This is a genomic window from Lentisphaera araneosa HTCC2155 (assembly GCF_000170755.1).
Classification (GTDB): Bacteria; Verrucomicrobiota; Lentisphaeria; order Lentisphaerales; family Lentisphaeraceae; genus Lentisphaera; species Lentisphaera araneosa.
In genome coordinates, this window is record NZ_ABCK01000006.1 from 1 (window position 1) to 57,671 (window position 57,671).

General features: G+C 39.9%; 38 protein-coding genes, 3 tRNA genes and 1 pseudogene (1 of these 42 running past the window's edge). 17 read left to right on the plus strand and 25 right to left on the minus strand.

What is annotated here, in order from left to right; all coding sequences use genetic code 11:
- Positions 1–696 (minus strand): arsenic resistance protein (locus LNTAR_RS07155; RefSeq protein WP_007277994.1); only part of this gene is annotated, 696 nt, incomplete at its 3' end.
- Between the two features lie 162 nt (positions 697–858).
- Entirely contained in the window at positions 859–1,467 is a 609-nt protein-coding gene (locus LNTAR_RS07160; RefSeq protein ID WP_007277995.1) for a BamJ family beta-barrel-assembly machinery protein, read from the minus strand.
- A gap of 227 nt (positions 1,468–1,694) precedes the next feature.
- On the opposite strand from LNTAR_RS07160, the gene sppA reads away from it, so the two are divergent.
- The 8 genes from sppA to LNTAR_RS07195 all read left to right on the plus strand — a co-directional run bounded on the left by sppA (position 1,695) and on the right by LNTAR_RS07195 (position 8,238).
- On the plus strand, positions 1,695–3,458 hold the full coding sequence (gene sppA / locus LNTAR_RS07165) for a signal peptide peptidase SppA (RefSeq protein ID WP_007277996.1): 1,764 nt from the start codon (positions 1,695–1,697) through the stop codon (positions 3,456–3,458).
- 99 nt (positions 3,459–3,557) lie between these two features.
- Positions 3,558–3,634 (plus strand) — tRNA-Asp (locus tag LNTAR_RS07170).
- A 35-nt stretch (positions 3,635–3,669) separates the two neighbouring features.
- Positions 3,670–3,746 (plus strand) — tRNA-Asp (locus tag LNTAR_RS07175).
- 14 nt (positions 3,747–3,760) lie between these two features.
- Positions 3,761–3,833: transfer RNA gene (locus LNTAR_RS07180), tRNA-Met, on the plus strand.
- A gap of 226 nt (positions 3,834–4,059) precedes the next feature.
- Entirely contained in the window at positions 4,060–4,518 is a 459-nt protein-coding gene (locus LNTAR_RS07185) for a crossover junction endodeoxyribonuclease RuvC (RefSeq protein ID WP_007277997.1), read from the plus strand.
- A gap of 489 nt (positions 4,519–5,007) precedes the next feature.
- Positions 5,008–5,667 carry an IS110 family transposase gene (locus LNTAR_RS27905; protein ID WP_007277998.1) on the plus strand — a complete coding sequence of 220 codons (660 nt, stop codon included), beginning with the start codon at positions 5,008–5,010 and terminating at the stop codon, positions 5,665–5,667.
- Positions 5,651–6,103, plus strand: coding sequence for a transposase (locus tag LNTAR_RS27910; protein ID WP_007277999.1), 453 nt, complete (start codon positions 5,651–5,653; stop codon positions 6,101–6,103). Before LNTAR_RS27905 ends, LNTAR_RS27910 begins: the two co-directional genes overlap by 17 nt.
- Positions 6,104–6,954: 851 nt before the next feature.
- Positions 6,955–8,238: an O-acetylhomoserine aminocarboxypropyltransferase/cysteine synthase family protein gene (locus tag LNTAR_RS07195; RefSeq protein ID WP_007278000.1), complete on the plus strand. Its 1,284-nt coding sequence runs from the start codon at positions 6,955–6,957 to the stop codon at positions 8,236–8,238.
- 40 nt (positions 8,239–8,278) lie between these two features.
- Here the strand turns inward: LNTAR_RS07195 and prfH are convergent, their stop codons facing one another.
- From prfH to LNTAR_RS07240, 10 genes are all read right to left on the minus strand, one after another.
- Complete coding sequence (gene prfH / locus LNTAR_RS07200; RefSeq protein ID WP_007278001.1) at positions 8,279–8,890, minus strand: peptide chain release factor H; 612 nt, start codon at positions 8,888–8,890, stop codon at positions 8,279–8,281.
- Positions 8,887–9,996 (minus strand): RNA ligase RtcB family protein, encoded by a 1,110-nt coding sequence (locus tag LNTAR_RS07205; protein WP_040914461.1) that lies wholly within the window; start codon positions 9,994–9,996, stop codon positions 8,887–8,889. Before LNTAR_RS07205 ends, prfH begins: the two co-directional genes overlap by 4 nt.
- A 308-nt stretch (positions 9,997–10,304) precedes the next feature.
- Entirely contained in the window at positions 10,305–10,862 is a 558-nt protein-coding gene (locus tag LNTAR_RS07210) for a HEAT repeat domain-containing protein (RefSeq protein WP_007278003.1), read from the minus strand.
- A gap of 2 nt (positions 10,863–10,864) precedes the next feature.
- The gene (locus LNTAR_RS25320) at positions 10,865–11,134 is read right to left on the minus strand and encodes a hypothetical protein (protein WP_007278004.1); all 270 of its coding nucleotides are present in this window, start codon (positions 11,132–11,134) and stop codon (positions 10,865–10,867) included.
- A gap of 140 nt (positions 11,135–11,274) precedes the next feature.
- A complete protein-coding gene (locus LNTAR_RS25325; protein WP_007278005.1) occupies positions 11,275–12,099 on the minus strand; it encodes a type II secretion system protein in 825 nt (274 codons plus the stop codon).
- Between the two features lie 199 nt (positions 12,100–12,298).
- Positions 12,299–14,008 (minus strand): sulfatase, encoded by a 1,710-nt coding sequence (locus LNTAR_RS07220; RefSeq protein WP_007278006.1) that lies wholly within the window; start codon positions 14,006–14,008, stop codon positions 12,299–12,301.
- Between the two features lie 518 nt (positions 14,009–14,526).
- Positions 14,527–15,114: an RNA polymerase sigma factor gene (locus LNTAR_RS07225; RefSeq protein ID WP_007278007.1), complete on the minus strand. Its 588-nt coding sequence runs from the start codon at positions 15,112–15,114 to the stop codon at positions 14,527–14,529.
- The gene (locus LNTAR_RS07230; protein ID WP_007278008.1) at positions 15,114–17,261 is read right to left on the minus strand and encodes a serine/threonine protein kinase; all 2,148 of its coding nucleotides are present in this window, start codon (positions 17,259–17,261) and stop codon (positions 15,114–15,116) included. The genes LNTAR_RS07225 and LNTAR_RS07230 overlap by 1 nt, the downstream gene beginning before the upstream one ends.
- A gap of 18 nt (positions 17,262–17,279) precedes the next feature.
- Complete coding sequence (locus LNTAR_RS07235; RefSeq protein WP_007278009.1) at positions 17,280–18,083, minus strand: DUF1559 family PulG-like putative transporter; 804 nt, start codon at positions 18,081–18,083, stop codon at positions 17,280–17,282.
- Positions 18,084–21,422: an outer membrane protein assembly factor BamB family protein gene (locus LNTAR_RS07240; RefSeq protein ID WP_007278010.1), complete on the minus strand. Its 3,339-nt coding sequence runs from the start codon at positions 21,420–21,422 to the stop codon at positions 18,084–18,086.
- Between the two features lie 618 nt (positions 21,423–22,040).
- On the opposite strand from LNTAR_RS07240, the gene LNTAR_RS07245 reads away from it, so the two are divergent.
- Positions 22,041–22,457: a transposase gene (locus LNTAR_RS07245; protein WP_007278011.1), complete on the plus strand. Its 417-nt coding sequence runs from the start codon at positions 22,041–22,043 to the stop codon at positions 22,455–22,457.
- 878 nt (positions 22,458–23,335) lie between these two features.
- Here LNTAR_RS07245 and LNTAR_RS25330 read toward each other — a convergent pair.
- Positions 23,336–24,100 (minus strand): carboxylesterase family protein, encoded by a 765-nt coding sequence (locus LNTAR_RS25330; RefSeq protein ID WP_007278012.1) that lies wholly within the window; start codon positions 24,098–24,100, stop codon positions 23,336–23,338.
- Between the two features lie 249 nt (positions 24,101–24,349).
- On the opposite strand from LNTAR_RS25330, the pseudogene LNTAR_RS26560 reads away from it, so the two are divergent.
- The 3 genes and pseudogenes from LNTAR_RS26560 (at position 24,350) to LNTAR_RS07265 (ending at position 29,165) form a co-directional block, all read left to right on the plus strand.
- A pseudogene (locus LNTAR_RS26560) lies at positions 24,350–25,429 on the plus strand (IS110 family RNA-guided transposase).
- 528 nt (positions 25,430–25,957) lie between these two features.
- On the plus strand, positions 25,958–27,430 hold the full coding sequence (locus LNTAR_RS07260) for a sulfatase (protein ID WP_007278016.1): 1,473 nt from the start codon (positions 25,958–25,960) through the stop codon (positions 27,428–27,430).
- 10 nt (positions 27,431–27,440) lie between these two features.
- Complete coding sequence (locus LNTAR_RS07265) at positions 27,441–29,165, plus strand: sulfatase (RefSeq protein ID WP_007278017.1); 1,725 nt, start codon at positions 27,441–27,443, stop codon at positions 29,163–29,165.
- An 829-nt stretch (positions 29,166–29,994) separates the two neighbouring features.
- On the opposite strand, the gene LNTAR_RS07270 is transcribed toward LNTAR_RS07265, so the two are convergent.
- From LNTAR_RS07270 to LNTAR_RS07290, 5 genes are all read right to left on the minus strand, one after another.
- Positions 29,995–33,486 (minus strand): hypothetical protein, encoded by a 3,492-nt coding sequence (locus LNTAR_RS07270; protein WP_007278020.1) that lies wholly within the window; start codon positions 33,484–33,486, stop codon positions 29,995–29,997.
- A gap of 236 nt (positions 33,487–33,722) precedes the next feature.
- Positions 33,723–37,193, minus strand: a complete 3,471-nt coding sequence (locus LNTAR_RS07275; RefSeq protein WP_007278021.1) for a hypothetical protein — start codon at positions 37,191–37,193, stop codon at positions 33,723–33,725.
- A gap of 154 nt (positions 37,194–37,347) precedes the next feature.
- On the minus strand, positions 37,348–39,015 hold the full coding sequence (locus LNTAR_RS07280) for a sulfatase (protein ID WP_007278022.1): 1,668 nt from the start codon (positions 39,013–39,015) through the stop codon (positions 37,348–37,350).
- 362 nt (positions 39,016–39,377) lie between these two features.
- Positions 39,378–40,037 (minus strand): sugar transferase, encoded by a 660-nt coding sequence (locus LNTAR_RS07285; protein ID WP_007278023.1) that lies wholly within the window; start codon positions 40,035–40,037, stop codon positions 39,378–39,380.
- A gap of 164 nt (positions 40,038–40,201) precedes the next feature.
- Positions 40,202–41,569, minus strand: coding sequence for a sigma-54-dependent transcriptional regulator (locus LNTAR_RS07290; protein ID WP_007278024.1), 1,368 nt, complete (start codon positions 41,567–41,569; stop codon positions 40,202–40,204).
- A gap of 225 nt (positions 41,570–41,794) precedes the next feature.
- Here LNTAR_RS07290 and LNTAR_RS25340 point away from each other — a divergent pair, with 225 nt between their 5' ends.
- Positions 41,795–43,690 (plus strand): sensor histidine kinase, encoded by a 1,896-nt coding sequence (locus LNTAR_RS25340; protein WP_052607308.1) that lies wholly within the window; start codon positions 41,795–41,797, stop codon positions 43,688–43,690.
- Here LNTAR_RS25340 and LNTAR_RS07300 read toward each other — a convergent pair.
- The 7 genes from LNTAR_RS07300 to LNTAR_RS07330 form a co-directional block, all read right to left on the minus strand.
- Positions 43,687–44,538, minus strand: a complete 852-nt coding sequence (locus tag LNTAR_RS07300) for an ExeA family protein (protein ID WP_007278026.1) — start codon at positions 44,536–44,538, stop codon at positions 43,687–43,689. The two genes, LNTAR_RS25340 and LNTAR_RS07300, sit on opposite strands and share 4 nt — an antisense overlap.
- Before the next feature lie 31 nt (positions 44,539–44,569).
- A complete protein-coding gene (locus LNTAR_RS07305; protein WP_007278027.1) occupies positions 44,570–45,982 on the minus strand; it encodes an O-antigen ligase family protein in 1,413 nt (470 codons plus the stop codon).
- Between the two features lie 8 nt (positions 45,983–45,990).
- Positions 45,991–47,211, minus strand: a complete 1,221-nt coding sequence (locus LNTAR_RS07310) for a glycosyltransferase family 4 protein (RefSeq protein ID WP_007278028.1) — start codon at positions 47,209–47,211, stop codon at positions 45,991–45,993.
- Complete coding sequence (locus tag LNTAR_RS07315) at positions 47,211–48,320, minus strand: glycosyltransferase family 2 protein (RefSeq protein ID WP_007278029.1); 1,110 nt, start codon at positions 48,318–48,320, stop codon at positions 47,211–47,213. The genes LNTAR_RS07310 and LNTAR_RS07315 overlap by 1 nt, the downstream gene beginning before the upstream one ends.
- A gap of 124 nt (positions 48,321–48,444) precedes the next feature.
- Positions 48,445–50,118 carry an exosortase/archaeosortase family protein gene (locus LNTAR_RS07320; RefSeq protein ID WP_007278030.1) on the minus strand — a complete coding sequence of 558 codons (1,674 nt, stop codon included), beginning with the start codon at positions 50,116–50,118 and terminating at the stop codon, positions 48,445–48,447.
- On the minus strand, positions 50,088–52,814 hold the full coding sequence (locus LNTAR_RS07325; protein ID WP_007278031.1) for a tetratricopeptide repeat protein: 2,727 nt from the start codon (positions 52,812–52,814) through the stop codon (positions 50,088–50,090). Before LNTAR_RS07325 ends, LNTAR_RS07320 begins: the two co-directional genes overlap by 31 nt.
- A gap of 3 nt (positions 52,815–52,817) precedes the next feature.
- Positions 52,818–53,696 (minus strand): choice-of-anchor L domain-containing protein, encoded by an 879-nt coding sequence (locus LNTAR_RS07330; RefSeq protein WP_007278032.1) that lies wholly within the window; start codon positions 53,694–53,696, stop codon positions 52,818–52,820.
- 328 nt (positions 53,697–54,024) lie between these two features.
- On the opposite strand from LNTAR_RS07330, the gene LNTAR_RS07335 reads away from it, so the two are divergent.
- The 4 genes in view from LNTAR_RS07335 to LNTAR_RS07350 are tightly spaced (at most 1 nt apart) and all read left to right on the plus strand, a layout consistent with a single transcriptional unit that may run on beyond the window.
- Positions 54,025–54,879 carry a glycosyltransferase family 2 protein gene (locus LNTAR_RS07335; protein WP_007278033.1) on the plus strand — a complete coding sequence of 285 codons (855 nt, stop codon included), beginning with the start codon at positions 54,025–54,027 and terminating at the stop codon, positions 54,877–54,879.
- Entirely contained in the window at positions 54,876–56,000 is a 1,125-nt protein-coding gene (locus LNTAR_RS07340; RefSeq protein ID WP_007278034.1) for a nucleotidyltransferase domain-containing protein, read from the plus strand. Before LNTAR_RS07335 ends, LNTAR_RS07340 begins: the two co-directional genes overlap by 4 nt.
- Positions 55,997–57,154, plus strand: a complete 1,158-nt coding sequence (locus LNTAR_RS07345) for an alkaline phosphatase family protein (RefSeq protein WP_007278035.1) — start codon at positions 55,997–55,999, stop codon at positions 57,152–57,154. The genes LNTAR_RS07340 and LNTAR_RS07345 overlap by 4 nt, the downstream gene beginning before the upstream one ends.
- A 1-nt stretch (position 57,155) precedes the next feature.
- A protein-coding gene (locus tag LNTAR_RS07350) for an LPS O-side chain biosynthesis protein (protein WP_007278036.1) crosses the window boundary here: on the plus strand, positions 57,156–57,671 show its 5' portion. It continues 981 nt past the right edge of the window; 516 of the gene's 1,497 nt are visible here — the first part of the coding sequence; it begins with the start codon at positions 57,156–57,158; its stop codon lies beyond the right edge, outside the window.

Below are 57,671 nucleotides of genomic sequence, written 5' to 3' on the forward strand. Positions count from 1 at the left end.
GAGAGCGATAATCGAGAAGGGTTTGAGCTTCTTTAAAAAGACGTCTTTAAACCATTTTTCGCCGTGTTTTTTTATCAAAATTCGGTTTGAAAGAAAACCCGCAATGAGTGGGACCAAAACAAAAATAATCACACTCATCGTTAAGGTATCCATAGGGATTTCTACTTGATTGACACCAAGTAAAAACTTAACTATGGGAATGAAGGCAATGAGCAAGATGAGGTCATTGACCGATACTTGTACCAAAGTATAAGAGGGGTCACCATCAGTTAAGTAGGACCACACAAAAACCATCGCCGTACAGGGGGCAGCGCCTAATAAAACGGCGCCTGCAAAATATTCTTGGGCTTGTTCAGGATTTAAAAACCCCTTGAAAATATTATCAAAAAAGAGCCAAGCAAAAAAGGCCATCGAAAAAGGTTTGAGTCCCCAGTTGATAAATAAAGTTAGAATCAGGCCTTTTGGTTTTCGACCGGCATTTTTGATCGAACTAAAATCAATTTGCACCATCATGGGGTAAATCATAAACCACACTAAAATGGCAATGGGAATATTGACGTTGGCATAGGTGAAGTCACCCAAATGTTTTATTTCATCACCCATAAAACGACCGAGTAAGATGCCGGCAACTATGCCGAGACCTACCCATATACTGAGGTACCTTTCAAAGATGCCTAAACTTTTTGTTTTATCCATAATGAGAATCCTGAGGTTGAGTCGGCTTAGTCAATTGATCCGTGAATACCTAGGAACTTAATGGATCATAAGGTAAAATCAAAAATAGTTCAAAGAGAAGCGTGGCACAAAAAAAGAGCGTCGTAAATGAAACGACGCTCTTTAGAATGTTTTTGAGGGAGATTATTTTACAGCAATAAGCTCGATGTCAAAAACTAAAGTTTCGCAAGGTCCGATTTTGGGAGGACTTCCAGCTGCACCGTAAGCGAGTTCGTAAGGGATGAAAAGTTCCCATTTGTCACCAGCTTTCATGAGCTGAAGAGCTTCCTGCCAGCCTTGGATAACGCCATTCACTGGGAATGAAACAGTTTCGCCACGCTGGTAAGAGCTATCGAAAACTTCGCCGTTGATTAAACGACCTTCGTAGTGAGTTTCTACTGTGCATGAAGCTGTAGGAGTTTGACCATCGCCACTATTGACAACGCGGTACTGAAGACCACTTGCCGTAGTTGTGATGCCATCTTTCTTGCCGTTTTCAGCGAGGAAGTCGATTCCAGCAGCTGCGAGCTCTTTAGATTGCTCAGCTTGTTTAGCTTGCATGCGCTCTTGGAGTGCACCGAAAACAGCTTGCTCATCAGCAGCAGTGAAAGGGTTTTCTTTACCTTCAGAAGCGTCGAGGAGGCTAGCTCCGAGTACTTTGAAATCGAGTTCATCTGCAAGGCCTTGGCCTTTGAGATTGTCAAAAATTTGACGACCAATCATAGTCGACAATTTTTCTTGGTCTGTGCTCATATGTATTCCTTTTGTTTTGAGATGGCTGAGTATAAGGGTCGAAGCGAAGCTTTCAAGCTATTGATGTCATGCTCATAAGGCCGATAAAACTGAGTCTTTGGTCGATGACTACTGGCCTCAGTTATATTGTTTTCGTTCAAAGTTTAATGCTTATGAAATTTCCCTTGTAATTCGTAGTAATCAGTATTAGCTTCATGTGAATTCAGACTATTTTATTGAGGTACTTTATGAGATTTTTATTATTGTTATTTTTCTTTTCTTTCCCAGTCTTTTCCAAAGACTTAATTGCAGTCTACCGCTTGGGCCATGTTATGGGCGAGACTTTGCCTGAGCCGGGGATTAATGAAATTCTCAATCCCGAGAAAATTCGTCCCTTAAATTTTATGCACTTACTCTCTTGCTTAAATTATTGTGTGAGTAAGGATGACGTCAAAGCCGTCGTCCTCTATGCCGAAGGCATGCGCTTGGGTTTGGCACAGAAGCAAGAGCTCTTACGCCGTATTCACGAGATCAAAAAAGCAGGCAAAAAAGTTTATCTCTATACGCATGGTTTGGATGAAGCATCGCTTCCTTTAGCGCAGAGCACCGAAATTAGCTTGTTCCCCGAAGGTGGTGTGAGCTTCCGTGGTTTGGCAATGCAACAACTCTACTTTAAAGGCATGCTCGATAAGTTGGGGCTCGAAGCCGACATCGTTCACATCGGTGATTACAAGAGTGCAGGCGAACCCTTCTATTTAACCGCTCCAAGTGAAGAAGCAGCGAAGCAGCAAAGAGAATTGGGTGAGGGCTTATTTGTCGAAGTGACGAAGTCCTGCGCCACGAGTGAGCGTAAAGACGCAGCAGCTTACCGCGCACTCATTGATGAAGGCCTATTTTCGAGTCAGCAGGCTCTTGATCACAAGTTGGTAGATACGCTCGAATATCATAATGAGTTCATAAAGCGCTTGAAAAAGACTTATGCCAAAGCTGATTTTAAATTGAATTATGGTATGCCAAAGAGTTTTGAGCCCCCCAAGATTAATAATATGATGGATGCGATCTCATTTTTTCAAAAATTGAGTGCCCCCAAAAAGAAATCGAATAATGATATCCTTGCACTGGTGAATCTCGATGGAACGATTGATACACGTATGGGTGAAGCCTTGCGTCGCTACATTATGCGAGCTTCGCAAAACGATAAAGTGAAAGCCATGGTCTTGCGTATTAATTCACCTGGTGGTTCGGCTCTAGCAAGTGAAATGATCTGTCAGGCAACGGAGGAATTTAAAAAGACAGGCAAAACTTTTGTTGTATCTATGAGTAACGTCGCGGCGAGTGGTGGCTACTACTCGGCGGTCTTTGGTGAGCCCATTTATGCGGAGTCCGCAACGATTACGGGTTCCATTGGTGTTTTAGGAGGGAAACTGGTCATGTCGAAGATGTTTGATAAGATCGGCATTAGTACTCACGAGTTCAAAATTGGTAAATATAGCGACATTAATAGTTCAACGAGTTTCTTTAATGAAGATCAGCGTGCGAAGATAACTGAATCAATGAATCGCGTCTACGATGTCTTTAAGGGACGTATCATTCAAGGGCGCGAAGGTAAACTTAAGGGCGACCTCGAAGCCATGGCCGGCGGGCGTGTTTACACAGGTCTGCAGGCAAAGGAATTGGGACTCGTCGATAAAATCGGTGGTTTACGTGAAGCGATTAATGATGCCAAAGAGCAAGCTGGACTCAAACGCTATAGTCTCGAAACTTTTCCCAAACAATTAAGCTTTGAAGAAATGCTCATGGAGAGCTTTCGCCCGCAAGAAAAAGAAGATGAATTCGTCAGTTACGATCCAATCACAGTAAAATCAATGAATTCTGCTTGGCTAACAGAATTGATGTTAAACTTAAAAATTCATCAGCCGCAACTCACCCAAGAAATTCATAAGTTCTTCCAATATCTGACTTTGCTTCAAGGGGAAAATACCCTCGTTTTAGACCCACGATGGGCGCAATAATAGCGTCTAAAAAAAATCTTTTGATTTTTTCGAGGAAGACGTTTGCATAAGAAAAAAGTTTGTGTATTCTCTAAGCACGCTAAACGAAATGTTTGAAGCGGGGTTGTAGCTCAATTGGTTAGAGCGCTGGCCTGTCACGCCAGAGGTTGCGAGTTCAAGTCTCGTCAACCTCGCCACTTCAAGCACTTCTTATAGCAATATTTTTTCGAGTGGGGTTGTAGCTCAATTGGTTAGAGCGCTGGCCTGTCACGCCAGAGGTTGCGAGTTCAAGTCTCGTCAACCTCGCCACTCTTAAAACTCATGGTGGAATAGCTCAGTTGGTAGAGCAACGGAATCATAATCCGTCTGTCGTGGGTTCAAGTCCCTCTTCCACTACTAAGGTCGTAACGCAAGTTACGACCTTTTTTAGTGCCTCAGAACGAGGCAAGCTTCATCAATTCATCGCTGGGCTAAAAGAGCATGTCCAATAAGTCCTCTTTAACAATCATTCTATTAATGGGCGTTCGACTTTGTTATTTATCATGTCTTTTGTATACTGGAGGGGAATTAATAAAATTTCTATTTCTATCAATAATAACTTTACCTAAAAGGGTTTATAAAAATGACAATACTATCACTTCGCCCTGCGGGTAAAGAAATCACTTATGTACTGATCAAAAACGATGATGCTGAGAAACTCACTCTCCTTGATCAAGGGGCTTTGAAGCTCAGTAAAAGTACTTCTAGAACGGCTGATATCGGCGAGCTCTTTAAACAATTGAAAAAGCTTATTGCCCTACATCAGGTTAATTTTATTTTGATCAAAGCGAGTGTCTCGACACAAGACATGAATCTCGCGCACTTACATACGGCTGAAATCAGAGGTATTTGTGTGGCCGCTGCGATGAGTACCAAAACTCAAGTCAAACTCATTAGCCCAGCAGCAACTTTTGCACAATCGGGCAAAGTTAAAGAAACGCTCAAAAATGATGATTTATTTGCTCGAAATATTGAGGGTGATTTACCCAAAACGAAACGCGATTTAGCTTTATTAACGCTCAATCATTTAGAGAAGAAATAGTTCGACTCAACACCTTCGTCAATAGGGTCGTAAAGAGACCTCGTATGGCGATCTCGTAAATCGAGTGAATTGGCTCTTTAATCTCAAGAAGGGCAGTACTCATATAGCTTTAATTTATACGATTATCCACTTAACGATGAGAACTTACATCGCAGAGCGATGTCACTTTAAATAGCCCCACATGTAATGTGGGGTTTAGTACAAAGGTAAAAAATTGTGTGCCTTTAGGTACACTACTTAAGCAGCCTTCTCAGTTTCATACCTAGAGGCATGATATGTTCCTCCCTTCGTTTGTCTTAGGGCTTTTTCCTAAGCTAATTAAAGTTTAATGGTTTCACCATAATTTATATATGCTGTAGATGTATATACATCGTTAGCTGATAGTACGCTTAGCCAATAGTACTCACGGTCAAACGTGATCTACAAAATTTGGCAAAGAAATGGCAATAACCTAAATTGTAATTCCACAAAACAAAAAAGGATATTGCCATGAAAATGTATACTACAAAAACAAAATTTCACTGCGGAATTGATCTTCACAAATCGATGTCTTATATCTGCGTGATGGACAAAGAAGGAAAAATATACGTGCACACAGAGATCAAAAATAATGACTTTCAGTACATGAAGAAAATCCTCTCTCCTTATTGGGATGACCTTACTATTGCCTGCGAAACTACTTACAACTGGTACAAATTATCTGATTTTTGTGAAACAGAGCCCGTTCAATTTGCCCTAGGCCATGCCCTTTATATGGGAGCAATTCATGGAGGTAAAGCAAAGAACGATAAAATAGACAGTAAAAAAATAACAGATTTGTTACGAACTAATCTCCTGCCCAAAGCGTATGCTTGTCCACGTCGGTTTCGTTCTCACCGAGATCTACTACGCCGTCGAATCAAGCTCGTGAGTATTCGCTCAGGTATATCAATTTATCTTAATCTCTTCGAAGACCAAAATAATTTAAAACATAGTTCTGCTGAGCTTCGACGAAATGCAAAGTCATCACTTCAGTTCATGGATCTTCAGACATTCCTACCAGAAGATCATGCTATGGCTCGAAACTATCAACTCAACGCCGATTTACTAAAGATGTTTACTGATCAGTTAAAACAAATAGATAAAGGACCTTGTGAAATTCACCCTTGACTCTCAGTTCAAAGAAGATTTTGAAATAGTGAAATCAATGAAAGGTATCGGAGATATTTTAGGTATGACTCTGGTTTATGAAACTCATGATATTCAAAGATTTAAAACTCCAGGTGATTATGCAAGTTACTGTCGCGTTGTTAAATGCAAAAAAGAAAGTGCGGGAAAAAGTTATGGTTATAGTGGGACAAAAATGGGCAACCCTAACTTAAAGTGGGCCTTTGGTGAAATCGCAATGTTAGCAAAATCAGATCCAGTAATGAAATTCTTTGCCGATGAACTCGATCAACGTCACGGTAAACGCAAAGGACGATCCATCTTTATACATAAAATATGCCGAGCTATTTATTTTATGCTTTTACGAAAGAAACCTTTTGATCCTATCGATTTTTTCGGCAGAGAAAAATATGAGCGACTCACAAAAAAAGTTCATTAAATAAATTTAGTACCTCAGTCATGAACCTATTGATTACCCTTGTTCCGTCGAAACAACTTAACTGATTAGGATATGGCTGAGTGTACACTTTACACTCACAGCAATTTACTGATGATGACCCACTCCTCCCCGAGCCCCTAAAACCCTGGACAGTCCAATAGAGAAGGACTGAGCCCTAACACCCAACTGAATGGGACGGCGAGGATATGACCGTTAGGAGTTTCTAAGGCGTTGAGCGCAGCTAAAAGAAAAAGTTGGACTGATCAACACGGTTCCTTTAAAACCGTTGACCTTATATGGATGGCTGGAGGGCTTCACTTTTGTGAAGACTCGTACCCACAAAGTTGAAATCAAGATGGGCACAAAGTAAAGAGCTAATTCTAAGCTTCGTTTTAAGCAAAAATAACAAAAAACGGATACAATAGATTATTGTCTACTTGACAAATATGGCTAAATGGATGGGTAATCATGTTAATTTAAGACACCGCCACAGAACGGTTTGAGGATGAGAACTAAGACTCTATGATCTTAGAGTCTATGTGAAAGATCTCTCTTTAATGTACAAATTACCGGTATGAAGTAGCGTGTGGTGTGAGCCACACCAAAAATAGATTTGATAAAATGAGGGCTCGCGGATGTGAGCCCGACATATATCGGACCTAAATGTGGGCACTCACAATCATGATTCTCTTAGTCATCCTCCTCATGGTGCATCCTACAGTCTACCGAACTCACAAATGAACCTAAATTCTGATTTTTATTATTTCTAAGGCATTTATCTACTCTAAAATTAGGAAAGTTTTTTCTTTGGAAGTAGTGTTTGGAGTTTAAAAAAAATGAGGATGCATAAGATGCAAGACCAAAGTAAAGCTCTCCATAGTTCGTTTAAATTTGATCCTAGTACAAATGCGGTAGCAGTGCCGATTTACCAAACTTCGAGTTACGCCTTCAATTCAAGTGAACATGCGGCTAATCTCTTTTCTCTGAGTGAATTTGGCAATATTTATACTCGACTGATGAATCCAACGACTGATGTCCTCGAAAAAAGGATGGCGGATATTGAAGGGGGAACAGGAGCCTTGGCTTGCGCGAGTGGCATGTCGGCCATTTTCTTAGCGGTCACAACGGTGGCTTCGTCTGGAGATCATATTATTTCATCAGCATCACTTTATGGTGGGACTGAAACACTTTTCCGTTATACGCTTAAGAAATTTGGCATAGAAGTAACTTTCTTGGAAGATTTTAGCTCTGCAAATATTCAGTCTGCAGTGAAAGAGAATACCAAGCTCGTGTATGCGGAGTCCATAGGCAATCCTCAGGGTGACGTGATTGATTTTGAGGAAATTGCGGAGTCCGCACATCAAAATGGCATCGCTTTTATGGTCGATAATACTTTTGCACCCGTATTTTTTAAGCCCTTTCAACACGGCGTGGATATCGTCGTTTACTCTTGTACAAAATGGATTGGAGGTCATGGGACGAGTATTGGCGGTTTGATCATCGATAGTGGCAATTTCAACTGGGGACAAGGACGTTATGATGACTTTACGACTCCAGATGAAAGTTATCATGGTCTTGTTTACTGGGAGGCACTTGGTGATGTGCCCGGTATGGGCAATGTCGCTTACATCATAAAGGCGCGTGTGGAAGGAATGCGCAATATAGGTATGTGCCCGAGTCCCTTTAATTCATTTCAAGTGATTCAGGGTTTGGAGACTCTGCCACTGCGTTTAGAGAAGCATGCTGAAAATGCCCTAGCGCTCGCCCATTATCTCGAATCTCATGAGAAAGTCAGTTGGGTGAATTTTACAGGTTTAGAAAATCACCCATCTCATGAAAGAGCCAAGAAGTATTTTGCATCGGGCCAATTTGGTTCCGTCTTTGGTTTTGGCATCAAAGGTGGGGTTGAGCAAGCCAAAAAGTTTATTGACTCAGTGGAAATGGCTTATCACTTAGCCAATGTCGGTGACTCGCGTACACTAGTGATTCACCCAGCTTCGACAACGCATCAACAATTGAGTGAAGAGAACTTATTGAAAATTGGTATTAAGCCCGACTTTGTTCGCGTTTCTGTGGGTATTGAAAGTATAGAGGATATTATTGCCGACTTTGATCAGGCCTTAGCCAAGATCTGATCAGTAAAAACCCTGGTGATTAATTCCACCAGGGTTTCCTTTAGAGTTTAGCTTTGAAAGTACGGCAGGGATTGCCGCGTTCGAGTTGATAATGCTTTTGCCTTTGAGCTTTGCTCTCTTCGCCTTCTTTTTGCGAATGATGCAAATTTAAGGCTTCGAGAACGCGGGCCATCGCGAGCATTTTATTGCGATACTGAGAGCGCTCTTCATTACAAAGAATCGAGAGCTGAAGTGGTGCATAATAAGCTCGAATGGCCGTAGCACATTTGTTGACATGCTGGCCGCCGGGACCCGATCCTCGTTGGGCTTCAAACTTGATTTGCGACAAATCAAGTTCAGCTTTTGCGGGGATCGCAAAAAAACTCGCCTGCACAAACCAATTGCGTCGTTTGTGGTGGGGACGAAAGGGACTGGGAGCTCGCCAAAGTAGGCTTCCTTCCCAGTTTTTTCGCAGCGTTTCGAGCTGATTTCCTTCCAAGCTTATGAGCAAGGAGCGAAAAGAGTTTTTCTCACTACCCTTTTCCGCTTTAATTAGCTCGCATTGGATATTTTCGTCTTCAGCCTCACGGCAGAAGATTTTGAAAATATGCCAGAGTACCCGTTCACATTCACGCGGCCCTTGACCAGAAGAAAATTGAATCCAAGCATTCATTTTGACCTCCGAGTCTTGTAGCTAATGACGGGACGCAGGCTAGCAATCACTTCGATCAGGCCGAAGTCTACTAAGTCCTGAATGACCACATCAATATTTTTATAGGCCTCGGGGAGTTCTTCGTAAAGTAATTCTTTGTCTTCGCAGATAACGCGACTTCCCAAAGAAGTTTGCTGAAGATCCTTGACCCTAAAACGCGGGCTAAAGCGCGCTTTACATTGCGAGCGGTTCCACTTTCTACCTGCACCATGAGCAAGTGAGCAAGCACTGAAATCGAGGTCGCCAATGGGACGAACGATATAACTCAGGCTACCGCGAGAACCGGGGATGAGGACAATGCCTTTATCTCCAGGGGCAGCTCCTTTGCGATGCAACCAGCCCTGTTTCCAAGGAGTAAGCGTATTGTGATTAATATCGGCAATACGCTGGCCTTGACTGCCAAGTGCGTCTAAGAAACGCTTGGCGATGAGCTGACGATTCGCCTCGGCCCACTGCAGTGCATAATTGTGCTTTTGCAGATAGCTTTCGGCTTCTTCGCTGCCGCAAATGAGACCTGCGGCTCCAAAGCGCGAGGTGTGACGCCGTAGAATCGCTTGCCCTAAGCCACGAGATCCACTGTGTACCATGAGCTGCAAGTAATCTTTACTAAGCCCCGCTTTTTCGAAGAGCTCTTGGTCAAAGACCACTTCAATTTTTTGTAGCTCAGCAAAGTGGTTGCCACCGCCAATGGTGCCGAGTGCATCGTCCCATTGTGGTAGTTTTTGCTCCTGAACAAAAGCCTCGCGATCTCCCTGCCAAGGGGAACCGAGATTGCCAAGTTTTTGAACCCAGCGATCACGTTTGGTCTTGCGAACTTTGAGCTGGCTCTGCCAAAGACCCATGCCGCAGCCAATATCGCCTCCTACGAGGTAGGGATAAAATATCCCCTCCGAATAGAAAGTGGCTCCAATCGGATTGCCACGTCCGGGATGAAGATCGGGAAGCCCCACGGCCAGTTTCATGCCTGGCAAGCTCGCCGTTTGTTTGAGTTGCTCGAGTGCGGATCCTTCGATCCAATTTTTATTCGAAGCCACGAGCCGGACTTCTGTAGGTGATGAAGTATTAATAACTTTCCCTCATAATCTGCTCCCAAAGCCTTAGCTTTAGGAAAAATTATTCCAATTTTGGAATCATAAATAAATGAAAAGACGAGGTCATTGACCCGTCTCAAAAAGGTATGTGGAGGAAGTTACTGGGCACCCGCCCAGCTAAAGGAGCGGGAGACTAGAAAGATCCTCTTGTGAGTTTTCTATTTTGCATGATGCGTCTCCGTAAATTTTTTAAGTACTTAGATTATAGTAAGATTTTTTTATGACACAAGTGTGTATTTTAAAAAAGTTCGCCATTAAATGTAAGAAAGGACCTTAAGAAGCAATTATCCATAAAAGTTATTACAGGATTTAATCGCTCGGTTTAATTGATTTTGATAAGTTTTATCATCATCTAAATCCATGGTTTCTGCAAATGATTCAAGTCGACCTAAGAGTCGTGGGTCGGCTATTTTTTCTGCGGCTTCAATACTCAGACGCCCAATGAATTCTCGATCCCACTCCTTTAAAAGTGCTTCTACTACTCTTCGATCGCCTCGTTCTGCTAAACCAATTAAAGCTTCTCCCCTAGCTTCATCATTTGAATCATGGAGTGAGTCAAAGAGTGCATCTCGAATTTCTAATGTATCCGTTTCAATTTGAGTTCCCAAGCCAAAGATTGCCCAGTTGCGGACGTCTTCGTCAGAATCTTTACTTAAGTCAATTAAGCAAGAAATCGCTATTGGATCTTCGTAAGTTAATAGACCATGAACGACCCCATAACGGACATCTTCACAGGGGTGTTTGGCGAGTTTTATTAAATGAGGAATGGCACGTGGATCTCGGCGATGACCTAAGGCAACTGCGGTGCAGTAAAGAACTTCAGTATCAGGATCCGAAAGCATAGCTAAAAGGATGTCAACAGATTCTTGTAGGAATTTTTTTTGTTACCCCAGCCCAATTGTGCAAGAATATCAGCCCCAGTAGCTCGATCCCAAGGGTCTGAACTCTGAGCATATTCTTTGCCTAGGTTAAATTCTTCTTTACCACCACGATAGTGAACCGTGGCTAGACTAACGGCCTCACTTTCATCTTCGATAACAGCTCTGTAGGCAACAACAATTTCTCGACTTGAACGAGCATCATTTTTATATTGCTCATGATTTGGTCTGGCCATTACACAAGACTCCTTTTACGTGTATAAGGATATCAATTTAAAATGGTAGATAGGAAAAGCAATTAATGAATTTATTTAAAAAATAAAAAAGCCTCAGAATAAACGGAGGCTTTAAATGTAAAGGGTGTAGTGGACGAGTTCTAATCAAGAGCGTTCCATTGGGTATCGTCACTATCTTGCATTTCCCACCATCCCGTCCATGTGCCTGAATAAAAATTATCGCGCCATGTGCCTACAGTTGCTGCGGGTGATTTGAATTCTACGTGACCATCTCCGTAGAGGAAGTTCATTTTCAATTGAGTGGGTGAATGTACATAAAAACCACTTATACCACCTTTGACGTTTCCGTCTCCGGGAAGATTAACAGGTGAGTAACTTGAAGTGACATGCCCCATAGAGTGGCGACCTACACCTGTAGCTCTAGAGAAGCCCATAATATTTTGAGTGTTATGAACTTCCATCATTACAGTAAAGTCATTGGCATCGACAATTTGAGAAGCATTAAGCGACCAAGGATCTGTCCCATTCCAACCTGCAGTACCACGAACGGCAGGACTACCGCCTATGTCACCATAGTCTTGACCAATTGAATAAGATTTAAGTGGAAGTCCATTTCGTTGTTGAATACTACCAGGACATGAATATAAAGAATTATTTATATTTTGGTTATCGTTAATTTCTTGAAGTTCTTTTTGCACTTGAGTAAGTTTTCTACCGTCATAATCACCTAATTGATCATCCCAAGAAATATTGTCAGTGGGGCTACCATAGACAGGGTAGTAGCCGTCGTTATCACCATGGTACATGGCAAAAGCGATACCAATTTGTTTTTCTTGGCTCATACAGGAAGCGCGGCGGGCAGAGTCACGTGCTTTTTTGAGTGTAGGAAGGAGAAAGCTGGCAAGAATGCCAATGATAGCCACTACGACGAGTAGTTCTATGAGTGAGAATTTTTTATCTTTCATTCTTGATCCATTAATTATTGATTATCTAATAATTAAACTACGTAAGCAGATAAAAATCAAGTGGCTATATTTGTCAAATCACGACATTTAATTGTCTCATCATGACTGTGAAACAAGTGCTTTATGAACGATTTGAGCCCTGTTTTGAGCTCAAATCTATGGAATCTCGAGCCTTGTTTTTACAAGGCGCGATTTTTCTTTAGATAGAAAAGGTCTTTTGTTTTTTTGTCTTCACCGGTTTTTCAACTTTTTTAGTTGTTGAAGATTTTTCGTAATTGCCACCAATGAAGTTTCTGTTGCGCATTTGCATTTTGCAGTGCTCAGTGGATTTACTAAAGCGAGCCATATCGGCATCATATTTTTTCTGGAGTAGGGCTTTGATCTGGGTAATTTCGGAAGCCGACTTATTTCTGGAGCGAATTTCAAGATTATTTTTATAGTTGTGTTTGGCTTCCTTCATCCAATTTGCGAGCTCCGTTAAACGAGCCTCATAGACGTCTTCGATTTTAGGAGCATTAACTTCTGAGAGGTAAGAATCCATTTCTTGAGCTAAGCGAGCCGCGATTTCTGGTTTTTCTTGAGCCAAGTTATTTTTCTCTGCCAAGTCTTCATCAATATTAAAGAGTTTGATTTCACCTGTGTTGAGTTGGCGCATGAGTTTGTATTTACCCATGATGATCGCATTGATTGGAGCGGCTGCGTAATAGGGGTAGTTAAAGACAATGCCTTCATTCGGACGTTTAACTTTCCCTGCATTACCTTTGGCAAAAACATTGCGTAGGCTACCACCATCGACATCGCTTGGGAGGGGAGCTGAAGAGTCGGAAAGATCGTGGAAAGTTGTGAGTAAATCCCACTGGATTACAGGTACATCGCAGTATTGATTTTTAAGAACTTTTGGACCCGCAATAATTGTTGGGACACGAAGGCCACCCTCAAAGAGGTTGGCTTTACCGCCGGTGAGAACTCCGTTAGGCGTGAGTCCGCCGCCATTATCAGAAGTGAATACGATGTAGGTGTTATCAGCTTGACCATTGGCTTCAAGTGCATCCATAATGGCGCCCAAGTTCATGTCGGCTTCTTCGAGCATCGCTGCGTATTGTAAACGCCAAGTACAAGTGCGTTGACCAACAGTCATTTCTGAGGGGTCTAAATAGTCTTCGTCGCGTAGGTGTTTACCACGTTTTTTCTTGCGATACTTTTCAATCACTTCAGGACTGGCTGCGTGGGGAACGTGAACGGCGTAATGCGAAACCATCATGAAGAAAGGTTTCTCAGTTTTTGATTGTTTGTTGACAAAATCGACAGTGGATTTTGTGAGGGAATAAATTCTTTTGGGGTTATCGACGGGAAGTTTTTCGCGTTCTTTTTCAGGAGCGATTTTAACGTAATCTCCGTGGTAGTTGCCATTATCGCCAACATCATAGGCATCGTGAACTTGGTAGCCAATTTCTTGTGGTTTAGCAATGGCAATGCCTTTGCCGAAGTGAGCTGTTGTATAACCCGCTTCATTCATCACTTGAGCAATGGATTTATTGTCTTTGGGAATGCTTTCTTTGAGACCGCGATTATTGGCTAATACATCGTGGACAGTCGTGTAACCGAGGCGCGCGTTTGTTTTGCCGTAGTGGATACTGATGCGTGAAGGAGTACAAGTGGGAGCTGGGGAGTAACCTTGAGTAAAAGTCATGCCTTGTTTTGCGAGTCTTTCCACATTGGGAGTTTCGTGGAAATCGCTTTTTGATTCCTCAATGCCTTTTTTCATTTCGTGAGAAGTATCGGCCCAGCCGAGGTCATCCATGTAAAAAACGATGAAGTTAGGTTTTTCGGCCGCGTTGAGTCCGAGTCCCATGAATAATAAGAAGGCCGTCGTAAAGCCTTTCTTGAAGTTTGAAACATATTTGAGCATATCAGAATCCTTATAAATTGTCTTTAATAAAATATCTCTCTATGGATGAATCGAGCTTATTTTGAGGATCTAACGGCAAAATAAGAAAAAAATCATTTTTTATGAAGTATTTGCTTCCGTAGTGGAGAAGTCATGGGGGGGGGATAGAGCTCTATGCCGTTCTTTCAGAACTCTCTTTATCGTTTGTTTTGTTCACCTAGCTCTGGCGAGCCAGGCTAAGTTATGTCGTGCCTTCAGCACTCAAAAGCAATTTGATTGATTTCCTGATTGTTTTAAATGACTCACTTTATTGTTTGTTTTGTTCACCTAGCTCTGGCGAGCCAGGCTAAGTTATGTCGTGCTTTCAGCACTCAAAAGCAATCTGATTGATTTCCTGCTGGTTTCTAAATAACTCCCTTTATTGTTTGTTTTGTTCACCTAGCTCTGGCGAGCCAGGCTAAGTTATGTCGTGCCTTCAGCACTCAAAAATGATTTACTTTATTGAGGGCTATTCTATCAAACTGATTTAATACTGATTTTCAGGACCACTTGTCGTTGAGGATGCGGATTTCGTGACAGAGGGCATCCTTGACGCGTTGTTTATAAACGTAGATGGTGGCTTCGGCAATGCCGGTGATTTCTGCGATTTCCGCAGTGGATTTTCCCTTGAGAGTTAAGTCAAAGCACTGCATGACTTTCTCGGAAAAGTTCCCTTGAATATTGCTGTAGGCTCGATCGGAGATATGCGCCCGCCATTCTTTTTCGGCAATATCATAGATCTCTGGATCTGAATGAGTCTCGGCGTCGGGGATATCGACTTTTTTATTTTTCTTGGTGTTAGCCTTACGTATGTGGTCAATAACTTTATTGCGAACAATGCGGTACAGCCAGGTCCTAAATTTACAGTCTTCGGGGGAATAGTTGAAGCCGCCAATTTTTTCCCAAATCGCCAGCAGAGATGTTTGAGTTAAATCTTCGGCATCGTGGTGGTCAATTTTCATACCTCGAATCAGCAGATAGATATAACGCTTGTAGGCGTCGGTAAATTCACCCCAAGAGAGTTCGTCTTTTTCATCACTACAGAGCCTATGCAGGAGAGTCACACGTGTGTTTTTATAATCGGCCATCAGGGGATATCCTTATAATTGAGTATTTGAACATCGATACTTTCGAAAGTTTGTGGGTCAGTTTGTGGACTAATATAAATCGTTTTTATATTGGGGCAAAGGCTTAAATTTTCTAAAACAAGTTTGGGTGAAATCATTTCCGGCATGATCACACTTTGAGTATTTTCTCCCACAATCATCTTTGTCTTTATTTTTTTAAATTTGCGGAGGTTAAATGAAGTGACTCCTGTTTTATAGAGAACTTGGGGCATTTTCTTTTCGATGATGGGTTTGAACTTTTCAAAGGGCATTTCTTTTTGTGCATGGAATAGAATACCAAGTTCAAGCGCTAATTGACGTCGCTGCTCTTGAGTCAAAAAATGAAGTGCAGGACTATAGATTAATTCATCGACATGGAGCATGGCCATGTTTTGTTTTTTATAGAGGTGAAACATTTTGACAATCTTTTCGTAAGTCGCTTCAGAAGGGGACGAGATCTCTTTTTTCATTTCTTTTACGATCTTAAGAAAATCATTGCGCTTCGTTTCTGCTCTTAAAAAATATTGCTCAGCTTCCTCAAAACGAAGCAGTGCAGTTAAAATTTTTGCTTTAGTAAATTTACCTAGGGAGATATCGCTCTGCAGGGCAAGAGCTTGGTTGAGTTCTTCAAGGCTTTGAGAAAATTTAAATTCAGTGAGACTCATGCGGCCTAAGCGTAAGAAGCGGGGTGCGGCTTTATGAGAAACTTGATTTTTTTCCGCCGTCATTCTTTGCAGGTTTTCTAGAGTTTCGCGGGCCTGCTTTTCACTGGCGGCAAGCATGGCCATGGCTTCGAGAGTTTCTTGCTCGGAAAGGCGAGCTTGCTCGGCTGCCTGAGTCGCAGAAACTTCGGACTTGAGGGCTTGCTCGGCGGCTTGATTCGCAATGGTTTCGGCTTCACGTGCTTGCTTTTCTTTGGCGCTAAGATTGATCAAAAATAAGAAAAGAGAGCTATTGAAGACAACAAAGAATATGGCGATTAAAATAGAAATTCGTTGATTGCGCTTGATGAAGAGTTTGAGGGAAGACCAGGGGCCCGCTTCTTCTGCTGCGGTGGGAAAACCGTGTTGGTATTTGAGGATATCATTCTTGAGTTCTTCCACACTTTGATAACGATCTGCGGTCTCTACGGCCATGGCCTTGCGACATATGGCATTTAGCGAGTGGGAAACGTTGGGATTAAAAACCTTTATGGGGGTGATTTCTCCGGCAATTGTCTTGCGAATGGATTGCAGTGTATCGCATTCTTCTAGGGGTGCTTTACCACTAAGGATAAAATAGAGTATGGCGCCAAGGGAGTAAATATCGGCGGTGGCGGTGAGTTCCTGCTTAGTGGGTTGGGCTTGTTCGGGTGCCAGGTAGCCCGGTGTTCCTTTAATCATGCCATCTAGGGTAACGGGAAGGAAGAATTCTTTGGTTTCTTCTTTGTCTTTCTCGCTGCTATGTTTATAGCCATGTTCACAGGCAAGCCCCCAGTCACAGACTTGAACTTCACCAAAATCGCCGATTTGGATATTATCAGGTTTGAGGTCGCGGTGTAAAATCCCCTGGGAATGCGCATAGGAAACGGCATCACAGATTTTGACATAGACATCAATGAGGTCAGCTACAGAGCTCTCGGTCTTGGTGACTTTTTTTTGCAGTGTTTGTCCACCGAGTAAACGCATGGTGAAAAAAGGCAGGCCATTTTTATCGAAGCCAGTATCGTAAACGGGGACAATATTGGGGTGCTCGAGTGAGGCACAGATGCGAGCTTCGTGAAAGAAACGCTCGGTTTTTTCGGGATCGTCTTTGGCAATGAGCAAGGCCTTTGCGACTTCGCGACCAGTCAAGATATCTACCGTACTCTCGATGGACTTCATGCCCCCACGGGCAATTTCTTTACCGGGCAGGTAGCGATCGTTTTGGGAGAGTTTGATATCCTCCGCGAGGCCAAGACCTAAGGCTTCATCAAAAAAGTCACTGACATTGCGGTTTAAGCTGTATTCATCATCATTCATGTCCTCCAAGTTAAACTTTTTGGAAGCAGAGTGCAAGACTTGGGGCGTGGATTCACTCGCCCAAGAGCTACTTTTCAATTGATTTAAAGATGAGAAGATGTTTTTTTGTGTCTTTTGAAAAATTTGCAAGATTTTAAGCTCTACGCATTAATCACTTAAAGAATTCCAAGGCGTATCAACAAAGTAGCTCCAGTTGCGACCACTGCCATCATAAAATGCACTGGCACCATCTCCCATTGTGCTAGGTACAGTACGGTACTTCACATGACCATCACTAAAGAGGAAATTCATTTTATAGCTTTTTGAGTCGTGAATATAAAAGCCTTTGATTCCGCCTTTATCTTCGGCTTTCTGCTTACTTTCAACTTTAGCAACTGAAAGGCCATCGGCAAAATCTCTAGGACCACCTTCCCCCCAAGCGCCAGTGGAACCCATTTTGTTTGACCAAAATTGGACCTCGTTTAAAATGATAAAATTGCTGGTATTGACTACATCATTAATGGCTGTCGACCACCCCGCATCATCTTTCCACCCAGCAATGCCTCTCACACTATCACCACTGTATGAATCATTGATGGCGTAAGATTTTATGAGGATCGGGTCGCGATTTTGTATATTGGAACCACAGAGGTAGCTGCCGACACTATATTCATCTATACGTAGTTCTTCTGTAAGTTTATCGGCGTCGCTAATTTCTCTGCCATCATAATCGCTGAGCATATCGTCCCAGGAAATATCGTCTTCAAAAGTGGTACCATAAATTGGATAGTATCCTTCGTTATCATCCTGATAGAGGGCAAATGAGATGCCAATTTGTTTTTCATTATTTATACAGGTGGCTCGACGTGCAGATTCTCTTGCTTTTTTGAGTGAGGGCAGCAACAGGCTGGCGAGAATGCCGATGATGGCGACGACGACCAAAATTTCAATGAGGGTGAATTTCTTTTTCATTTACTTCTCCACTTGTGCGTTTAACTCCTTAGCATCATCTGCGGAGTTTAAGCAAACCATCGAGCCATCTTGCAGGACGATGAAGAGTTTACCATTGGCAGCTGACATGCCGTCGAAAACTGGAGGTGCACTGATCTTATATTCAGCCACAGTTTTGCCATCTGCGGTTGAAACCGAACGCAAGATAGCGCCCATGGATCCATCGATGGCATCTTGTTGAGCTTTTATTTTAGCCACTGAATCAGGCTGACTGAAGCGACCATAGAGTTTGGTCTCATCGAGAATATCCGGCGGGCCCGCAATGAAGAGGCTCTCGCCTGCGCCCGCCATGGCACGACCAAGTAAGCCGGGCTCCGTATTGCGCCAGTTGAACTTGAGTGAAGAAAGTTTCTCTATGGGAAGTTTACTATTCTTTTCCCAGTTGGTGATCGACGCTTCTTTATTGCGGATGGGAGTAAATGTTTTTTCCCAATCGCCCGCTTTGTAGGCATTGCCTTGCGACGAAGAAATCATGTATTCCATGATATGGGCTTGAGCAAAAAATTCTGGTTTGCGACCAAAGCTATAAACCGTATGGTCGGGTTTCACTACCATGAGGCGTCCGGTAGGAACGTATTTACCTGGCTTTTGCCAGCCACCCCAACCTGAACCGGCGCCTTTGCCGTAAATCCAGAAACTGCGGTGATGCCAAGAGTCATCGAGAAAGCCAACGGGAGCAAAGAGGTGAGTGCCTTCGCCATCTTGATCACTGCGGCTGAAAGTCAGTGTCTTGTAGTGTTTGCCATGACCATCTTTGTAAATTCTATTGCCATCGAGCCCAATGCGTTGGGAATTCATGTAGATGTGTTTGCCATCAAAACTCAGTATATCGCTATTGCCAGGGACCATTTTTTGTCCTTGGTTCTTGACCTGAACCTGAATGCCATCGCGTTCGTCTTTGTCCCCGTGAATGACTTCTTTTTTCAGTTCACCAGTGGCGGCATCGATAAGACAAAGTCGAAGTCCACCATCGAGGAAGATGGTGCGTCCGGCGAGGCAGTAAATAGTGCCATCGACAATCGGGTTGCTTCCATGGATTGGCCAAACAGATTCCATACGACCGTCAATGGTCATTTGGCGATCGCCTTTGGCACCGCGGAAGCGCCAGACTAATTCGCCATCTTCAGCATTGAGGCAGTAGAGGTAGCCATCGGCACTACCAAAGATAACACGACCTTTCCATAGTGAAGGAGAAGAGTCGATTTGACCTGCCGTATTAAAAGTCCAGAGAGTTTTACCGGTATTTTGGTCCAAAGCATAAAGAGTGTTCTTACGGACGGCTGCAACGTAAACTCGGCCATTATTGGCCACGGGCTGTGTCAGCTTTTCTCCCGGGGCAATCTTGACTTCCCATTTCGGAGCTAATTTTGCGGAGACCGCATTTTCGTTGTAGCTTAAGCGTTTATTGCCGTAGCGGAAATGATTCCAGCCCTGAGCCTGTTCTTTAAGAGGCGTATTGAATGCGGGTCCTTTGACGAGGCGTGGACTTTCTTGGATGTCGATAACAGCTTTTTGCATGCCGGGAGTTACGAGGCCACTGAAACCACGTAGCATCGATTCGGTATTGCAGGCACAAGGGTGAGGGGTGATGTAAGTCATGCCATTGGCAGGAAGAATCCCATTGAGGCAGGCACCGCGCAACCAGTGGTGCACATCCCAAGTTTTGTTTTGCAGGTCCACATATTCAGTCCCAGTGGCGGCAGGGATGACGTATTTTGCCGTGGCTTTTGAACGGTAACAGCGTTGGTGAAACCAAAAGTTGGATTTTACATTGGGTGGAAAAGAAGTTGCCACTTCACCTGATTTGAGGTGGTGACCATCATAGTTACCACCCTGATGCTGAATGCGGGCAATAGCGCCTGACCAAGCGAGGCCATTAATCACAAAGAGGTCATCCTGCGAACTGTGGCCTGAAGAGTGATGTTTCGAGGTCCAGATGATTTTTCCCGTGTCGATGTGATGAGCGTAGATTTTGCCGTCTTTAAAATCAAAACCTAGTGTCGAGAGTACGACGTCATCTTGGCAAAGCAGAGTCGGAGTTACAGCAGTGCCCATTTTATAACCTTTGAGCTTAAATTCTTGCCCCTTCCAGTTTTCTGAGCCATCGGGTTTCAGGGCAATAACTTGTTTACCATTGTGAAAGAATACGCCTTTATGATTAACGGCCATGGTATTGGGGACAATGGCGGAACTATAGGACCAAGTGATTTTACCACTCTTTTGTTCGATCTGCATGATTTTGTTCTTTTGATTATCTGTAAAGCGGTATTTACCTGTGGCATCACCCGCGGCACCCCAAACTTCCACATTTGAGAGCTCATAGCCTTCTTGGGCTTTCGCACTTTCGCCAGTGACCGCATAGAGTGAGCCATTATCGAAGACGACTTCTTCCAAGCCTTCAGTTCCCGCAAAAGAACGTAGAACTTTACCTGTCTTTGCATCGACTTCAGAGAGCGGAGCACCAGCTGCAAGGGGGAGATAGAGTTTATCGCCAATAGCAATGAGGCGGCGTTGAAGTTGAGCAGGGCCAGACTTTACGGGCCATAAGTGATTGTGCCAAGTTTCTAGATCGAGCTTCCAAAGGACCTTGCCATTGAAGGCATCTTGGGCCACAAGACGCCATTTTTCGGGAAGAACTGCCGAGAGACGCGAACCTTCATCAATGATGTAATAGAGTACGCCATTATTAGAAACCATAGAGGTTAAACTAGAAATCAATTCGTGAGAACGTGTCCAAGAAGGACCACTTCGCCACTGAATATGCTTGGGAGGGCCCACCATTTCGTCAAAACTTACAGCATTATTATCGGCGCCATAAAAAGCCATGGGCCAGTCATCGATTGTAGAGGGTACGGGTTTGTCTTTAGCTTTCCATTCACCATGAGTAGCGAAGTAAGCTTTGCCGCGAGGGGCGACAATTCGAAAGATTTCTTCTTTGGGAGTTGTTGCGGAGTTCGCAATCATCACTCGGTTGATGAGGTTATTGACCACGGGCAGGTTAGTGCCATTATAGGCGCGGACTGAGAGCGAGCCATTGCCATTTTTCTCTAAAGCTTTGCGAAGTTCGCTAACTTTGGACGCGTCACTGATAAGGATTTGGCCATTCCATTGATCGCCATTAGTCAGCTCAATGAGCTCGCTAAGATTTTCTTTATCGGGGGCACCTAGATAGAGTAGCATGCCACCTGGAGTATCGGAAAAGTCGGGAAGATTTCCAGCAAATAAAATCTGCGGGATTAAAAAGAGTGTTAGTAATGTCTGCCATTTTGTCATTTGAGTCAAGCCTAAATTTGAGTTCATTTGCTAGATGAATCGCAAATGAGTCTTTACTCTAACACGACCTTTGTAAAAAAGTTATAGATTTTTTTTGGTGCCATGTACTTGAGGAATAAATGTATTTGAGAACTTTAGCCCGACATAAAATATCGTATGTCGGACCCAAGTTTGGGCCCTTCGTTAATTTAAATTTTATTATCATCCACCTCACGGTGGATGCTATTATCTGCCGGTACTCCGTACCTAAAGAGGGCTTCAGCCCGACATAAAATAGCGTGTGGCGTGAGCCACATGTCGAATGGGAAAAATAGTAGAGGGCTTTAGCCCGACATAAAATAGCGTGTGGCGTAAGCCACATGTACCGACATAAAATAGCGTGTGGTGTGAACCACATGTCGAATGGGAAAAATAGTAGAGGGCTTTAGCCCGACATAAAATAGCGTGTGGTGTGAGCCACATGTCGAATGGGAAAAACAGTAGAGGGCTTCAGCCCGACATAAAATAGCGTGTGGCGTAAGCCACATGTATTTTTTGATAAGAGGAATAAGGGCTCGCCTGTGAGTCCGACATAATTATTCAAAAATTTGCGAATTATTAATAACTATCTTATATTAGCTATAATAAAATAAATTGGAGTCAATTATGTCTAAATCATTCAATCAAGTTTATGTCCATATAATTTTTCATGTAGGAAGCGGAGCGTTTATCAGAAGTGATAATGAGGCAGAGCTCTATTCATACATATCTGGGATCTCTAAAAATCTATTTTGTCACATTATGGCTATAAATGGGACGGGAAACCATATACATCTTTTAGTTTCATTATCACAAAAAATATCTGTCGCCAATTTTGTGAGTAAAGTGAAAAGCAATTCTTCAAAGTGGATGAAAAAATATGATGATAAGTTTAGTTGGCAACGTGGTTATGGGGCATTTTCAGTGAGTGCTAGTGTGTGTCAAAAAGTTAAAAGATATATAGAAAAACAGAAAGCACATCATGAAAAAATATCATATCAAGATGAATTACAGAGCTTTTTAGATAACTATCATTTTAGTTGAAGTGCCGGACCCAAGTTTGGGCCCTCGAGGCTGATCCAACTTTAGCCATACACCTTACGGTGGCATGCTACATTCTGTCGATGATATGCACCTAATTAACTTGTGTGGCTTTGCCATATTGGGCAAATCAGTAGAGGGCTTTAGCCCGACATAAAATAGCGTGTGGCGTGAGCCAAATGTAAATTTTGACAAAAGGAACAAGGGCTCACTTGTGAGTCCGAAATATCGTATGTCGGACCCAAGTTTGGGCCCTTCGTTAATTTAAATTTTATTATCATCCACCTCACGGTGGACGCTATTATCTGCCGGTACTTCGTACCTAAAAAATGAATCATCTAGGGCTTTAGCCCGACATAAAATAGCGTGTGGTGTGAACCACATGTCGAATGGGAAAAATAGTAGAGGGCTTTAGGCCGACATAAAATAGCGTGTGGTGTGAGCCACATGTAAATTTTGACAAAAGGAACAAGGGCTCACTTGTGAGTCCGAAATATCGTATGTCGGACCCAAGTTTGGCCCTTCGTTAATTTAAATTTTATTATCTTCCACCTCACGGTGGACGCTATTATCTGCCGGTACTTCGTACCTAAAAAATGAATCATCTAGGGCTTTAGCCCGACATAAAATAGCGTGTGGTGTGAACCACATGTCGAATGGGAGAAATAGTAGAGGGCTTCAGCCCGACATAAAATAGCGTGTGGCGTGAGCCACACGTCAGTTACGAATATTAATGAGAGGGCTCAAGCATGAGTCCGAAATATCATATGTCGGACCCAAGTTTGGGCCCTTTGCTAATTTAAATTTTATTATCATCCACCTCACGGTGGACGCTATTATCTGCTGGGACTTCGTACCTAAACACTAATCATCGTGGCGCGTTACTTACTGGTGTTCTTGTGTGAAAAAAGCCAGTCGTACATGCCCTCGACTTGTTTGGCTTGAGCTGAGGCGGTTTTGTGATTCGCCCCTTCGAAAATGGATAGCTTAACCAAATTGGAATTCACTTTGGCAAATTCGTCCTTCATTTTTGAGATGCCATCGACACGGGGCTGGCTATCCTTTGTTCCCACCATGGCCCAGATAGCTAAGCTCGCCATGCTTGCGGTCTTGCTATAGTCTGGGATAAAGCCTTTGGGGCTGATAGCGGCAAAACGTTTTGGCTCCAGCATAGCCCATTCCCAAGTTCCTTTACCGCCCATGCTATAGCCGACGCAATAAATGCGATTTACGTCAATATCTTTGTGCTCGCTCAAAATATAATCGAGCATTTTTGAGAGTGATTCGGGATTCCAAGTGGGATCACTTTGAGGAACGAGGATTTTGGCACCGTATTTGAGGTTTTCTGCTTTTGAGAGTTCTTTGATAATTGATGATCTCAAGCGAGATTCAACGGGTTTGGAACCACCCCCAAGGCCGTGAAGTGAAATCACTAAGGGAGATTTCTCCTTAGTGTTTTTCAGCGGATGGCAGAGTAAAACCTGTTTTTTTAGGGTTTCAAAACTAGAGCTTATGTTGTCGGGGATAGTGACGAATTCCATTTTGAAAGCCGTTTTTGGACTTCCGCCTTTACCCTTTTTTTGGCCATAAGCCGTCGTTGCCAAGATTCCACATATCAAAACTGCACACATTAATACTTTATTCATATCACCGTCCTTAGTTGATGGATTTATAAGCATTACGTGAGTCGTGAGTGGGATATAACATTATTTTAAAGTTTAGATGATTATTCAGTTAACGATGAATCTCTTGATGCTGAGTCAAGAAAGAGGCCGTGCCGAAGGTACGTAGCATAACTCAGATAGTATGAGAAGGCAGCCCTCGGCAAAGTCCACTTGCTAGCAGACCTTGCCTGATATTAGTTAAGTTAACGAAAAAACTAACGGAGAACTGCCATGTCTAAAATTACTATCGAAGTACCTGAAATCACAATAGGAATTGATCTTGGAAACAAAAAACATGATATTTGTGTTTTGAATTCCGCTGGAGAGAAAATTGATCAAACAAAAATTGAAAATAATATTGTCTGCTTATAAGAGTATTTTGAACAATATAAAGCTTGCTCAAAGGTGCGTGTCGCAATGGAGGTTGGTGCCAGTTCACTATGGATTTCTACGAAGCTTAAGGATATGGGTTTTCATGTCATTATAGCCAATGCCCGCAAACTACGAATGATTTGAGCTGACACAAATAAATGCGATGAAAGAGATGCTGAAAAGATTGCGCGTGTAGCTCGAATGGACCCAACGCTACTTCACGGAATTAAACATCGAAGTATATCAGCCCAACAAATGCTTTCCGTAATTCGTGCCCGTGAACACTTTGTTGTAGCTCGTACAAAATGTATCAACTGTGTGCGTGGATTATTAAAAAGCCTTGGTGCCACCAATTTACCTAGTTGCGCATCAAATCGTTTTGGCGAAAGAATGTTTGAATACCTTCCTGATGAGTTAATTCCGACTCTTGGAGAACTTCTCGAAGAATGTAAAGATTTAACAGATCGAATCAATAGATTAGATGATCGGATTCTTCAAATAAGTGAAGAGTCATGTCCAGAAGCTATAAAACTTCAGCAAATACCAGGTGTTGGTCCCATTACAGCTTTATCTTTTGTCTTAACTATTGATGACCCTAAACGCTTTCACAAAAGTAGAGATCTAGGACCTTTTCTTGGCCTTACTCCAAAAAGAGATCAATCAGGAGAGTGTGATAAACAGCTGAGTATTACAAAACAGGGAGATCGCTATCTGAGATCATTGTTAGTAGGATCGGCTCAATTTATATTAAGCGATCGTTCACCCGATTCTGACCTAAAAAGCTATGGACTTAGAATAACTGGCCGCGGAGGTAAAATAGCTAAGAAAAAGGCTGTAGTTGCAATTGCAAGGAAGCTCGGGATTCTGATGCATCGAATTTGGATTAGTGGAGAAAACTATGATCCCTTACATAAAAAAACCTTTAAAAAAGTTTCATAATCATCCACCAATCCAGCCAACCTCCCCACCATTTTATTGAATCACAAATAAGGAAAGAATTTAAAAAGAAAAAAGTTTAACAAATGTCTTATTAGATGACTGCGGACCATAGGTAGAACAAGAGCTTAGCCAAATCTTTTTAAAGTTCGTAACTCAGATAGCAGCATCAAATAGGATACAATCATGCACCGGATTTGGCGATCCACAAAAAAGAGTGCGAATGGAAGCAAGACAAAATTTTATCGACATTTGAAAACTGATTTTCTCAATTATCTAAATAATATATAACTTTAATGTAAACCGTAACTTGTAAATGCCTTCTCATGGGAGCCTATGGTTTTCAACCATAGGATCTTAGTTTTTTTCTCATTCCGTTCTGAAGGAACGGAGCATAGACCAAGGTGCATCGTTAAGGGCTAATCAAAAAAGTTTATTTTGCTGCTTTTTTGAAACGCGTGATGTTAGAAGGGCCGAACTTTCTCGATTGATCAATGAAGACATTTTTATGAATCAATACTCGAGGTAATAATGAAATTTAACTTACGTACTCGCTCAATCATGGCACTCAGCGTGTTTTGCTCTACCCTTTCTTTTGCGACATTCGCAAAGGATTCTGAGAAACCCAACTTCATTATCTTTTATACCGATGATCTAGGCTATGGCGACACGTCGGTACCCATGATGAAAGATCGTCCTGACTTGACCAAGCCACTTTATAAGACACCACACCTGGAACGCTTAGCTCAAGATGGTATGCGTTTTTCCAATGCGTATTCACCTGCACCGACTTGTACACCTTCGCGCATTAGTCTGCAGTTTGGTAAGACCACTGCTAAGACAAAAGTGATGAATGTTCACGACGTTATGGCCAAAAAGAATGGCATAGACCTTAAGAATCACAAGGGCATGGCGGAGTTTGTCAAAGAAGCTGACCCCAATTATGTAACGGCACATTTTGGCAAGGGCATGACGATTCGTCGCATGGATGACATTGGTTATGATATTACGGATAATATTGATGATATCAAAGAGGGCAATGGGAATTTTCATGGTGATTGGCTCAGTATAAAAAATAGGAAGCCCATTCCTGACGATGACCCCAAACGCGTTTTTAGTCTGACCAAGAGCTCGGTGGATTTCATCAATACTCAAGCAAAAGCCAATAAACCGTTTTTTCTGATGGTATCTCACTATGCGGTTCACGTTAAACATGCGGCTTTGGAAGAAACGATTAAAAAATATCAGATTGGTGATGTGGACTACAAAGACGCTAGATATGCGGCCTTGATTGAGCATTTGGACGATAGCTTAGGAGCGATGTTAAAAGCACTTGATGACAACGGCATCGCCGATAATACTTACGTGATTTTCACTTCAGACAATGGCGGTGGTCACGGTGGCAATCCTAGTTTACAGGGTGGTAAAGCAAAAATGATGGAAGGTGGACTACGTGTTCCCACAGTCGTACGTGGTCCAGGTATACCTGCCGATTCCCAGTGTGATGTACCGATTGTTCAGTACGACTTCCTCGCGACACTTCACGAACTTTCCGGTAATCCCAATCCACTCCCTGATGATATCGATGGTGGCAGCTTAGTGGATGTTTTCCGCAATGGTAATGAAGGAAAAGTGGAGCGCAATACACCTTTCCTCGTTTTTCATTACCCCTATTACGCAGGTGTGCCCGTTTCGGCCATTCGCATGGGTGACTATAAGTTCATGCGCCAACTCAATACCGGAGAAACGCGCCTACATAATGTGGCGACTGATATGGGAGAGGAAAAGAATTTAATCAATAGCATGCCCGAAAAAGCCGCCGAAATGGATAAGCTCCTCAAGGTCTATGTGGCAGAAGTTGGAGCTTGGGATATCGACGATGTTTATGCTGAACGTTTAGGTGAACTGAAGAAAAGACTTAAGCCGGACTCATCGGATAATACTAAGGTGAGTTCTCAAATAGAAAGAACAAAAGCTAACCAAGCGAATAAGAAATGGCTCTAGAGGAAACATTATGAAATTTATCTATTTTTTAATTACTGCACTAATTTTCAATAGTTCTTTTGCGGAAGATGCAAAGAAACCCAATGTACTTTTTATCTCCATTGACGACATGAATCACTGGATTAGTGCCATGCGAGAGTATCAGGCTATATATGATTATCCTGCTTATAAAACACCTAATATTGATCGGCTCTTGGCGCGCGGCATGTTTTTTACCAATGCTCATGTTCCAGGGGGCTCATGTAAACCATCCAGGGTTTCGGTCTTTACCGGTGTCGCCGTTTCTAAACATGGGGTGTATCGCAACCCCCATACCTGGCAATTAGCGCCGATGTTTAAAAATCGCGATGATGTGAGCATTATGCAACGCTTTCGCAAAGAAGGTTATTTTGTAGCTGGTGGTGGCAAAAACTTTCATACCTATCACCCCGATTCATGGGATGAGCACATCCAAACTGAAGAGCGCGATCCCAAAGGTCGTGAAGCAGACATGGTTTTAAAAAAGCAGTTTCACGAGGCTAATAAGGCATATGAAGTTGAGCGTAAACGCCAAATGAAAGCGCTCACAATTAAAGATAAAAGCAAGGCAGATGCCATTAAGTGGGGGCCTTTGGACTGCCCACCAGAGGCCATGCCAGATGCTTTCATGGTAGATTACATCATTCGCAAACTCAATGAAAAGCGAGACCAACCCTTTTTCCTCGGCTGTGGTTTTACTAAGCCTCACCTAGCATGGGCGGTGCCACGCAAATACTTCGATATGTATCCTTTGGATGAAATTCCCACACCAGTTGTTAAAGAAAATGACATCGATGATTTGGGAAAACAGGGTCAAAGTATGGCTGGTGGGCAGACTCATGACTTTATGGTAAAATCGGGTCTTTGGACAAGCGCTATTCAGGGATACTTGGCTTCTTGTACCTTTGTTGATGATCAAATTGGGCGTTTGCTGGATGCTATTGATGCTTCACCTGAGAAAGATAACACCATCATTATGTTGTGGAGTGATCATGGTTGGCACTTTGGTGATAAGGGTCATTGGAAGAAGTTCGCAACTTGGGAAGAAACTACCCATATTCCCATGGGGATTATCGCTCCAGGGCTTAGCAAAGCTGGTCAAAAAACTCATCGTCCAGTCAATGCTATCGATCTCTACCCAACTCTTTTAGATCTCTGTGGTTTTGAGCCCAACCCTGAATTAGATGGTCACAGTTTGGTGCCTTTACTAAAGAATCCAGATAGGGAATGGGATTATCCATCGCTAACAACTCACAGTCGTGGGTACAACACTGTAAGAACTGAGAAGTGGCGTTTGATTGAATACCCCAAAGATAATGAAATGGAGCTCTATGATCATAGCAATGACCCCCTCGAGCACAATAATTTGATCAATAATCCAGAGTACGCCAAGGTAGTTGCTGAGCTTAAAGCAATGATGCCAAAAACAAATGCTCCCGAAATTGTAGAAATAGAAAAAACCATTGATAACATCCAAAGAGACCTTCTTGGGAAAAAGATTAGGGGCCCTATTTACACCAAAGCTAGTAAAGCAGGACGTGAGGCAGCGCTATCCTCTGAACGCGGTAAAGAGCATGCCGCCGTCAAAAAAGTAATTTTGGATATTATTAGCCAAGCCAAAGCTGATGGGGCTTATGATGAATCCAAAATAAGGACGGAACTAGTCGGGACAAATAATAATAAAAGGTATTACGAGAAGGCTGGGGATAAGAAGTGAACTTTCTTCGAAAGTAGAGCGCGCTTTGCGCTATGAGACCGCTACGCTGAAAGACCGCTACGCTATGAGACCGCTACGCTATGAGACCGCTACGCTATGAGACCGCTACGCTATGAGACCGCTACGCTGTAAGAACTAAGATTTTTCTGGGAGCGCAGGAGTCCTTCCTGCTTTACAAAAGAGATGAGTAGTTCTGTGAGTATGTAGTCCACGCTTCAGCGTGTGGGAGAATAGAGTTGTCAGATCGCTTCGCTTGCAGATCGTTCCCTTAGCACACTGCAGATCGGCCTTCGGCCTGCAGTTTTATAAGTTGTGAGAATATGTATGTAGTCCACGCTTCAGCGTGTGGGAGAATAAAGAGGTCAGATCGCTTCGCTTCCAGATCGTTCGCTGTGCTCCCTGCGCCTCAGCGCGAAACTTGTATGAAAGCAGATTCAAAAGTCAATGTTTTTCACTTCCCCAAATCCCCAAATCCACAAATCGCTTATCACTCAGAAAATATTTATCTCGCGCAGAGCCGCTGAGTTCGCAGGGTAGCTTATTTATAATTCCCACGCAAAGACGCCAAGTCGACTAAGTTTTAGACATAGAAGTTGGGTGCAATGAGCCGAGAGGAGTCTAATCTGTCGGAGATTTAAGCAGACTCCGAGTTGAGAGAAAGAGCTTATTAGATTTACTTAAAGAAGCACTTTTTTCCCTCTGTGTTCCCTGCGGCTCAGCGCGAAACTTTTATGAAAGCAGATTCAAAAGTCAATGTTTCTCAAATCCCCAAATCCCCAAATCCTCAAATCCTCAAATCCTCAAATGCTTAAATCCCCAAACAGACGGATTAAGGTTTAATCCACTTCCTTTTTTCTTGGTCCCACTTTAAAGTCGACATTATTTCTTCAATTTCTTGGACAGATTTAACTTTTTGTTTGGTTACTTTTTGGAAAAATCTGAAAAGATATTTTGGAGTTAGAAGAGCATCATTGTCCTTGTCTCTTTTATCTAATAATTTAATTAATAGCTTTAATCCATCTCTGTTACCATGTTCAAAAGAACTGTACATGACTTGTTTATATATTAAGCAGTGCCTGAAATCGTTTAGGTCAATTTTTGGACATATCTCAAACATCATTTTGTTTAAGAATTTTTGATACTTTTGATAATCATTCGAGGCACTTTTTAGATGAGCTTTATTGCATAAATAGAGGATTTCACGGGATTTATACTCTAAACGATAACAGAGATCATATAAAACTGAATAGTATTGATTGAGTTTATTTTTGATGATAATGGAACAAAGATGGTATTCCATATGGGCTTCTGATTGTATGGCCCAAAAATTGTTTTCAAAAATTTTTATGGCTTCATTTTTATCAAGTTTAAAGGCCAATGTTGCAAAGCTCTGATTCTTCCTGAATGCATCTAGTATTATGTGTTTGTTTTTCTGTGACGCCATTTTTTCAATCAGCCATTCTGTGACCTGTTTATTAGCTGAGGGTACAGAATAATTTAAGTAGCGAATAAATTGAGGTAAACTCTGATCAGTATGTTTATTGATGAAACGTGTTAAATGATCTTGTATTTTAGTTTTAGTTTTGGTTGTATAAAAAGACCCTTGATTAAATTTGAAAGAATGAACAGTGTTAATGATTTCAGTAAAATCTTGTCTAACTTCAGGTGTGAATACATCCAACGCAACAGTGGAAGTAGCGAATCCAAAATTAGTCGTTATGTCAGGCACCTTTAGTTCTTCCCATGTACAAGTATATGTTCGATTAGGGTTTAATGATTCTATTAGGCTTATTTTTCGTGGTAGATAATCCTTAATTTCCTGAGTGTGAACTTCCCCATCTATGGTATTGGCCCAACGAGATAATCGCAGTTCTTTGTACATTTGTAAAGCCTTCAACATGTCACCACGATAAAACGCTAAATCAGCTCTTCGTATTGCGATAATAAATTGAAGTTCTTCGGTATTGGGTTTCACTTTTTCACAAATGGTCACAAGTTTTTCGACTTCATCCAAGAGTCTATAACGAAAGCACGATTCAATAAAAACACGGTTAACAGTGAAAATTTCTCCAGAAGATATCATATAATTGGCAGCTTTTCGGTAAGTTTCTTTTGCATCGTAATTGTAGCGCCACACTTGCATCCACCAGTTGGCTTTTGCTGAAGTAGGGTAGCGACTACTTTTAATGATCTCTTCTGCCGTTTTAAAATCGCCAATGATACACATTATATCTTTTGCCTGAAAAGGTTTGAAAAGGTGCCTGGACTTATAACAAAGAGATTTAATTTCATCGTTGATTTCGGCATTAGGAAGTATGTCCAAGCAGTATAGAGCCCTATAAAATCTGTCCAATTGAATATCTGGTATATTCCCTTTTTGTGCTTCGTATTTAAAAACATCAAAAAATTTATATAGATTTTTGGTATGTTTTAACTCAGGATTACTCATGGGGATTTCCGGCCAATTCATATTTCCAAATGGGAGCACCTTTATTGCGTCATCGCTGAAATACAACCACCTTGAACTTAGATCACTGACTTGCCAGTCGTTTCCTCTAGTTCCAATATGGCCATTTTTAATAATAGGTATAATGCCAGTATAAGTATATGTTGAATAACTATTTCTATCCTGCTTTACTTGAGAGGAGTACAATTCTTCAAGAGCATCGTTTTTAAGTTTAAAAGCACAAAGCCATTTCCAGTAATTAATACTGCACGTGATTTTATTAGGTACATTGAGGCTTTTAAAATGAGCTGAATGTAAGTCATTGAATTGTTGTAAGGCTTCGTGATACTTTTTATTTCTAATTTTTTCAATAGCTAAATTATAAATGTACGCATACTGTGTTTCGAGTGAATTATTTTTGAATGGTTTCAAACTTTTTAAAATATCCTGATGTTTGAAAGAAAGAAAACGTATATCATGAAACGAGAACTCATTATGTGGGGAGCCAATAAGTCCACCATTATCTTGAATCTGATATTTATGTGTTAATTCCCAAGATGGGAGCTCTTCTTTGGACGCTCGTTTAAGAATCTCTTTCCATAGGTGCTCTCTATGATGCATAGTTCTGTAAAAACTCATGAGACGCCATATGTCTTCTGATGAGCCTTCTTTGTTCATAAGCTGTTGGATCAGGTATGCCAAGTACTCGTGTTGGTTACCTTTTGTATAGGAAGTGATTTTGGGCTTATTTTGTGAAGGGTTATCATTAAGTTTTTTAATTTGATCTGAATCATTTAGGGACTTGAGTTTTTCGATGACTTTACTGAAATCTGAGCTGGTGAATTCAGTGAGTACCTTATTGGATATGGAATCAATGATTGTTAAGCGGTAGTTCTGCTTGTTATCTAAATTCAACTTAATAGTATAGGCCGAAAGGTAGCTGCTCAATTGGGCAATCTGACTGCCTTTGATGTAGCGCCAATGCTGGAGGTCTTTTTCCAGGTCCAGTTTTAATAGACTTTGAGGGCTTAAAGTATAGAAGCCTAATTTTTCGATCTCGTTTTGAAGGCTTTGAAGAGCATTGTTAGGTAGTGATTGACCGTGAACTAGGTAGACGCCTTTGAGCTGGTTCTTATTGAGAAGAGAAGGGGAAGTACTTTCGATTGATTCCGCAATTTTAAGGTAATTATATTTTCTAAAAAAGCTGGCTAGCCAGTAATAAGGGATCGTAAAATTGGGGCTGTTGTGAGTGATGTAAATGAGTTCACGTATGCCTTCGGCTTCTCTTTGTTCTGTTATTAAGTTGATCGCTTTGTAGAATTTGAATAGAGTAATGGCATCGAGGAATTGTTTTTCGTTTTCAATGGGAATATCAACAGCTTTTTTGTTTGCGGAAGCAGCAATTTTTTGTCCAATTAGGCGTGCGAAAATTTCGATTTCTACAGCGAGCTGATCTTCGTCTTTAACTTGCTTCTGCTGCTTAGTGAGAACCTGACCATTTTTTACATTGGTGACTGAAACTTGGACAAAGAGTCCCTTGTCAGAAACAGGATTCACTTGACCAGTAATAATGAAATCCGCCTGGCTCCATTGACCTTTTTTGGTTGAGCTTTTTGTGAAATTTGCGTCAGCTAAATCAACTTCTCCTGTCATGGCAGAGAGTGAATCACGGTTTGCTATTTTTAAGCCTTGTTCCTCTAGGTAAAAGCTTAGCAGGTCAGATGCCCCAAGTGACCACAGGGAGTCGTTCTCTTGTTGATTTTCGATTATAACCGTTTGTGCAAAGGCTGTAAATGAAAACATACAGGCAAATAAATAAAGGCATTTTCTATAAACTAAGGTCATTCCCTCGACTCTCTCAATAATAAATTTCATTCAATATCTTCTGAGAGTAATTCACAATGACGTACAGAGGTAGATCCAGTATGTAATTTTTTTGTAAAAAGCCCTTTTTGTTGAAAAGAAGATATATATACAATCACACCATGCCGTAGTTTCAGAGAGGACACGAGGTTTATGTCCTCTCAGTGAACTCTGAGATCATTGTGGATTAAATCCCCAAATCCCCAAATCCCCAAATTCTCAAATCCTCAAATCCCCGAACAGATAAATTAAAGTTTAATCCATTTCCTTTTTTCTTGGTTCCACTTTAAGGTCGACATTATTACTTCAATTTCTTGGATAGATTTAACTTTTTGTTTGGTTACTTTTTGGAAAAATCTGAAAAGATATTTTGGAGGTAGAAGAGCATTGTTACCATTGACGGTTTTGTCTAATAATTGAATTAATAATTTTAATCCTTGTTTGTTACCATGTATAAAGGAACTGAACATTATTTCTCTATATATTATACTTTGCCCAGAATGTTTTAAATCAATTTCTGGGCATACCTCGGACACCATCTTGTTTAAAAATTTTTGATACTCTTGATAATCGTTAGGAGCACTACTTTTTTGTGCTTTATTGAACAAGTAAACAACATTTGGTGCAGCAGTATCTAAGCCATAACAGAGATTATATAAATGAGGGTAATACTCCGTAAGATGATTATCGATAATAATGGCATATAAATTAGGGTAAAATGAGATTCTTGGAAGTGTGGACCAAATATTGTTTTCAAAGATTTTTATAGCTTCTATTCTATCAAGTTTAAAAGCAATCTTTGCAAGATCTTGGTTTTTTCTAAATGAGTCTAATATAATTTCTTTATTTTCTTGTGAAGCCATTTTTTCAATCAACCATTCAGCTGCCTGTTTATTGAACCTGTGTATAGGATAATCTAAATAGCGAATAAATTGAGGTAGAACTTGATCCGTGTGTTTATTTACAAAACGCGTTAAATGATCTTGGATTTTTTTTTCGGTCTGATTCTTGGCCCACACACCCTGATTGAATTTGAAGGAGCGAATGGTGTTCATTATTTCTGTGAAATCCTTCCGGACTTCTGGGGTAAATACCTCGAAAGCAATAGTTGAAGTAGCGCGTACAAATTCAGTTGATATTTTGAATGTTTTAAACTGTTCCCATGAACGAGTGTAAACCCGATTTGGATCTAATGATTCAATGAAGCGTGTTTTTCGTGGTAGGTAATCTTTGACTTCCTGATTGTGAATTTCACCGTTTATGGTGTTGGACCATCGTGATAAGCGTAGTTTTTTGTACATTTGTAAAGCCTTCAGCATGTTGCCACGATGAAAAGCTAAATTAGCTCTGTGTATGGCAATTGTAGCCTCCATTTCTTCGGAAATAGGTTTAACTTTTTTACATATATCGATAAGTTTTTCGGCTTCATTAAATAGTCTATAACGAAAGCAAGATTCAATAAGATTACGGTGTACAGTAAAAGTCTCATTAGAAGATATGATATAATTGGCAGCTTTTCGAATGACTTCTTTCTTATCGTAATTGTAGCGCCATACTATCATCCACCATTTGGCTTTTACTGAAATCGGATAATTACTATTTTTGATAATATTTTCAGCTGTTTTAAAATCACCGATGATACACATTATCTTTATCAAATAATCACTCGGCTTAAAAAGGTGCCTGTATTTATAACAAAGAGATTTTATTTTTTCGTTTATTTCGGCATTGGGCAATGCGTCTAAACCGTACAAAGCATAATAAAAATCACCTAATTTCTCACGAGGTATGTCACCTATTTGTGCTTTATGTTCAAAAACATCAAAAAATTTATATAGATTTTTGGAATGTTTTAATTCAGCATCAAGAGGTATCTCTGGCCAGTCCATCTTACCAAAAGGAATCATTGTGATAGAGGAGTCTTTGAAAGCTCGCCAGATACATGTTATATCACATATCTGCCAGGCAATTCCTCTTTGTTTAAAGTGGCCATTTCTAATAAACGGTATAATACCTGTATAAATGTCCCCTTCTGTTTTTAAGTGAGTCGAATATTGTTCTCGAAGTTTATTGTTTTTAAGCTTGAAAGCACAAAGCCATTTCCAATAATTAATACTATAGGCAAATGCGTCAGGTAGGCTTAGCTTTTGAAACTGTACTGAATTTAAGTTGTTTAAGTGTTGTAATGCTTCGTGATATTTTTTATTTCTAATTTGTTCAATAGCCAAATTATAAGTATACGCATACTGAGCTTGCAATGAACTGTTTTTATAAGATTTTAAACTTCCAAGAATATCCTGATGTTTTAATGAGAAAGTACTAAATTCGTATATCGAAAATTCGATATCGGGAGAACTAAATAGGCGATCTATGGGAGATCCAATAAGGCCCTCATTATTTTTAATTTGATACTTGTGAGTTAATTTCCATATTGGAAGTTTTTCTTTGGGAGCTCGGTTTAGAATCTCTGGCCAAAGGTGCTCCCTGAGATGCATGGTTCGATAAAAACTCATGAGACGCCATATGTCTTCTGATGAGCCTTCTTTGTTCATAAGCTGTTGGATCAGGTATGCCAAGTACTCGTGTTGGTTACCTTTTGTATAGGAAGTGATTTTGGGCTTATTTTGTGAAGGGTTATCATTAAGTTTTTTAATTTGATCTGAATCATTTAGGGACTTGAGTTTTTCGATGACTTTACTGAAATCTGAGCTGGTGAATTCAGTGAGTACCTTATTGGATATGGAATCAATGATTGTTAAGCGGTAGTTCTGCTTGTTATCTAAATTCAACTTAATAGTATAGGCCGAAAGGTAGCTGCTCAATTGGGCAATCTGACTGCCTTTGATGTAGCGCCAATGCTGGAGGTCTTTTTCCAGGTCCAGTTTTAATAGACTTTGAGGGCTTAAAGTATAGAAGCCTAATTTTTCGATCTCGTTTTGAAGGCTTTGAAGAGCATTGTTAGGTAGTGATTGACCGTGAACTAGGTAGACGCCTTTGAGCTGGTTCTTATTGAGAAGAGAAGGGGAAGTACTTTCGATTGATTCCGCAATTTTAAGGTAATTATATTTTCTAAAAAAGCTGGCTAGCCAGTAATAAGGGATCGTAAAATTGGGGCTGTTGTGAGTGATGTAAATGAGTTCACGTATGCCTTCGGCTTCTCTTTGTTCTGTTATTAAGTTGATCGCTTTGTAGAATTTGAATAGAGTAATGGCATCGAGGAATTTCTCCTGAGTTTCATTGACTTCATTATTAAGTTTCCGATTAGCATTGGAGGCGATCTTTTTGCCAATGAGGCGAGCAAAGACTTCGATTTCGACTGCGAGCTGATCTTCGTCTTTAACTTGCTTTTGTTGCTTTGTAATGACCTGAGCATTTTTCACATTAGTGACTGAGATTTGAACAAAGAGTCCCTTATCGGGGACAGTTTTAACTTCACCAGTAATAATGAAATCAGTTTTATACCAATCACCCTTTTTTATTGAGCTTTTGCTGAACTTTGCTTCGGCTAAATCGACTTCTCCTGTCATGGTAGATAGTGAGTCGCGATTAGCCATTTTTAAACCTTGTTCTTCCAGGTAAAAGCTCAGTAAATCAGAGGCGCCAAGTGACCATAGAGACTCATTCTCTTCACGGTTTTCAATAAGAATCGTTTGCGCAAAGCTAGTCAATGAAAACAAAAAGATTAATAAATAAAAGTACTTCTTATATAATGTGGCCATTCCCTCAATTTCTCCGTCATGGTGTTTTTAATATTACCTTCTGAGAGTAGCTCATAAATAAATTGAGGGATAGATCTCGGATGTAACTTTTTTGTAAAAAGGTTTTTTGAACTTATGCACGGGCCACTTCGCGGATTTCGCAAATTTTTCTGCTTTACTTCTTAGAAAGAATTGTGCCGTCTTTTTTGACGCCGAGGCGCTTCACGGTGTCGTTGGCGCGGCCTCTATGCCATGAAGCTGATGTGCGCTGATCTTTAATCATTTCGCGCTTCAGCATATTAGAGCGCAATTTTTTCTCATGGGCTTCTTTGAGTGTTAGTTTTTCTGCGTCAGAACTAGCTTCTGCTAATTTCTGTTCGTAGTTCACGATAGATCGATGGTCAAATTCATCAAAGAGTTCAATCGCGGCCTGATAAACATCCTCAATTTTTCCGCCATCTACACTTTCAACATATTCGCTTAAGGCTTTTTTCATTGTTGCGACTTTCTCCGGCATCTCACTAGCGAGATCATTCTTTTCGCGATAATCCGTTTTGACATTATAGAGGCGAATTTCATCGGTATTTAGGTTGCGCATAAATTTAAAATCTCCCATGCGGATAGAGCTGATCGGGGGCTGATAATAACTGGGGAAATGGAAGACCAAGCCAGGAGCGTGACGTTCAATTTCCTGAACTGAATTGCCACGTGTGAAAACTTCTTTTAAACTGCCACCATCAACGCCATCGGGTAGAGCGGCTTCACTTCCAGCTAAGTCGTGAAAAGTGGGGAGGAGATCCCATTGCACAATCGGTGTATCACATTGCTTCCCGGCAGGGATACCAGGACCGGCAACGACAAATGGAATGCGTAAGCCACCTTCAAAAGGGAAGTATTTTCCCTCAGTTAGAGGACCATTGTAGCGATGATTTTTTTCATTTCGTGGAGCCCATTCGGCGCCGTTGTCAGAAGTAAAGATAATATAAGTATTATCCAAGACACCTTTTTCTTTTAATGAGTCGATGAGTTTACCAAGGTGGGTATCAGACTCTTCGATCATCGAAGCAAATACGGGTGTGTGAAGTCGATAAAAGACATCTTTTTCACGGCCTTTTTCGGGCTTGTTGGGCAGAGCGTCATATCTTGCTTGCCATTTCTTTAAGACATCGGGCGACGCAACATGCGGGCCGTGAACGGCGTAGTGAGAGATCATCATGTAAAAGGGGCGCTTGCCAGCATGGTCATCAAGAAATTTGAGTGATTCTTTAGTGAGTGAATAAATGCGCTTTGGGTCATCTTCGGGCAAGGACTCTTTGTTTTTGATATTGATGTACTCGCCATGGAAATTGCCATTGGGGGCAATTTCTTCGTATTCATCAGTGATATCGTAGCCCACATCTTTGAGTTGCTCGACGCCAATGCCTTTGCCAAAGTGAGCGGTGATATAGTTTTTATTGGCGGCTTTGAGCATTCCTGCAATAGAGACTTCGTCCTTATAACCCTCGGGGCGTTGCTTGTAAGATAAAACGTCATGGACAAAACGGTATTGCATACGAGCTGAGGTCTTGCCAAACTGAATGCTGACCCGTGAGCCAGTGCAAGTTGGCGTAGGCGCGTAGGCATTGGAAAATTTCATCCCCCTAGCGGCGAGTTTTTCTAGATTGGGAGTTTCGTAGAACTGACTCACAGAGAGGGGCTCGGAATCCATCATTTTTACAGAAGTCTGCGCCCAGCCGAGATCATCCATGTAAAAAATAATAAAGTTGGGAGCTTTGGTCTCGGCCAAAAGTAGGGGGCTCGCAAAGCTGAGCATTAAACAAGAGAAGAGAAGTTTGCGTATCATTATAAAGTAATCCTTAGTTTTATAATGAATCGCCAAGAATCACGAGCTCTAACAGGGGAGGTGAAGGAAAGTGGTCAGATCGCTACGCTCACTGTAGATCGGCCTTCGGCCTGCAGTTTTTGCTGGGAATGCAGGCATCCTTCCTGCTATTAAAAAGTAGGTAGAAATTAGAACGCACTTCGCGCTGCAAGACCGCTACGCTGTAAGAATTAAGAGACTTGACTTAATTTTTTGCCGGGAGCGTCGATTGTTAATCGGCATTAAGTCATGCCTGTAGTAAGCGCTTCAGCCTGTGGAATAAGGAACTTGTTCAATGCTTCGTTCAAGTTATGAACATTACCGTCAATTTCTAAACATGATTTTCAGTAAGCTCCACGACCGTTAATAACTGCTGGAATTGTGAGAACAAGTAGTTTTAAATCTGTAGTAATGTTTCTTTCACAGATGTAAGTATAATCCATGATGACTTGTTCGTTAAACGGTATATCACCGCGTCCATTAACTTGCCAAGTACATGTTAAGCCCGGTTTTACACTTAGGCGCTTACGTTGAAAAGGAGTGTACTGAGCCACTTCATCGAGTGTGGCGGGGCGTGGGCCCACTAAGCTTAAATCTCCGGTGAGGACTAAGAAAAGTTGGGGTAATTCATCAATGCTGTACTTTCTGATGATGCGACCGATGGGCGTAATTCTAGGATCATCTTTCATTTTAAATGTAATGGAGTCTTGATGCATGTTTTGAGCTAATAAATCAGCTTTCCTTTGTTCAGCATCTTGGTACATAGATCTGAATTTTGGAAATAAAATAGTTTCACCATTCAAACCGGCCCTTTTTTGCCAAAATATAATAGGCCCTTTGGAACTCATTTTAACGCAAATGGCTGTAATGATGAGTAGGGGGCTTAAAGCCAGTATGGCAGTGGTAGAAACTGTTACATCAATTAATCTTTTTAACTGAAGGTAGGCAGTGCTTTGTGAATAGTTTTGTTCTGTTACGCCAGACATGACTTTGGTTAGTTGCATTATTATACTCCGTATGTTTTTGGAGTATTTTAAAAAAGTATGTTCCAGAATTATAAATAATTATACAAGCATATGAAAAATAGCAAGTTATATATATTAACGTATTATTAACAAAGGTGGTCAGTGTGCGGTTTATGTGAAGTTGCTGTGCGTATAAGTAGTCATTATTTAAAGTCTGCGGGTTTTATATCGTACTTTTTCATTTTGTCGTATAAAGTTTTACGTGGGGTTCCTAAAGATGCGCAAGTATTGACCACTGAGCCATTCTGAGCGCGTAGTTCTTCTTCAATAATATGTTTTTCATATTGCCCGACTCTGTCTCCAATAGGAAGTCCATTAGAAGTGGTGAAATCAGAAATACTTTTAGCATTATTTGACGTTGGTGAATCACCTAGGTTTTCCGGAAGGTTACCTGTTATGACATAGCGCTCAGCTATATTGCGAAGTTCTCGAACATTTCCTGGCCAACTGTAAGCAATTAATTTGTTTAAAATAGTTTGGGGGACTTCAATAAGTTCTCTTTTATAAAGTGTACAAAATTGGAATAAAAAGTGATTGTAGAGAATGGGAATATCATCTGGGCGTTCGCTAAGGGAAGGTATTTTTACAGGGATCACATTGAGACGATAATAAAGGTCTTCCCGGAAGTCGCCTTTATCGACAACTTCTTTTAAGGGGATTTGTGAGGCGGCGATGATACGTACATCTAGAGGGATCAATTTGTTACTCCCTACTTTTTCAATGACCCGTTCTTCTAGAAAGCGAAGGAGTTTCACCTGCATGCTCATGGGCATTGAATTGACCTCGTCTAAGAAGAGTGTGCCTCCATTGCATTCTTCGAATTTACCTTTGCGAGAGGTCGTAGCGCCAGTGAAAGCTCCTGCTTCGTGACCAAAGAGCTCAGAATCCATCAAGTTCTCTGGAATAGCCCCACAGTTAATGGCAATAAATTTTTTATTTTTTCTATTTGAACATTGATGGATATAATTTGAAATGACTTCTTTTCCGGCACCCGTTTCGCCAATGAGCATGACGCTGGCATCTGAGAGTGCTACAGTTTTTAGCGTATCTTTGAGGCGGAGCATACTCGCAGATTGACCAATGAATTCTTGAACGCCGGAGCTTTTTTTTATCTGTTGACGGAGAGTTTTGTTTTCAATGGTCAGTTGTCGCTTTTCGAGGGCTCGATGAGCAGAAGACAGGAGGTATTCTTTGGAAAGAGGTTTTTCTAAAAAATCGTAAGCACCCGCTCTAAGTGCTTTCAGTACATTTTCGACTTCGCCATTTCCAGTTAAGACAATGACGGGAATTCCATCATCTATTTTTTTGAGTCTATCTAAGACTTCGAAACCATCGATTAGAGGCATATTAATGTCTGTAACGACGACCCCTTGCCAACCCGCTTGGATCTCGGCGAGCATTTCTAACGGCTCAGAAAAAGTTTTTATTTTAAAGGCTGTTTTACGCATGATTAGTTTCATGGCATGCAAAAAGTTTTTATCGTCATCGACAAAATAAATTTCTTTACTCAAGACTCGGCTCCTAATTTCTTAAATACCCCTTAAGATATGAGCTTCACTTAATTGACACAATTTTTTATGCGAAAAACTGCACACTTTTATAGTATTAGTGCAGATTATTGCTTAAAAAAGTTTTTTAGTTTTCTTTTTAAACATGATAGTTTAGTAAATTCAGCAATTATAGTCTCTTGCTAAGAGACAAGATGTCAGTATGACGAAATATTTAAGGCGAGGTTCATGAGAATAAGTTTTTATACAACGATACTAGTTAATTCTTGTATGTTAGTAGGGCTTACAGCTGTTGGTATAGTTTTCTTTAGAGCAAATACGATTAATAATGAGCAAGCAAGGGTGCAATTGCTGCGTCAGGATATGGTACAAACTAAAGAGGCCTTGATTCTTGTTAATCAATGGAAGAAAACTTTGGATATATTTCTTCAAAATCCTGAGATTGGCTTAGATAGGAGTTTGGAGGAACAAATTCAAGCTGTGAGCTATATAAATCAGCAATACTCCGGCAATGAAAATATTCTAAAAGTTAGTCAAGCCATGCACGAGATTTCGGATAAGTGTCAAAAACTATCCATCAATTCATCAGCTAAGGATTTAGATAAAAAAATACTTGATATCAAAGCCTTAGCTAAAGATCTCAATAAGCCGGTCCTAAGTTTACAAGAAGATTTAAAGTATAGAATTAGGCGTAATGAACAATATTTGGAAGAACTCCAGAAGTTTTTTTCCCTAACAGTTTATGTATGTCCTATATTATTTGTGATTTTTACTTGGGTGATGCTAAAGTGGTCAAATCGTACGATTGTTCAGCCTCTAAAAGAATTAACAACTCAAGCAAGAAAAGGTGGCATTGAGCAAGCGGGCTTTTCTTATCGACCTCCAATGGAAGTGAGACATTTGGCAGAAAGCTTAAATGAGTATGTAAGCGCTTTGGTAGAGGCAAAAGAATTGGCTTGGCAAGAAGCTAGGCAGAGTGAGTATACTAATGCACGAATTGTCAATATTATGGAGACAGCTGCGGATGCGATTATATGTACGGACTCATCCGGCAATATCATTCAATACAATGCTTCTTTTCGTCGTTTGACGTTTTTGACTGAAGATTATCAAGGTGAAATGAGCTGTCAGGGTTTTTTGCCCAATTTAGAAATTGATGACTACACGCATGATGTGATGGAAACGTTTATTAGTGTTGAACAGACTCAACTTAAGAATACTAATGGTGAGTTGATTGCGATTGAATTATCTATCAGTCATTTTAAATACGAAGATGTCACCTATTTTACGATGGTGATACGCGATATTCGAGAACGAGAAAGAATGCAACAGCAAATTCTGCAAGCACAAAAAATGGAATCAGTCGGTACACTTGCCGCGGGGGTGGCGCATGAGATCAATACTCCTACTCAGTATATAAGAAATTATTGTAATTTTCTTCAAGAAACTTTTGACGATATAAAGAAATATTTATTGTTAGGTAAAGAACTTAAGGACCCCAAGCTATCATCGCTTGCGGAAGAAATAGATGTTGACTTCATTTTGGAAGAAGTTCCTCAAGCTTTAAAAGGCAGTATGGAAGGATTAGATCGAGTTGGTGAAATCGTTAAATCTATGAAAGTTATGGCTCATCCATCTAAAGCGGAGAAGATACCTTACAATATTAATTCCTTACTCAAAGAAGCGACAGTATTAACGAAAAGTCAATGGAAGAAGGTCGCAGAAATTAAATTTTTACTTGATGAATCTATGCCTGAAATCCCTTGTTACCCAGGCTTACTCTCACAAACCTTTATCAACATTATTGTCAATGCGTCACAGGCGATTGAAGAACAGATAAAGAAGCAAACTTTTGAAACTATGGGTGTGATAACGATAAGGACTTCAATGAAAAGACGAAATATTCTTATCAAAATTTCCGATACGGGTATAGGAGTGGACTCCAAGTTTAGTACAAAAATTTTTGATCCCTTTTTCACAACTAAAGAAATAGGGGTGGGTACTGGTCAGGGCTTGGCTTTATCTCATGATTTTGTTGTAGGTAAGCACGGTGGAAGTATAAGTTTTGATTCAAACCCTGGACTTGGTTGTAGCTTTACCATTATGATTCCTTTTGTGAATTAAAAGGCTTGAACTGGCATGCAGAGTTTTTGCTGCTGTATATCACTTATAATCATGTCGATTAATTCATTTGAGAAGCATAGCGTATCTTCACGCTCCATGTATTCGAATGCAATTTTGCAAACTTTATTAATTTCCCTTGGGCAGCCGCGAGAAAATCTGTAAATCATTGATATTGCTTCTGATTGTATTTCAGATTTTTTATCTATTTTGTTTAATCTAAATTCTATATAAGGTGCTATATCGTCCTCTTTGAGGTATGGCAAATAATACATGAGTCCGACTCGTTGAGCAACTGTGGGGCATTGATTTAGTGTTTGGTTAAACTCAGGCTGTCCACAGAAAATGAGTGATACACTGGAATGAGCTTCATTGCTATTGGTTAAGCATTTAAGGTTCTTCAAGCATTCAGTTGAAATCATTTGGCATTCATCAAGCACAATAATTAAATGGCTACCTGTGGCTATGATGTAATCATTTAGTATTTTTTCGAACTCATTATGAATTAGATAACGATCCATCTGCAGTTCAGCGGCCTTACGCACACCGCTTAATTGATAGATTATGGTGTCTAGGATAGCCTCGTAAGAAATATTTGATGAAGGTATGTAAACGATACGACTCGAGTAATTTATTGATCTAGCAAGTAGTTTGCACAGTAAAGTTTTTCCTGAACCAATTTCCCCCGTAAGCACACCAATGTTGATGCCTCTATCATTACTGATGAATTTCAGTCTTGATATAGCCTCAGTATGTTGTGTACTTTCGAAAAAAAAATTCGGATCTGGATCCGTTTCAAAAGCACAGTTTAGTTTGTTTTGAGTTAAGTTCATTTGTTTACCAATTTTCATTTGATTTTTACTAGAAAACCGCGAGCCATAATTAATTATTTAGTGCTAAGCCATTACTTTCAAGCGATTTATGTTTATTAGAGTGATGTACTGCTACAACGATAGAACTGATAATTATCATTAAAAAGTACTGAGGGCTCTGACGAAACCCAAGTTGTAACATACTTTGGAAGTGAAGTGCTAAGCAAGCTCCCAAACATGAGGCGCTTACTGTAAGTAAAAAAGGATCCTTTCTGCTAGTAAATATATTTTTAACTGCGATAGCAAAAAATCTTAGCCAAATAAGCATAAAGGCTAATAGTCCAGGGTAGCCGAGTTCTCCTAAATTAATAAACCATAAATTATGTGGGGGAGTTCCGGGAGGTAGTTCTTCATCTACTTCTGAAGCATATTTTAACCATGACCAAGCGGAAAAATTGCCTATACCAACTCCAAAGACTTTGTCAGCTGCCATCATTTTAGCTTTCATGTTATATTTTCCTCTGTAAGCCATATCTTTTTCAGCATCCTGTTTTCCAAAAAAACGATTGATAAGAGTATCCGATGATTTATAAAGTACTACACAAGTCATGAAAAAGCCTAGAGTAAGTAGAATTATATTTTTAACTTTAATTGTTTTGATAAATAGAATACTTAAACAAACAAAAATCCCTAATCCCATAGCAACTAAGCCTCCCCGGGAAACCGTTAGAATAACGCACAGTCCGCTACAGGCGACTAAGAAAGAGTAGAGTCCTGATCTGAACCATGATTTTGAGTAAAGAATGAGAGGGAAAAACATGGTGCCTAGCATGGCCATATAAGTTGAAAAGGAGTTAGCATGACCAAGATTTGTCTTAATTCGGTGGAATCCAAAGAGGTAGCGATCTCGTAAAGCAAGTAAAGTTAGGTAGAGCACTGTCATGGCAAGACCCCAGTAAATAATTTTAATATATTCAGAGTCTTGTAAATAATTGACAAGTATCCAAAATAGAAAAATTCCCCGCATAATTTTACTAATTTCAAATAATGGGTACAACCAAAGTTCAAATTGAGCATAGGGTGGGGGGTAAACGGTATATTTATTGGTAGTGACGGGATCAGGAGTTGCAATGTTTTGACAGTTTAATGCCCAAGAAATTAAAGTAATACTTAAGTAGATAAGATAGGGACAGGACAATGCTGGTAAGAGAACTTTTTTATGTTTGTTCCAGTTTACAAGTAGGTTGCCAGCTAAAATAAGAGCACAAATATCGATTAAGCTGAGTTCAAAACCACGAGTAGAAGCTCTATAGAATTCTCTAGAAAAGAAGTTGATTCCAAGTTTGTCAGGTTCACAACTCGACCAAATCAACAGAACAAAGAATATCTTGGTAAAAGTTTTATGAACTTGGCAGAGCAGCACTCCGAGGGGAACGCCCGCACAGAGGACTGCGAAGAAGATTATGTACTTATATTCTGACAAAATAAATCTCAGATCGCAAGCAGCTTTTGCTGATGATCTGTAACCACCGCTTCTAAATGACCTACGAGTTTATTGATGTAATTATCGAAGTTGTATTTATCATTTACAAATTTCCTTCCAGATTGTCCTAGTTTTCGCGTTAATTTTTTATCATTGAGTAAGAGGTCGATTTTATCGGCCATCGCTTGTATATCCATCCATGGAATGAGGAAGCCTGATGTGTCATCAATCAACCAATCTTTAATGCCACCAGCATCAAAGCCAATGACTGGGAGTCCATGTCTTAAGAATTCAAGACCCACGGTGGCAATAGGTTCGGGCCATACGGAAGGCACAGTTCCCATGACTGCCGATGCATAGATGTTGGACAGCTCTTCTTGACTCACAAAGCCTTTGAAAATTATTTTATCTTCTAAGTTAAGGTCTTTGACGAGTTGTTGGCAGTACTCCTTGTGTGATCCACTGCCAAAAACATAAAGTTTAAAGTCATTTTTAACTAATGAAAGAGCATTAATTAGGCAGTCTAAGCCTTTCCCTCGAATAATTTGTGTGGCGAAAACAATAATATTTTCATCACTATATGTATTAATAGGGACTTGGCGTTTGGGGAGTGGGACAGGTGGGAAAATCTTAATTTTTCTTTCTTCAAAACCTTGAGTAATAAGCTCATCTTTCATGTACTGACTTACGACAAAAACTTCGTCAAATGATTGATTGATTTTGATTTGTTGCATCTGCTTAGTATAACTTACCCAAGCGATTTTACTTCCAGATTCATCACGCTCGCGTTTGAGGGGGGCCATGCAGGGCACGATGCAAGCTATGCCTGCTTTTTTGGTACAAATTTTACGGGTGAGAGGGTTATATTTGTAGCTTCTCATACAATACATATCGTGGTCATGTTGCATGCGGATCAGAGGGCAACCGTAATCTCTGAAGGCCTGCAACATGCCCACGTTCATGCATTTGTGAACGTAAATGACATCGGGTTTTTCATTGTTTAAGAGCTTCCAGCACTGTTTATATGCGCGGTGATCTTTGGCATCAAAATCATATAAATGCTTTGTGGAGATTAATTCATCTAGAGTTTCGGAATCTTTGTTTGTATCTTCATTATAAATAAATTGGACATCAAAATTTTGACTAATGAAGGGAAGAGTCACATAGATATGTTGTTCAGCGCCGGAGTAGCGCCCAAAGCGTTCGTTGACTAAGAATAATTTTTTCATTATGATGCCTTCTCAATTTTAGTTTTAAGTTGAATTAATGAGTCAGCTTCGCTCGCCATTTTGGTGCTATGGGTATCTTTCCAAATATTTTGGATATGTGAATTCTTGATCTTCGAGTTACTCACGAAAATTACAGGTAAGTCAATAAGCCAAGCCGCACAAGTAGGTATAAACATTTTGATTTTTCCCATTGTGTTGAGACGAGAGAGTCTTTTGAAACGTACGTTTAAAGCTCCCTTGAAGACAAACCAACGCTTACCTTTCATATGTTTATCAAACTCCTGTTTCAACCAATCAGGGTTATTAGTGATTGCTGTTCTAACAATTTGAATGGCATTTGCTTTTGATTTATTTTGCTTAATAATTTCTTTAAACATTCTCCACATGGAAAAGGCGACAGTTTGGCGTACTTGATTGTTAAAGTAATTTCTGGGTCCCGTATAGGCTTCAAAAACATGTGATACGGAATAGTTGTTAATGATTTTTGAGTTATCTACTGCGCTTGTTAAGCCATTTGTACAGGCCATGAATTTCAGATAAGTATCGTCAACTAAAATTTCCTTAGGAATGAAAATCTTTCTCAAGAATGAAGCGCGAGCACAATAGAGTTGTCCACATAGTTGCCCAGCACCTTTTTGAGTAATTTTAGAAAAGCCTAAGGAAAATCTTTTTAGGAAGTTATTCGACTTAGAGAAATGAATGTCCTTAATAGGTAGATCAGTGGAAATAAGTGCTTGCGGATTATTCTCAAGGCTTTGTATCAAAGTTTCGAAATTATTTTTTTGTTGAAGCAGGATATCGCCATCCATCATGATGATGTATGATTCCTGAGGGCTTGAGTATTTATGGATGAGATCATTCCAAGCAGGTATTTTACCCGGTTCGTCTTTATCGATAACTTTGTATTCTAAGTTATGAACTTTGCGACTAAATTTTTCGAGCTCCCTCTCACATATTGCGGAACTATTATCAGAGCAAGCATTAGCGATTATTATGATCTCAACTTGGTATTTGTAAGATCTAAAAATATTTTGCTGGAAAACAGTTTTTAAAGTTTTAGCTATGATGGCTTCTTCATTGTGAATCAGCATTCCGATTAAAATATTCATGTATCAACCCTTTAGTTTTTAGGGAAGTAGTTGCGGGTCTTATGCCAAAAAATAAAATAATAATCATAAGTTATTTATTTATATGTATTTATGTATTGTTTTTAGTGTTAAGTAGGCTGTAATTTCACTTTTTGGTGACGGCATTTTGCGGAAATTCACACTTTTTATCCACTAAACTTATTAAGCTTGCTGAGTTGATAGGAGGAATGATTTTAACGAAATTTTCTAAATGATCCAAGTCATCTGACCAAACGATAACTAATTTCCAGAGAGATTTCTTCCCTTGAATTCGAAGGAGAGTATCTTGACTGATAAATTCGCTATAGGAAGCACATTGACTGTGCTCACTTTGGAACCAATAAATAAACTCACGTACTAAGTCATCTCTAACAAGCTTTAATTTGGAGACAGATTTTTCATGCGAGTTTGCATCTGAAAAAGTAATTGTTTCACGTGATAAAACATCCCATCCGATACCAAATTGACAATATTCAGGAGTATGAATATTTTGACGTTTACCTTGGGATGAGATGACCATAAGACCTGCAGCGAGGTCATCCTTTTTGTACAGTCTATTGAGAACTTCATTACCTTCAGAATTCAGATCAAAACCTTCCCAATCATTTATATAATAGGGGTAATAAATTTTTTCTTCGAGAGACTCTGTATTGACCTGTTTTAAATGATACAGTTGAACTCCAAGCAACAAGCTACTGAGTAAAAAAATAAAGTTATAGCTTGTTTTGGGTAGCGGGGGAGTACAGGTAAAAACTTCTTTTTTATATTTTAAAAGGACTACAGTAAAGAGTATGAAACAAATGCAGAATTTAATGATCAAAACCTGATCAATGTGCAGGTTAAGTAGCTCCATTATCTTTTCATTTGTTTTGGGAAATCCGCAAAAAATGATTAATAAGAGAGGTGATTTTCGGTAGGTGTTTTGACTCCCGAACTCAATTAAGTTAAGCGAGCTAATTAATAATAGGAACGCTATGCCGAGAACGTAATTGCTGGGACTATGAAAGTAGACGAAAGATGTGCCTATTAGTGTAAAGCCTGCTGCAAAAAGTCCGTATCTAAATTGACTATGATTTTTTGAGCTTAGCTTGGCGTGATAGATATAAGCAAGAGTCCCCCACAAGAAAAAAACAAATGACCATTGATCGTTGGTATTATAAGAGGTTCCTTGCCAGTCACGCAAGCAAGCGGATAAAAAAGGAATCATGCAAATGATTAGGAGAAGTAGACTCGGAAAGAACAAGGAAAATTCCCGTAAACCCTTTTGTTTTGAAATAATTTGATCACTTAGTTTTGTCAAAATATAGATAGACAAAGCGAAAAAAATGAGTCCCAAGACGGTGTGCATAGGGGTGTCGGCATGAATGATCACCCCACTCCAAGAGCTTAATGCAATGAGCGCAGAAATCCGCAGACCATTCAAAGTAACCGCCAGGGGAAGACTTAGGGCAATTAATTTTAGTTTACTTATAGGATTTAAATCTTTTGTAATAACTGCCATCAAACATGAGCAAAGCATCGTCACCTTAATGGCTTTCGAGCCATTGCATGCAGGGATAATATCAAAAGTCATATCAGCTACTTTTAGAATTGTGAAATCTCTTTCAATATTGAAACCGGTAAAGGCTAAAATATTTTCTGCAAAAATAGCAGAGATTAAACGCAATTGGGTTCCCCATAGTTCATTGGCGAAATCAATAGTTTCTGATATTGCTAGGAATGAGCAAAGAATGATGCCTAAAGCAGGGATTAAAGATCTTCCGTAGAGTTTTTTAAACATCTCAGGGCCTCCTGTTTTGTTGCGTCATCCCAATTTAAATTACGATTTGTCAGCAATCTCGTAAGTGACAGTTTATATTTTTTGACTTGTTTTGCTTTATAGGTTTCCGCTAAGATCAGTTCTTGTTCAAGACTCAAATTTTCTCGGCCTTCAAGAAGAGTTTGTAATTCTTGTTGTTTATCGGAAGCTTTCAAAATTTGTACAAGAGTATCTAAAGTTTGTCGTGTGGGTAAACGTTCAAAATTTGCTTTTGCTTGATTCGCAAAAGTAGCTAAATTTTCTACTTCAGCACGAATAAGACAGGAAAGTAAATTATTGGAAATAAGAACGTTGTTTTGGTTTAAAATCAAAGCACTTTTATAGCATTCAGCAGCGCCTAAATAATCGTTTTTTGCAATGGAAAACTGAGCTAAAGATTGCCAGATCACAACTTGATTTTTTTGCACTTTTATGAGGTCATCGCGTTTGTCATGCAAGGACAAAGCATGGTAACAAAGTGTTTGAAAATAGAATGATTTTGAATCGGTGTTCTTAGGAAGCAGCTCGAGTGCTTGCTGAAATTTTTCAGCTTGAATTAAATGAGCAATTTCAAAATACTTCATTTCTGATTTAGTGAATAGGCCTGGGTCGTTTTTTAAAATATCACTCCAGGTATTTTGGGGTTTGGAGATGAGCATTTTTGCCAGGTTTTTCTTGATAAAGCTACGGTGCTCAGCAAGTCGTGCATATTCTAGTGAAGTTGCATAGTTTTGAAGAGAGTAATTCAATTCACTTAAGAGAGCTAAAAGTGATTGATTTTTATTCACCTCAAGGCTTTCAATTTGCTGAAGTACTTTTTGCAAGAGGGCTTTATTCTCATGATTCGGTAAATCTTTAAATATGGCTAGAGAAGATTTAGCTTTAATGACGATAGCTTGATAAAAGTTCCCCTTGGCGAGGATGAGCTTTTGGGAATATTTGAGGGCATCCGTGTAGTTTTGTAACTCATAGGCTTTTGTCGCTAATAAAAAAATTGCCTCTAAATCATTCTGTGCAATGAGTGGCTCAAGATGAGTTTTCATAGCTTTGTAATCATTATCCTGAGCTTTAATCCATGCCTTACAGAGTAAAATGGCTCGTGGAGTCGACCCCGCTTGAGAGTGACTTTTTAGTAATTCTAGAGCAGGTATTGACTGCCCTTGAGATTGGAGGTAAAGAGCGAGATCAGTGGTGGCAGCAATGCTTCCTTTAGAATGAAGTTCTTGCCAAATTTTCACAGCTTGTTTCGGGTCGTTTTTTACCAGTTGATTAGCTTTGAGAAGCATTTGGTCATCTTCATTATCCAATGAAAGTTCATTAATTTTGGAATCGAGTTGTTCAGCTGTGATTGATTTGTTAAGAGTAAGATTCTTAGCCTGCAGTTCTTGTCGGAGAGCTGACGAAAAAATTTCTTTGCCCGGCTGAAGTATCTTCATATTCTTTTGGTAGAGAGCCAGTGAAGCTCTAGAATATTTCTCCTTGTGTATTTGTGCAAGAATTTTTAAAGATGATTGATAACGTCCAGAAATATGTAAAATCTGCGCTGTATTTAAGAGATAGTGATGGGAGTTGAGAAAGCCATAATGAAGTCCCTCAATTTGATCAATTTGACGATTGAATTCAACCCTTTTCATGATACCCACTGCAAGTGCACTCTGATTAGTCGAAATCAGCATGCGACTATACAAATAATTTTGCACGAGGTGGCTAGAGTTATTTAAAGAAATTTTACCCTTATTTTCATTATTAAGCGCTTCCTTAAATATCTTATAAAATTTAATTTCTTTTTCGATTGTTTTTTGATTAATAAAAAGTTTAAAATGTTGACTTCTTCCAGAAATATTGAAAATAGCGCGGCTATCTTTGCTTGCGGACATCACAATATCGTCGATATAAGCCTCAGCTCCTTGCCGCATGATGCGCAGGAGAAACATATACATTCTGGCATTGTGGGCACAAGCGAGAGCATTCACATCTAACTTTTGACAAAAAATCATTTCTGTCAGTTGATCTTCAGCTTGGCTCGAATTGCCAGTCTTGAATTCCATGAGGATATTTTTAAGTTGCCATTCCAGATTTTCTGGGTATAAATTGGTGATTTCTTGCCGAGTTTGATTGGCCTGGTTCTTAAGGTTTTGAACGAGTTCAAGTGAATAAATTATATTGAGAGTTTCAAAGTTTTTAAAATTCTCAATATCTCTAAGTTTATTCAAGAATTCGTAAGCTTCTTTAAATTTATATTCCCTTATAAAACTACGGGCAATGAGGTTTTTGGCTTCGATACGAGCACTTTTTTGCCAACAGCTTCTAGCTTCGTTAACTAAACCCATATCTTGATAGATCATGCCTAGCTTAATTTGCTGAACTTCTTGATTTGCCAAACTATTTATGTATTTCAAAGCCTCGGGCTGAATAGAGGTTTTCTGGCTCAAATCTCTGAGGATATAAATCGACTTTAATTTTCCTAGAGAAATCGGAGCTGAAGTTTGTTGCGTAAAAACTTCCTTCACAGCCTCTAAACTCAATTCCTTATGATCAATTTTATCTAGGTATTGAATCGCCTCAATAGTTTTATCCTTAGATTTGGAAACCTTAGGTTTGTCTTCTTTATCTATAAGAAAAAAAGCTAGGCTTCCTAGAGAAAGAAGCCCAATGGTACTAATGACAATTAAACGCATAGTTTATCCGAAGTTAAATTCTGTATCTTCTGAATATTTCTTGTAGAGAATGAAACCGGCAATTAATACGAGTAAGTAAAACTCAGGTTCAGGTGCCCCTGCAGGTACAATCGGAACTTTGGAGAAAGATCCAGCTTCGATAAATACTGCAGAATCCCATACTCTGTCTCCAGCATCTGCTACAGCTAATTTTAAACTGTAAGTTTCTCCAGCTTCTAATCCGGTTAATTTGGCAGTAAAAGTATTGGTAAAACCATCAAATGAAAAATCAAAATCCTCATTATTACTAGGATCATGATGAGGATCATTGTTATTAAAATAATCAAGGTTTTGATCTGGGTTGATACTATTAATAGCAACAATGTCATCTCCACCCGGGATGAGTGCATAATTTTCACCGTTTATGAAGAATCCAAATGTATCATTATATGAGCTTCCCACCCACTCGGTGTATTCCTCAGAAGCAAAGGCATAATTAAAATAAGCACTATCCCCTTGAGTCGTAAAATCAAATTCTAAACTTGTAGCATCAAAGGTATTATATCCCGGTATTAAACTGTTTAGATCACTATCTCCAGCTTGTCCTAAATTTGTGGATGTTCTACCAGAAGTATTATCGGCTGTAATACTATTTACATTCCCAGAAGATAGAATAATACCGCTATTCATCCCAAGCCCCGCATCTAGACCATTATTGAAATAACCAAGGCCTCGTTCATCGCCATTATAAGTGATATTGCTGATGGTAACACCGGGATCTATGTAAGCCTGTTCATCTATCAATGTATTAACGAGGTTGTTTACATTATCGAATTCAGAAATGATAATTTCTGCTTTGAGGTTAAAACTGCCTATGAGTAATAAGCTGAGTAGGGTTTTCATGTGAGCTCCTTTATATTTTAGCTTGTAGGAGAATAAAGAAAGATAAGTGCTTTTATTATTTTATTTTTTATAAATATCTAATTTTAAGTATTTTATAAAAAATAATTTATCTCAGTAAAAACCCCTGTGCGGTTTTCTTTACATATATTTGTAACAAAATGTAGACAATATTTGATAATCAATTCAATGACTCGGAATCCCTAAGTATTCTTTGCATAGATCAATGATTTTATTTTTTATAAAGCATTATAATAAAGTAACTTATGTATTGTTTATTTTTTGTGTTCCAGCTTTTTGCTAGAGTCCTTCAAAACCAAGGAGTTATAAAATGAATATGAAACGTGTCGCCATCATAATGAGATCCAAAAATGAGCAACCCTATGTGCGAGCTGCATTAGAAAATTTACTTTTGCAGACTTATTCCTGTTACAATTTATACAATGTTGACTCAGGTTCTACAGATGGCACTTTAGAAGTCGTAAAAGTTTTTAGTGAATCAGTTAAGAAAATTTCTTCAGATAGTTATGTTCCAGGAACCGTTTTAAATGAGATGATTGAGCAATGTGATGAAGACATAATTGTCTTCCTTAATGCAGATGCGATACCTCAAAATATCGACTGGTTGAAGAACTTGCTGAAGCCAATTTTGGATCAAGAAGTAGATGCAACTTTTAGCAGGCAGTTAGCCAGGCAGGATGCACATTTTATTGTAAAATATGATTACTCTCGCGCATACAGAAAATCAGATGATACAGATGATGATTACAAGGCTTTCTCAGCCGTAGCCTGTGCATTCAAACGTGAGGTTTGGGAGTCAGTCAAATTTTATGCTGATGGTTATGCGGAAGATTTAGTTTGGGCCACTCAGTGCCATAGAAGTGGTTTTAAATTTCAATATGTACACAATGCCGTTGTGGAACATTCACATAACTACGAGATTAAGAGTTTATTTCGAAAGAAATTCAGACATGGCATTGTGTACTATCGCTTAAAGATGTTAAAGCCTTCAGTATTTCGCCAATTTTATTATTGTTCTCGTGAAGTGGCACGTGACCTGCTCAAATCATTTCAGAAATTAAACATAAAAACAATCCCCTATAATATACTTTATAGAATTACGATTCATTTAGCGGTTTATCGGGGTGTTAAAATTGCGGCTAATCGCAAAGAGGCGGAACTATGAGTAAGTATACTGTTAATGCAGGGGGCAAGTTTGATTTACTTGTGGACCAAGATTTGTGTCGCATTGTAGCGGCTTGTTTGAAATCGAAATATTCTCAAAATATCAAAGCAATTGTTCTCATGGGTTCATACGGACGAGGAGAAGGCACGGCATTTCAAGGTTCAGAGGGTTTACAACCCTTTAATGATTATGATTTAGTTGTGGTAGGCAATGCTATGAACGAGTGGAAACGCCGAAAAATCCAAAAAGAGTTTCATCGCTTAGAAAGAGAATTAGGAAGTGAAATCGGGATTACGGTCGATCTTTTTTTACATACTGAAAATAGTTTGCGTCGAGCAGATGCAAGTCTAATGAATTATGAAATGAAGTACGGTCACATGGTTGTGTATGGTGATCCTGATATTTTGAGTTTGATGCCAGAATACAGTTCCGTTGATCTATCCGAAGCGACTCGTCTTCTACTTAATCGAGGTAAGCTATTGCTCGATATTTCTCGTAGTCTTAGGAAAAAAACATCAGATGAACCCGATAAGCTTAAATTCAAAAAATTTCTTAATAAAGTCGTTCTTGCTATGGGTGATGCGGCACTAATGGCGTCCGGTTACAGAGGGATTTACTATAAAGATAAGCTTGATGAAATTGAGAAAATTCAGGGCTTTCACAATTGTGAATGGCTGATAGAAGAATATCAATCGGCGATTGCCTTTAAATTTATAGGTGATGAAGAGTTACTGCCTAAAGATATAGAGGCTTATTATGAAGAGCTCCAAGTGAAATTCCTAGAATTTTATTATGATTTTGAAAGTATAAGACTGAAAAAAGATGTGCATGAATTCAGTCATTACTTTGATGTCATGTCTCATAAATCTAGAAAATCATCCTTCCAAAAATACATACAAAATTTCTATCTCAATCTTCGTGGTTTTGGATTATCCAGTTTAAACCATCGTTCGTGGTTGGGGCGGCATCCGCGAGAACGGTTATTTACAGTGTTTCCACTTTTGTTTAAACCAAAGCTTAGCTTAAATGAATCCATTTTAGTAAGTCGTCTCCAAGGCTGTGAGAAAAATCAAGAGAATTGCCAACAAAAATTTTATCAACTAAGAGAGAAATACCTATGAAAAAAGAAAAATTAGCCCTGTTTTTGTTTGTAGATGCCTTTGGGTGGGAAATTCTCCAGAAAAATTCTTTTTTCTTAAAAGATAAAATCATAGATAAAAGAAAGTTGGAGACGGTTTTTGGATACTCGAGTGCTTGTGATCCCTCAATTATTTCAGGTAAGAGCCCAAGTGAGCACGGCCATTGGAATTCCTTTTATTACGCTCCTAAAACGTGTCCTTATAAATGGTTGAAGTATTTGAGCTTTTTACCCAACAAATTAATGAACCATCACCGCGTGCGCTCAAAATTAAGTTCCTGGATTAAGAAAATTCATGGTTTTACAGGTTATTTCATGCTTTATAATGTTCCCTTTAAATACTTGCCTTTTTTCGATTATGCCGAGAAAAAGCGCATTTGGGAACCCGGTGGCCTGAATCATGGAGAAAGCATTTTTGATGAGCTCCAGAAACGGAATGTCAATTTTCATACACACCATTATGGGCAGAGTGATGACGCTAAGATCTCAAAACTTGAAGATAAAATTAAAAATCAGAGTATTGAGTTTGCTTACGTTTCTATGGGAGGTTTGGACTCCCTCATGCATAGCGTGGGAACTCAACATAAAAAAGTTGAAAAACAAGTTCGCTGGTACGATAAACGTCTAAGAAAAACCTTAGATTTAGCAGAAAATCATTATCAAGAAGTGAAATTTTACGTCTTTACTGATCATGGGATGCACAACACTCAATCTATTTATGACCTCCAAGCTGCAGTTGGTACTTTAGATCTTCAATATAATAAAGATTATGTGGCTGTATACGATTCAACAATGGCGCGTTTTTGGTATTTTAATGATAAAGCTAGACAGGAAGTCCGATCATTACTCAATGGCTCCGGGAGAGGGCGGATTCTAAGTGATGAGCAATTAAAAAGTATGGGAGTGTATTTTGAGGATCAAAAATTTGGCGAAGATATTTTTCTGATGAATTCAGGTGAGCAAATCTGCCCGAGCTATATGGGAGAGAATTTTACGCCAGGTCTCCATGGCTATGATCCCAAAGATAAAGATTCCTATGCTCAAATTTGCGGTAATCGCACCTTGAGAAAGGACTTACAATCGATTAAGGATATTTATAAAGTTATGGTGGATGAAATGAATTGGCTACTTAGCTAAAATGTCTAATGTATTTACAGCTAAAGCCTTGCGTTCGGTACCGTGGATGGTGTCGGCAAAAGCAATAAGTTTCATCGTCTACTTTTTTGTGTCTATAATGATCGTTAAGGCTTTAAGCCCAGAAGATTATGGCGTATTAGCTCTGTCAAAAAACTTTGGTCAATATCTTATAATCTTTTGTGCACTAGGATTAAATACCTGTATTTTACGTTACTTACCTGAGATTGAACTTGGCAAGGATTATTCGGGTATAAAAACTTTTTTACTTAGAAGTTTAATGTGTCAGTTAGCAAGTTGGCTACTGGTGATCTCTTTTATCTATTTTATAAAAGCCCATGTTTTTAACTACTTAAGTAGTAGTTCAGAGTTACTACTAATTGCTGTATTTGTATGGATATTGGCATGGATAGTCAAGAATACTGTTACTGATAGTTTAACGGCCTTATTTGAAGCTAAGACAGTGGCAATGATTGCCGTATTACAGTCCGCTTTGGTATTAGGTGCTATACTTTGGGTG

Excerpts from the sequence above, each read along its gene's own strand:
- LNTAR_RS07345 (WP_007278035.1), top strand. The coding sequence starts at position 55,997 with ATGAAAAAAGAAAAATTAGCCCTGTTTTTGTTTGTAGATGCCTTTGGG.
- LNTAR_RS07240 (WP_007278010.1), bottom strand. The coding sequence starts at position 21,422 with ATGAACTCAAATTTAGGCTTGACTCAAATGACAAAATGGCAGACATTA.
- LNTAR_RS25340 (WP_052607308.1), top strand. The coding sequence starts at position 41,795 with ATGAGAATAAGTTTTTATACAACGATACTAGTTAATTCTTGTATGTTA.
- LNTAR_RS07235 (WP_007278009.1), bottom strand. The coding sequence starts at position 18,083 with ATGAAAAAGAAATTCACCCTCATTGAAATTTTGGTCGTCGTCGCCATC.
- LNTAR_RS07310 (WP_007278028.1), bottom strand. The coding sequence starts at position 47,211 with ATGAAAAAATTATTCTTAGTCAACGAACGCTTTGGGCGCTACTCCGGC.
- LNTAR_RS07275 (WP_007278021.1), bottom strand. The coding sequence starts at position 37,193 with ATGGCCACATTATATAAGAAGTACTTTTATTTATTAATCTTTTTGTTT.
- LNTAR_RS07195 (WP_007278000.1), top strand. The coding sequence starts at position 6,955 with ATGCAAGACCAAAGTAAAGCTCTCCATAGTTCGTTTAAATTTGATCCT.
- LNTAR_RS07280 (WP_007278022.1), bottom strand. The coding sequence starts at position 39,015 with ATGATACGCAAACTTCTCTTCTCTTGTTTAATGCTCAGCTTTGCGAGC.
- LNTAR_RS07325 (WP_007278031.1), bottom strand. The coding sequence starts at position 52,814 with ATGCGTTTAATTGTCATTAGTACCATTGGGCTTCTTTCTCTAGGAAGC.
- LNTAR_RS07300 (WP_007278026.1), bottom strand. The coding sequence starts at position 44,538 with ATGAAAATTGGTAAACAAATGAACTTAACTCAAAACAAACTAAACTGT.
- LNTAR_RS25320 (WP_007278004.1), bottom strand. The coding sequence starts at position 11,134 with ATGGCCAGACCAAATCATGAGCAATATAAAAATGATGCTCGTTCAAGT.
- LNTAR_RS07260 (WP_007278016.1), top strand. The coding sequence starts at position 25,958 with ATGAAATTTAACTTACGTACTCGCTCAATCATGGCACTCAGCGTGTTT.
- LNTAR_RS07270 (WP_007278020.1), bottom strand. The coding sequence starts at position 33,486 with ATGAAATTTATTATTGAGAGAGTCGAGGGAATGACCTTAGTTTATAGA.
- LNTAR_RS07220 (WP_007278006.1), bottom strand. The coding sequence starts at position 14,008 with ATGCTCAAATATGTTTCAAACTTCAAGAAAGGCTTTACGACGGCCTTC.
- LNTAR_RS07340 (WP_007278034.1), top strand. The coding sequence starts at position 54,876 with ATGAGTAAGTATACTGTTAATGCAGGGGGCAAGTTTGATTTACTTGTG.
- LNTAR_RS25330 (WP_007278012.1), bottom strand. The coding sequence starts at position 24,100 with ATGAATAAAGTATTAATGTGTGCAGTTTTGATATGTGGAATCTTGGCA.
- LNTAR_RS07245 (WP_007278011.1), top strand. The coding sequence starts at position 22,041 with ATGTCTAAATCATTCAATCAAGTTTATGTCCATATAATTTTTCATGTA.
- LNTAR_RS07315 (WP_007278029.1), bottom strand. The coding sequence starts at position 48,320 with ATGAATATTTTAATCGGAATGCTGATTCACAATGAAGAAGCCATCATA.
- LNTAR_RS07330 (WP_007278032.1), bottom strand. The coding sequence starts at position 53,696 with ATGAAAACCCTACTCAGCTTATTACTCATAGGCAGTTTTAACCTCAAA.
- LNTAR_RS07335 (WP_007278033.1), top strand. The coding sequence starts at position 54,025 with ATGAATATGAAACGTGTCGCCATCATAATGAGATCCAAAAATGAGCAA.
- LNTAR_RS07285 (WP_007278023.1), bottom strand. The coding sequence starts at position 40,037 with ATGCAACTAACCAAAGTCATGTCTGGCGTAACAGAACAAAACTATTCA.
- prfH (WP_007278001.1), bottom strand. The coding sequence starts at position 8,890 with ATGAATGCTTGGATTCAATTTTCTTCTGGTCAAGGGCCGCGTGAATGT.
- LNTAR_RS07320 (WP_007278030.1), bottom strand. The coding sequence starts at position 50,118 with ATGTTTAAAAAACTCTACGGAAGATCTTTAATCCCTGCTTTAGGCATC.
- LNTAR_RS07160 (WP_007277995.1), bottom strand. The coding sequence starts at position 1,467 with ATGAGCACAGACCAAGAAAAATTGTCGACTATGATTGGTCGTCAAATT.
- LNTAR_RS07265 (WP_007278017.1), top strand. The coding sequence starts at position 27,441 with ATGAAATTTATCTATTTTTTAATTACTGCACTAATTTTCAATAGTTCT.
- LNTAR_RS07185 (WP_007277997.1), top strand. The coding sequence starts at position 4,060 with ATGACAATACTATCACTTCGCCCTGCGGGTAAAGAAATCACTTATGTA.
- LNTAR_RS07225 (WP_007278007.1), bottom strand. The coding sequence starts at position 15,114 with ATGGCCGATTATAAAAACACACGTGTGACTCTCCTGCATAGGCTCTGT.
- LNTAR_RS07210 (WP_007278003.1), bottom strand. The coding sequence starts at position 10,862 with ATGCTTTCGGATCCTGATACTGAAGTTCTTTACTGCACCGCAGTTGCC.
- LNTAR_RS25325 (WP_007278005.1), bottom strand. The coding sequence starts at position 12,099 with ATGAAAGATAAAAAATTCTCACTCATAGAACTACTCGTCGTAGTGGCT.
- LNTAR_RS27905 (WP_007277998.1), top strand. The coding sequence starts at position 5,008 with ATGAAAATGTATACTACAAAAACAAAATTTCACTGCGGAATTGATCTT.
- sppA (WP_007277996.1), top strand. The coding sequence starts at position 1,695 with ATGAGATTTTTATTATTGTTATTTTTCTTTTCTTTCCCAGTCTTTTCC.